Here is a 57,671-nt window from a genome sequence, read left to right as displayed (position 1 = left end):
CCGACTACAAGTACGAGATGGATGCCCCCACGCACGAGCACGACGGCATCAACCCCAGCTGCGGAGACGAACTCACTCTGCAGCTACGTGTCGAGAACAACGTGATCGAGGAGGCCTCCTTTACCGGTCACGGCTGCGCCATCAGCCAGGCAAGCGCCGACATCATGGCCGACCTCATCACCGGCGAGACCGTCGAGGAAGCTCACCGCCTGGCAGAGCTCTTCCTCGCCATGATCCGCGGCGAGCAGCTCTCCGAGGAAGACCTGGAAGACCTAGACGAAGCCGCCCAGCTCCAGGACATCTCGCACATGCCCGCCCGCGTCAAATGCGCCGAGCTCGCCTGGCGCACCCTCGACGGCATGCTCACGGGACAAAATAATCAGTAGTATTTGTCCCAAATCTTAAGAATTTTGTTGGCCGAATCGCTAGACAAGAGTGGTTCGGCCATTTTCTATTCCGAGCCCTCAGCCTGAGCATTCACCCGCGCATAAGCGCGCACGATACGAGAGACGGTACTCTTGCTGATTCCCGTATACCGTTCGATCTCGCGCACCGTGTAGCCGCCATCGTGCAGGGCGAAAATGATTCCGTCTCGCCGCGAGGGTGCTACGGTCTTGAGTTCGTTGAGCGGCACACCCAGGCGCTTCGCCATCTTGTCGGCAAACGCACGCCGCTCCCACTCCGTCTCATCCATATCGTGAATCACCGGATCGGAACCATCGGGCATCGACAGAGAATAATCCAGAAACCCCTTGGCAGACTCAAAGAGCTCGAGAACACAAGAAGGGTCCGAAAATCCCCTCGTCATATCGTTGTCATACGCTCGAAGATACTCGGCAAAGCTGCTCCAGGGATAACGCTCGATCAGGGCGATACCCGCCTCCTGCGGATTAGCGTGAACATAGCGAATGGCAGCCATCAGATAACGGTCGGTATCGAGCGAGCGCCGGTCAAAACGGTTCTGGAACAGATGGCCCGTGCGCCCCGTGCGTTTATTGAACCGCCGCGCGTACGTCAAAAGCAGCCGGTGCATCGCCGCGCTCATCGCGTCCTCGTAATCTGCAAGCACCAAATGCACGTGATTGCCCATAAGGCACCAGGCGACAACCGTCACGCCCGCCTCGCGGCAGCAATCGCGCATCAGCTCCAAAAACTCCCACCGGTCTTCATCGCCCTCAAAGATGAGCTGCTTGCCCACACCGCGGGCACAGACATGGTAAAAGCCGGTAACCGTTCTCCAAACGCGCTGCATGGCGCTCCCTTCGCCGGGATCTGATTGCCATCCAATACAGCACGATTGAAGCGTGCCATCAAAACATTCACGCAAAACAATACACTCGCGCGGCCAAAGGCAGTAAACGGGCGGCGAACGGCACCGTTGCAACAGGTCAGACCCCGCAACGCATACAAGAGCTGACCAAAAGCTTGCCCAAGACGAACCCCCTCTACGGAAGTTCGCGACCACAGAACATATAGTTAAACCGTTTCAATTAAAACTTCCGGACTTCTCGCTACGAAAACTGAGCCGTTCGCCGAATATTCCGTGCATTTCGCGGTATTATAGGGGCTGCATGTCATGTCCCTTTCGAAGGGTCGCCCGGCAATCGCCAGCCACGACCCCCAGACGGGACGCCAACACGATAGAGAGGAGAGGCATGCAGTACTCACAGGAAGTGGAGAACATGTGCCCCGTTGCCAAGGGTGCATACCACGGCCCCGCACCCATCCCCGAGGAGGGCAAGTGGGTCCAGGCTAAGGAGATTTCCGACATCTCCGGTCTTACGCACGGTGTGGGTTGGTGCGCACCTCAGCAGGGCGCCTGCAAGCTCACGCTGAACGTCAAGGACGGCATCATCGAGGAGGCCCTCGTTGAGACCATCGGCTGCTCGGGCATGACCCACTCTGCCGCCATGGCTTCCGAGATCCTTCCCGGTAAGACCATCCTCGAGGCCCTCAACACCGACCTCGTCTGCGACGCCATCAACGTTGCTATGCGCGAGATCTTCCTGCAGATCGTTTACGGCCGCAGCCAGACCGCGTTCTCCGAGGGCGGCTTGCCCGTGGGCGCCTCCCTCGACGACCTCGGCAAGGGCCTTCGCTCTCAGGTCGGCACCATGTTCGGCACCAAGGCCAAGGGCGCTCGTTACCTCGAGCTCGCTCAGGGCTACGTCACCCGCATGGCTCTCAACGACAAGAACGAGATCATCGCATTCGAGTTCCTGAACCTCGGCAAGTTCACCGACGCCGTCAAGGCCGGCAAGACCCCCGAGGAGGCCATCGCTGGCGCTATGGGCCACTATGGTCAGTGGGAGAACGCTGCCAAGTACATCGACCCGCGCACCGACGAGGAGACTCACTCCGTCGCCAGCGTGTTCCCGGTTCACGAGTAGAAAGGGAGGGAAATAACTATGACTGTTACGTTCGAAGGTTACGAGCGCCGCGCTGACAAGATCAACAAGTGCCTCGCCGACAACGGCATCGCCTCCCTCGAGGAAGCTCTGCAGATCTGCACCGACAAGGGCTTCAACCCGCGTGAGATCGTCAACAACACCCAGTCCATCGCCTTCCAGAACGCCGAGTGGGCCTACACCCTCGGCTGCGCTCTCGCTGTCAAGCGTGGCGCCAAGACTGCTTCTGAGGCTGCCGCCATCATCGGCGAGGGCATCCAGGCCTTCACCGTTCCCGGCTCCGTCGCTGAGGACCGCAAAGTCGGTCTGGGCCACGGCAACCTGGGCGCTATGCTGCTCTCCGACGACACCGAGTGCTTCGCCTTCCTGGCCGGCCACGAGTCCTTCGCTGCCGCTGAGGGTGCTATCGGCCTGGCTCTGAACGCCAACAAGGCTCGCAAGAAGCCGCTGCGCGTTATCCTGAACGGTCTGGGCAAGGACGCCGCCCAGATCATCGCCCGCATCAACGGCTTCACCTATGTGAAGACTCAGTTCGACTACTACACGGGCGAGCTCAAGGTCGTCGAGACCATCCCCTACTCCGATGGTCCCCGCGCTGCCGTTAACTGCTACGGCTCCGACGACGTCCGCGAGGGCGTTGCCATCATGTGGCACGAGAACGTCGACATCTCGATCACCGGCAACTCCACCAACCCCACGCGCTTCCAGCACCCCGTCGCTGGCACCTACAAGAAGGAGCGCCTCGAGGCTGGCAAGAAGTACTTCTCCGTCGCTTCTGGTGGCGGCACTGGCCGTACCCTGCACCCGGACAACATGGGCGCCGGCCCTGCCTCTTACGGCATGACCGACACCATGGGCCGTATGCACTCCGACGCCCAGTTCGCCGGTTCTTCCTCCGTGCCTGCGCACGTCGACATGATGGGTCTCATCGGCATGGGCAACAACCCCATGGTCGGTGCCACCGTCGCCTGCGCTGTCGCCGTCGAGGAGGCCCTCAAGGCCTAATCGCGCCCGCGCGATGCTCATATAGTTGAGCTTTAGAGCCGCTACCTTTCGAGGTAGCGGCTCTTTTTGTTTGCGCTATCGCAGGGTAGCGAATGCCGATATATCAGTTGGGGCGAAATACGAGATGTGACGAGATGAAACGTCAGAGCGTCCATGACGCCCACCTGTCATATGTGCCCTTTACCGATTTGCCGAGTCTTTGCGGCCCCATTACCGATCACCCGTGCGACAATGCGCCGGACGAGAAAGGAATCCGATGGAATCGACTGATGTACTGGTAATTGGATCTGGCATTGCGGGCCTTTGCGCCGCCATCGAAGCGGCGCGCACGGGTGCAACCGTCGCTGTGGCAAGCGCCGGCAAGACTATGAGTGGATCGAGTTTCTTCCCCGGAACCTGGGGCTTGGGGCTTATCGGACCCGTTAACGAAGACGACGAACAAGACCTCATCGACACCATCCAGACCGTTGGTGGCGGCGTCGCCGACCCCGAGCTTGTCCAGACGTTTGTCCACGGCATTCCCCAGGCAATTGAATGGCTCGAGCAAGACCTGGGCGTTGAGCTCCAGCGTCCGCAAAGCGCTGAGAGCGCTCAGCAAAAGCAGTTTATCCCCTGCTTTGACCACAAGACGCGCATGTGGCGCGGCCTCACCCGCAAGCCCCTTGAGGACGCTCTGACGACCCGAATCGAGTCACTCGGCATTCGCCTGCTCCCCCGCCATGAGCTTATCGACCTTGTTGAGAACACGAACGGCAGAATCACCGGAACCGTGCTCTACGACCTTACCGAAAATCGAATCGTGCCCTTTGCTGCCAAGGCCACGATCATCGCAGCCGGTGGCACAGGCGGCCTGTTCGAGCGCAGCCTTACGTCGGCTGATGTGCTCAGCTCCTCGCAGGCCATCGCACTGGCGCACGGCGCATCGCTTACTAATATAGAATTCATGCAGATGATGCCCGGCTTCATCGAGCCCAAGCGCAACCTGGTCTTCAACGAGAAAACCTGGCGCTACGTACATGTAGACCAGCCGGTCGATATTGCCGACGGCAAGCTAAACGATCTGCTTGAGCAGCGCTCTGGATATGGTCCTTTCACCTCGCGCTTGGCCTCCCGCGCCATCGACCTCGTCATAGATCAGGCAGGTGCAGAGGGCCTGGCGCTCCACTACGACTTCCCCCGCGAGGACATCCCCGAGTTTGTGCAGACCTTTGCCACCTGGCTGCAAGACGAGCACGGCATCGCGCCGACCGACGAGATGCGCGTGGCGATGTATGCCCACGCCGCCAACGGCGGTATCAAAATCGACAAGACCGCGTACGCAGGCGTTGAGGGCCTCTACGCCTGCGGTGAGGCAACAGGCGGCATGCACGGCGCCGACCGCATTGGTGGCTTGTCAAGCGCCAACGGCATCGTGTTCGGGCGCATCGCAGGCGCATCGGCAGCCCAAGCAGCACAGAAAGAGCCCGAGACAGCCCTGAAGGCGGATATCGCCCTCCCCCAGTACGGCATAGCCGCAACAGATGCTGAACGCCTGACACACAGCCTAAGGCACACGATGAGCACCTATTGCATGATCAACAGGACCGAAACAGGCCTATCCGAGGCACTGCACGAGCTTGAAAACATTCAAGATGATGCCACAGCTCTAAATAAGCCGCATGCCAACGACAGCGAAATCGCTGCGCTCGCCCGCATACAGTCGCAGATTCAGCTAGCACAGAAAATGGTCAAAGCCATGCGCAAGCGAACCGAAAGCCTCGGATCGCACTATCGAGCGAATTAAACTGGACACCCATCTAAAGCAAAACACAACTAATCGATATCTATGGGCCCCGTGAAATCGAAGTGGCACGGGGCCCATTCGTGTCCGCACGGCAGCGTATCCTAATTCTGAATACAGAGCGGGCAAAGCCCGCATAGACAATAGGCCAGCGAGGAGGAGATATGGACAGTAGAGATATCGAGAAGTGGCGTGTCGAACTTGATAGCTACGCCAATGTGGAAGACGGCGTTGAGTATTGGCTCGCACGCGATTTAATGGAACCTATGGGGTACACTCGATGGGAGAACTTTGCCGAAGTTGTTAAGAGGGCAAAAGTCTCGTGCGAAACAAACAAAACTCCAGTTGATTCCCATTTTCGTGACACCACGAAAATGGTAACTGCCGGTGTCGCCGCTCGCGCGGTTAAAGACTACAAACTTACGCGCTATGCATGCTATTTAATCGCCCAGAACGGAGATTCAAACAAGCAAGAAATCGCGCTCGCACAGGCGTACTTCGCCGTGCAGACGCGCCGGTTTTACTGATCCCCAGGGTAGACTCGATCTGTGAAAGCGGCTGTGCCCTTTCGGGTTCGACCCCAAGCGAGGTCAACAAAAAAGACGGCCAACTTTCGTTGACCGTCTTAACTTGCTTTGGTGGGCCGTCAGGGGGTCAGCCTGCTTTGCAGGCGGCCGCTGCGGCGCTTCGCGCCTTGCGCGCTGCGCTGGTAAATGCTCACGCATTTCCTCAGCTCCGCGCCCCGACGGGTTCGACCCCATGAAAGGTCAACAAAAAAAGACGGCCAACCTTCGTTGACCGTCTTAATCATCTTTGGGTGGGCCGTCAGGGGGTCGAACCCTGGACCTTGGGATTAAGAGTCCCCTGCTCTACCAACTGAGCTAACGACCCAAAGCTAAAGTCCGTTGTGGCGGACTTTAGAGGAGATATCGTGTGGTGGGCCGTCAGGGGGTCGAACCCTGGACCTTGGGATTAAGAGTCCCCTGCTCTACCAACTGAGCTAACGACCCGATATCAACACGAAGCAAGAACTGGGGTGGGTAAAGGGACTCGAACCCTCGACCTACGGGACCACAACCCGTCGCTCTAGCCAACTGAGCTACACCCACCGTGTCCTGTGCGCTTCGCGCTCGACTATTATTGCAAGGAACGCCACGCGATGCAAGCCCCAATTTTCAAGAATTTTGAAAAGAGTTTTTCAAGCGCGTTTCGAGCAATTCCCACCGGTTTCATAGGAGTAAACTTGCCCCACTGCAAATGCTCGAAAGGACCGGCATGAAAGAACTCTCCAACCGTACGGCAACGTTTACCGATTCGGTCATCCGCCGCATGACACGCATCTCCAATAAGTACGGCGCTGTCAATCTCTCGCAGGGCTTCCCTGACTTCGATCCCCCGGCGCAGCTGCTCAATAGCCTGAGCACCATCGCCGCCGACCCCAAGCCGCTTTACCACCAGTACTCCATCACCTGGGGCTCCCAGGCCATGCGCGAGGCGCTCGCCGCCAAGCAGGAGCACTTTATGGGCATGCCGGTGAACCCCAACGAGAATATCGTAGTCACTTGCGGCTCCACCGAGGCCATGATGGCCGCCATGATGACGGTCACGAACCCCGGCGACAAGGTCGTCATTTTCTCGCCGTTCTACGAAAACTACGGCGCCGACACGATCCTTTCGGGCGCCGAGCCCATCTACGTGCCGCTCAACCCGCCCACATTCGACTTTGACCGCGAGACGCTCGAGGCAGCCTTCCGCGACAACGATCCCAAGGCGATCGTCCTGTGCAACCCGTCCAACCCCTGCGGCAAGGTCTTTACCCGCGAGGAGCTCACCTTTATCGCCGACCTCTGCAAAAAGTACGACGCCTACTGCATCACCGACGAAGTCTACGAACACATCGTCTACGCGCCCCACGAGCACGTGTACATGGCCACGCTGCCCGGCATGTTTGAGCGCACCATCAGCTGCAGCTCACTGTCTAAGACGTACTCCATCACCGGCTGGCGTCTGGGCTACACCATTGCCCCAGCCCAGATCACCGAGCGCATCAAGAAGGTCCACGACTTCCTCACCGTAGGCGCCGCCGCTCCCCTGCAGGAAGCCGTCGTCACCGCCCTCAACTTCGACGACAGCTATTACCAGGAGGTCCTCGACCTCTACACCGCCAAGCGCGACCTGTTCTGTCAGGGACTCGACAGCATCGGCCTTACGCACAACGTGCCGCAGGGCGCCTACTACGTGATGATGGATATCTCGGAGTTTGGCTATGACAGCGACCTCGACTTCTGCGAGGATTTGGCCTCCAAGGTGGGCGTGGGCGCCGTTCCGGGCTCGAGCTTCTTCCGCGAGCCCGTCAACCATCTGATTCGTTTCCACTTTGCCAAGCGAGACGAGACGCTCAACGCTGCGCTTGAGAACCTCAAGTCGCTACGTGATAAAATCAACCCGCGCGGGTAAAGACGGCCCGGCAACTAAAGTAACCAAAGAAGCCCCGCATCGCCCGCCGCGTTGCGAGGCTTCTTTTTATAGCGCTTTCTTAAATGGTTTAGAGCGCTATATTTTAGTCACGGAGCAACTCATCCCGGAGAGAGGAATACTATGGCAGAGCAGCAGCTTATCGGAGCGCTCGAGGCCGGCGGCACCAAGATGGTCTGCGCCACGGGCTATGCAGACGGCACGGTCCTGGAACGCGAGCAGATTGCGACCACGACCCCGCAGGAGACCGTTGAGGCCGTCAACGCATGGTTTGCCGACAAGGACATCGCCGCGCTGGGCATCGGCGCCTTTGGCCCCACCGCAGTCAACCCTGCCTCGTCCCAATACGGCAAGATCCTGGAGACGCCCAAAACGGCATGGCGCTACTTTGACCTGCTGGGCACCATCCAAAACGAGCTCAATATTCCCTGCGGCTACGACACCGACGTCAACGTCGCCTGCCTGGGCAAGGTCACCTTTGGTTGCGCCCAGGGCCTCACTGACGTGGTGTATCTGACCATCGGTACCGGCGTGGGCGCCGGCGTGCTCTCGGGCGGTAAGCTCGTGCACGGCATGATGCATCCCGAGGCCGGCCACATCCTGGTCACGCGCGACCCGCGCGACACCATCGGCGAGCACAGCGGCTGCCCCTTCCACGACAACTGCCTCGAGGGCCTCATCGCCGGCCCCGGCGTTAGAAAGCGCTGGGATGGCAAGAGCGCCGGAGACATGGCTGATGACCCGGAAGCCATGGACCTGCTCGCCGGCTATCTGGCACAGGCACTCATGACCTACACGCTGTGCTACGCGCCGCAAAAGATCATCGTCGGCGGCGGCGTGGCCGACCACACTCCCATCGTGCCGCTCGCGCGCAAGAAGTGCGCCGAGATGCTCAACGGCTACATCGTCACGCCCGAGATGGCCGACATTGATAGCTATATCGTCAACAACAGCCTCGAGGGCAAACAGGGCATTATGGGCTGCTTGGCCCTGGGCGCTCAGGCGCTTCAGTAGCAGACGCACCCACAGGGCGTGGCGCGCCCGGCAAATCCGACCTACGGAACGACGCCACCACGCCTCATATAAGCCCTCAAATAAAAAAGGCCGCCTAGGACCAAACAATACGTCCTAGGCGGCTTTTTTGGCGCGCATCAGCGGCCGTAAGAGATATCGGAGCACAACGCCCGTTGCCGCACCACAGCAGTCGATCATCACATCGGTGATCATGCCGGCGCGTCCCGGCACAAAGAGCTGAATCGTCTCGTCGATCGAGGGAATCAGCAGCAGGAACACCGCCGTGGGCAGCAGCACGTCAAAGGTGCGCCGGCCCTCAAAATCAAAGGCGTGCGTTGCCAAGATACCGAGCACCATATACTCGGTAAAATGCGCGCACTTGCGAACAACAAAATTGGTCACCCATGCATATGGAAGTCCCACGCCGTGCAGGGAACCGCGGATAGCTTCCATGACTGTTAGGCTCAGCGAGCCCGACCCCGAGCCGGGAACCAGCGAATTGCCCCAGATCAAGAGCGCCATCAGGCAGGTCACGACCGCCCATTTTCGATTGATCTTAACCATGCAGAAGTTATGCCTCCGCGCGGAGCGGCGCGAAGCTGGCGGTACCGCCCTCGATAACGCTCAGATAGGCACGGCCCGTACGCTTGGCGGTAGAGGACTGCAGGCGCTCGATCTCTTCCTCGAGGATCTGATTGACGCGCTCGTGACGACGATTTTCCATAATGCCGGCGGCAATAGCCTCGGCTCGCTCGATGCTCTCACGCGAGATGCGGGCAGTATCCTCGGGGAACACAGCGCTGTGACGGCCAACATAGGCGGGGGCAGCAGGCTGAGGGGCAGCGACGGGAGCGGGCGCTACAACAGGAGCGGACTCGTCAACCTCATCCAGAATCGCGGTGGCGGCGGCCCACATGTCCTCGTGGCCCGTGCAATCGGCCATGGGGACATCAACCTCGAGCGAGGCGTCCGGAAGGTCGCCGGTGTCGATGCGATCTTGGGCATCAATCGATGCGGTGATGGCTGCAGGCTCATCGAGGTCATCGAGATCGATGTCCGCGACACCGGAGATGATAGGCATGCTGGCGAGGTTTGCGTTGTACGGCGCAGCCTCAGCCGCCTGCTGCTGGGCAGGAGCGCCCCAAAGCGAGCTTTCGGCGGCGCGGCGGGCGGCAACGGCCTCCTCGTCCGCGGTCATGGCTTCATCAACGTACGAATTATCGGCAGAAGCGTTCGCGTCCGCCGAGGTAGCGCTGTAGGCGTTATTGGCTGCCGCGTTGGCGACGAGTGCCACGAAAGCCGCCGTGCTGCCCGCAGGGGCGGCCTGGGAGCCAGACACGGCGCGTGCCGCGGCGGCGATGTCGTCGCGATTGAAGGAACCGGACTGCCCGCCGTTGGTGAGCTCGTCGATGGCGACTTGATAGACGTCGCGCGAGTGTGCAGGGTCGCAGCTCACCGGCGAATCGTCGTCGAGCATACTGTCGATCATAGACCAAGCCTCGTCCTCGTCCATAGCATCTGCGGCTCGAGCGATGGTAGGGACACCATCATCGGCATGACGGCGCTGGAACGCACCGGTCAGGCCGGAAAGGAATGCCGAGGTAGACTGCTCCGACTGAGCCTGAGAAGCAGAAGTCGCAGCGTAAGGAGTCGCATCCTGCTGCTGAGCTGGAATCGAGGCGGTCTTGAACTCGCTTTGATGCTGATTGAGATTGGCGGCACCGCCCATGGCATCGGGCTGGAACAGACGCTCTTCACGCTGCGCACGATACTCGGAGATACCCAGCGAGGCGGCATAGATGCCCACGCCCGCCACCGCGCCCACGGCGAAGGGAACCGCACCCGCCACGACCGTCTCGTTCACCGACGAAAACGGCAGCGTCGCGGCATACATAACCACGGGAGCGGCAAGGCCGATCCCGCACGAAAGTCCGGCAAGGACTGCTCGTTGTGTTGCATCAGAAGAAGCCATGAGCTCTCCCCATCTTCCAGCACCCAAATCGCATCATTCAGTTGGCTGCGCGAGAGAAGATGAAGCGGGGCTATGCCCCAAAGCAACGGTATATGGTTCGTTTCATCTGCGTTTTCCGTCGCGAAGCTTAAAAGCTATTATGCGAAACCGCCCTGTCGATTGCAAGCGACGATGTCGGATTGAAACGGGAAACCTGCTGCTCGTCGGTCTTACGGTCAAAAATAAGCGCGGAGCGGCGCTATGGAAAAGGGCCGAGGCTCAAAGCCCCGACCCTTTATCGCATTGATGACTATCGCTGCGCGTGGATGACAACCTAGAACGTCTGCTCGTAGTCGCTGTGTTTTTTGGCCGAACGCACCAGGAACTCCTGGTTGGTGTTGGTGCCCTTAAGACCCTTGATAAACGATGCGGCCGCGCGCTCGGTGTTGTTCATGCCGGCAAGAATGCGACGCAGACCAAAGACAAACGGGCGCATCTGCTCGTCGACCAACAGGTCCTCGTTACGCGTACCGGAGGCAACGGGGTCGATAGCCGGGAAGATGCGGCGGTCGGCCAGGTCGCGGTCGAGCTTAAGCTCCATGTTGCCGGTGCCCTTGAACTCCTCGAAAATGACCTCGTCCATCTTGGAACCGGTGTCGATGAGGGCAGAGGCCAGGATGGTGAGCGAGCCACCGTTCTCGATATTGCGGGCTGCGCCTAGGAAGCGCTTGGGCGGATACAGGGCCGCCGAATCGACGCCGCCCGAAAGGATGCGGCCTGAGGCGGGCGCCGCCAAGTTGTAGGCACGGGCAAGACGCGTGATGGAGTCGAGCACCACCACGACGTCGCCACCCAGCTCCACGATGCGCTTGGCGCGCTCGATGACGAGCTCTGCCACGCGGGTGTGGTTGTCGGCAGGCATATCGAAGGTCGACGCCACAACCTCACCCTTGATGGAACGCTGCATATCGGTGACCTCTTCGGGGCGCTCGTCGACGAGCAGGCAGATGAGGTGCACCTCGGGGTTGTTAATCGAGATAGACTGGCAGATCTTCTTGAGGATCGTGGTCTTGCCGGCCTTGGGCGGGGACACGATCAGGCCGCGCTGGCCCTTGCCAATCGGCGACACGATGTCGATGGCGCGACCGGTGATGGAATCCTTGCCGTGCTCCATGCGCAGCGGCTCGTTGGGATAGACCGGGGTGAGGTCGCCGAACTTGGGACGGTTGCGAATCTGCTCGGGGTCCAGACCGTTGACGGTCGTGATTTTGGCGAGGCCGGCGCGCTTGTCGCCGCCGCGCGAAGGACGCAGCGAGCCCTCGATGACGTCGCCCGTGCGCAGGCGCGCGGAGCGGATGAGGTAGGCGGGCACGAAGGCGTCGTCGTTGGACTTCATGTAGCCATGGGCGTGGATGATGCCGGAGCTGTCCGGGCGAATCTGCAGAATGCCCTTGATGTCGCGGAAGCCCTCGGCCTTCGCAGCGGTGACGTAGATTTCCTCGACGAGCTCGGCCTTCTTCTTGCCGGTCGTCTCGATCTCGAACTCCTTAGCCTTCTCGCGCAGCTCAGCGACCTTCATGGCCGCGAGTTCCTCGCGCGAAAGCGTGGGCTCGGTGGGAGCGGCATTACGCTCCTTGTTGCGCTGTTTGCGATCGCGCTGGCGGTTGCGACGGTCGTTGTTGCGGTCGTCCTTACGCTCGTTGCGCTCGTCGTTGCGCTTGTGCTGGCGACGGTTGGGACGAGTGCCGTCTTCGCCCTCAGCGGGGGCGGCACCATCGGTTGCGGCGGTGCCAACATTGGCCGCGGCGGCGTCATTGGCCTCGGCGCCAGAATCAACCTGCGCTTCGACATCCTGCTGCTCGGACGCCTTGGCCTTAACGGACTTCTTACGACCGCGCTTGGGCTTCTCGGACGCAAGCTGTTCGACGTCCTGGGCCTTGGCGACATCAGTCGACGCATCGGCGGTCGTCTCGGCAGAATCCTCGGACGCACCCTTCTTGGCAGCCTTGGCCTTGGACGTGCGCTTAGCAGCAGTACGACGGCTGCGACCGGGACGGACGTCGGCGGGCTCGGCATCGGCGGGAGCGGCCTCGGAAGTCGTAGCATCCTGGACGGGTGCATCGGCAGCGGTTGCAGACTCGGCGGTCGCCGCAGCATCCCGAGCGGCGGCGGCTGCTGCTGCGGCCTTCTCTGCCTCGACAAAGGCCTTGGGCTTGCGACCGCGACGGTGCGGGCGCAAAGCCGGATCGACAACGGGAACTTCGCTGGCCTCGACAGGCACAGCGGGCTCAACAGGCGATGTGCCCTCCCCTGCCGCGGAACGGACCGAAGCCTCAGTGAGCTCGGGGGTTACCTGTTCAGCAACCTGCTCGGCCTTAGCAGCCGTGCGGCGGCGTGTGCGCGGTACCGGCTTCTCGGTCGGCTGGTCGGCGACAGGGGTCTCGGTGGCGGCAGGCGTCTCGGGCACAGACGGAGCTGCAAGCTCGGTCAGAGCCGCGGCCTCGCGCTCGGCAGCACGACGGCGGGCGCGCACCACCTGAGCCTCGCTAATCTGCGCCAACGCACGTGCCTGCGCGACCTCATCGGAAATCGGCGCCGAGGAGTCAGCTGCAACGGTGCGCTTGACGCGCGTCGTGCGCGTGGTACGGCGCTTGGGCTTGGTGACCTCCTCGCCGTCAGCGGTAGGCTTGGCCGTGCGGCGCGTACGCATGGGCTTTGCCGGAGCAGCCTCCTCACCAGTTGCAGGCGCAGGCGTCGAAGCAGCCTTAGGCGTCTCGGGAGCCGAGGCTTGCGCGGGCGCCGCGACCTGGTCCGACGCAACCGGTGCAGCGGGAGCGGCTTGCGTCGTCGTTATTTCGTTTTCTTGCTGTTGATCAGACACAGTGTTTGCTCAACTTTCTTTTCAAGCCCTGTGATCACATGCTCCCTGCATAAACCTTCAGGGCGGCTAAACAGTCTAGTTCCGTTCAAAACGACGGACATCATTGATCTGTATCGAGATGATTGCGTCAACTACGCAGCGTTAGTGTAACACAACCGCCGTCACCTGCAACTTAGTCATCGGGGACGTTCATAAACGACTAGTCAAAAGGGATACTCTTTGGTTTACCGCCCACAAATCCGACCGCCTCCGCCAAAACTATGGCGGTTTACTACGATGAATCGCTCAACCGCGACTACTCCGAAACCGGTTGAACTAAAACCGCAGGTAGATGCCTTGCGCTTTTTTGCGAAAAGCCGGCGTGGTTGGAAATTCTCAATTCATCGTAGTAAACCGGCATAGTTTCGTATTTCCAGCAGTTCCAAATTCGTCAATACGTCGGCATTTGCGAAAAAAGCCCGACCTCCGTGGGAGATCGGGCTTATAGGGCTCAGTTAAACCAAACCTACACGGTCAAATGACCCGCAGATTACATCTGCTCGGGCGCGGAAACGCCAACGAGGGTGAGCACCAGGGCGAGCGTCACGCGGACGGCATCGCAAGCGGCCAGACGGGCACGCGAAAGCTCGGGGTCGACGGGACGGCCCTCGCTCGGCAGCACCTGGCAGGCAGCGTAGAAGCTGTGGAAGTCACCGGCGAGTTCCTCGGCAAAGTGGGTCAGACGGAACGGGGCGCGATCGCGAGCGCAGCTGGCGATCAGGTCGGTGAGCTCGTTGAGCTTGCGCGAAAGGGCGAGCTCGGTCGGGTCGGTCAGCAGCGAGTAATCGACGTTCTCACCGATGGCCTTGGCGGCAACGGCCTTCATGCCCATCTCGTCGGCCTGCTCAGGCGTTACGTCGGCGGCACGGCGCAGGATGGAGCACACGCGGGCATGAGCATACTGCACGTAATAGACCGGGTTGGAGTTGTCGCGCTTCTTGACGGCCTCGATATCGAAGTCGACCATCTGGTTGGAGCTCTTGGAGATGAGCGTGTAGCGAGCGGCATCGGAGCCGACCTCGTCGACGAGCTCCTGCAGGGTCACCATGGTGCCCTTGCGCTTGGACATACGGACGGGCTTGCCGTTACGCAGCAGGTTGACGAGCTGGCCCAGTAGAACCTCGAACTTGCCGGGGTAACCCAGAGCGTCGCAGACGCAGCGGACGCGCTCGATGTAACCGTGGTGGTCGGCGCCCCAGATGTCGATGACGTGATCGACGCGCTGGAACTTATCCCAGTGATAGGCAACATCGGAGGCGAAGTAGGTGTACTCGCCGTCGGACTTGATCAGGACGCGGTCCTTGTCGTCGCCCAGGTCGGTGGAACGGAACCACAGGGCGCCGTCCTTGGTGTAGAGGTAGCCCATCTTGTCGAGCTTCTCAAAAGCGCGGTCGACGGCAGAGGTGCCGGCGGTCTCGCCCTCGGTGTCCTTCACGTACAGCGAGCGCTCGGAGTACCAACGATCAAAGTCGCAGTTGACGGCGTGGCAGAGGTCGCGCATGTTGTCGACCATCTTTACATAGCCGCGCTCACGGAAGCTCTCCATACGCTCCTGCGGATCGGCGTCGACCCACTTGTCGCCGTCGGTGCGCCAGAACTCGGCGGCCTCGTCGATGATGTAGTCGCCGCCGTAAGAGTCCTTGCCCAAGGTCTCGGCAAAGTTGTCCTGATACGGATGGGTCTCGGGGTGCTCGTCGTTCTCGTCGGCAACAAAGGCGTCACGGTCGGCGATCAGCAGCTTGTGAGCCTCGTCGATATCAACGCCCTGCTTGGCGATGATGTCGGCAAGCTGCATATAGCGCGTGCTGATGGAGTTGCCGAAGGTGTTCATCTGAGAGCCGTGGTCATTGATGTAGAACTCACGCTGGATCTCATAGCCGGCGTGGTCCATAACGCGGCAGAGCGAATCGCCCAGCGCGGCCCAGCGGCCGTGGCCGATGTGCATGGGGCCGACGGGGTTGGCGGAAACGAACTCGACCTGGGTCTTCAGGCCACCACCGACGTTGGACTTAGCGAAGTCCATGCCCTTCTCGCGAGCCTCGCCAAAGATGGCATTCTTGACGGCAACGGAGAGGTAGAAGTTGATGAAGCCGGGGCCTGCGATCTCGACCTTCTCGATCGCGGGGTCCTCGGGCATATGGGCAACGATGACCTCGGCGATCTTGCGCGGGGCGCAGTGGGCCAGCTTGGCGGACTTCAGGGCCATGGTAGAGGTCCACTCGCCATGAGAAGTGTCAGCCGGTCGCTCGATAGCGCAATCGTCAAGTTCAAATGCGGAAAGGTCGCCGGCCTCCTGGGCCGCAGCAAGCGCAGCGCGTACCAGCTCTTCAATCTTCTCGGGCATAGATCCTCCTTGTGTTAAAGCCCCCGAGCTCTTGGTCACTCGTAGGGCAAAAGCCAGAGTTTGTAGCACTCTATCACAAGCGACGGGCACTGTCGCAGGGTAAAGCTAATAGATATTGCATATGCACAAAAATGACTACAGCTTGCATGGAGTCACTCAAAGATGCCGGTCTGCCTGCAGATTATGCAGGCGTTGAAAATGCATAAAGGTGTGAATGAGCTGCGTCTGTTATCGAATACTCTTACCTATCAGAATTGTGTGCTTTTCCTGCATAAAGTAAGGGTTTGCGCACGTCAGCGTGTTATTCTAGACATACGTAAATTCGTATAAGTTGGAGGTAGCATGTTCTCAATCGGTCAACACGTCATTCATCCGGGTCAGGGAGTCTGCACCGTCGTCGGTTTTAGGGACGACACGCCGCAGCCCATGCTGTTGCTCGAGACCAAGCAGGGACATGCGCAGACGATCCTCATGTACCCCGTGGCGCAGGCCGATCGTTTGCATGCCGCCATCTCCCAGCAAGATGCCGAGCACCTGCTGAGCCACTATGACGAGCTGGAGTGCGACACCTTTACCGAGCGTAACAGCTCGCTTGAGGAGACGCACTTTAAGCAGCAGCTCAAGCTGGGCGCGCCCGAGACGGTCCGCGTGGCAAAGACCATGATGCACCGCATTCGCCAGGCCGAGGAAGCTGATAAAAAGCCCAGCTCTTACTACATGCGCGTACTCAAGGAGGCCAAGCGCCGCTCCATCGAGGAGTTCGCCGTGGCCCTGGGCGTCACCGAAGAGGACGCCGAAGCCCGCCTAGCCCGAGCCGCCCTCAACTAACCCATCCGCGCCAAAAACCACCACAAAGGGGACAGGCACCTTTGTGGTGGTTTTTTCGTTCTAGTCGTTCTAGTAGTATTCATTCTTAGCGATACCTACGAGCACAAGGAGCCTCTTATGGCAGAGCCACTTACCGCCGGAATCACCCGCGACCGTGCGTTCGAACTGCTCAACGAGCACAACAAGGACCCGTTCCACATCACCCATGGCGAAACGGTCGAGGGCACCATGCGCTACTTTGCGCGCGAGTTCGACCCCGAGAACGAGGAGTTTTGGGGCATCGTCGGCCTGCTGCACGACCTGGATTGGGAGGAGCATGAGGATGACCCCATGAACCACACCATCTATGCGGCCGAGATCCTCGAGGGCGAGGGCGCCTCTCCCGAGCTCATTCGCGCCATCCAGACGCACACGTCCGATTTCAACACCTCGCTGCCCAAGCCCGAACTGCAGATGGAAAAGATACTGTTCGCCTGCGACGAGCTCACCGGCCTGATCGGAGCCGCCGTCGTCATGCGCCCGAGCAAGAGCGTCATGGACTTTACGACCAAGTCGCTCAAGAAGAAGTTCAAGGACAAGCGCTTTGCCGCCGGCTGCGCGCGTGACGTGATTTCGCAGGGCGCCGAGATGCTGGGCTGGGAGCTTCCCGAGCTCTTCGACCGTACCATCGCGGCCATGCAATCCTTCGCTCCCGATCGCGACACCTTCCAGGCCTAACCGCCCACGCCACCTATAACCACCGCAAAGGGGACAGGCGCCTTTGTGGTGGTTTTTCGTTTGCAACAGGTTTAGGGACGGACCTGGCCGGTGCCGCGGAGCTTGTATTTGTAGGTAGTGAGGGCCTCGGCGGCAAAGGGGCCGCGGGCGTGGAGCTTTTGGGTCGAGATGCCGATCTCGGCGCCCAGGCCAAACTCGCCGCCGTCGGTGAAGCGCGTGCTGGCGTTGGCATACACGGCCGAGGCATCGACCGCGTCCAGGAAGCGCTCGCAGGCATCCTCGTCCTCGGCAACGATGGCCTCGGAGTGCATGGTGCCGTAGCGGTTGATGTGCGCGATGGCTTCGTCCTCGTTCGCCACGACCTTCACGCTCATCTCGAGCGCCAGATACTCGCGGCCCCAGTCCTCCTCAGTCGCGGCTACATAGTCGTCGCCCTCGGCAAGCCCGGCGGCAGCGCATGCGGCGCACGTGGCCTCGTCGCCGTGAATCAGCACGCCGTGGTCGTGCAGCACGGCAACGACCGCCGGCAAAAACGAATCCGCCACGGCACGGTCGACCAGCAGCGACTCGGCGGCATTGCACACGCCCACGCGCTGCGTCTTAGCGTTGACGATAATGTTGAGCGCCTTGTCAAAATCGGCGGATTCATGCACGTAGATGTGGCAGTTGCCTGTGCCCGTCTCGATCACCGGCACAAGCGACTCGCGCACGCAGCGCTGGATCAGGCCCGCACCGCCACGCGGAATGAGCACATCGACAATACCGCGGAGCTTCATGAGCTCGCCGGTGGCCTCGCGGTCGGTGGACTCGATCATCGAGATAGCCTCGCGCGGGAAGCCCTTGGTCTCGAGCGCATCGGCCAGCAGCTCAGAAATCATGGCACACGAGTGATAGGCCAGCGAGCCGCCGCGCAGAATGCAGGCGTTGCCGGTGCGGATGCAGATGCCCGCGGCGTCGGCCGTCACGTTGGGGCGCGCCTCGTACACCATGGCGACCAGGCCCAACGGCACGCTCACGCGGGTGAGGTCCACGCCGCTTGCGAGCACGCGGTGGTCGAGCACGCGGCCGACAGGATCGGGCAGCTCGGCGAGCTTCTCCAGGCCGGCGGCCATACCCTCAACGCGCTCGGGCGTCAGCAGCAGACGGTCGAGGAGCCCCGCCGAGGTCCCCGCATCGCGCGCGGCGGACATATCGAGCTCGTTGGCGGCAACGATGGAGTCGACACCGTTGCGCAGTGCTGCGGCCATGGCGCGCACGGCCTCCTGGCGCTGCTCGTCGCTCGCCGTGGCAAGCGAGGCCGACGCTGCCTTAGCGGCAACGGCAAGATCGTGGGCATACGTGGCTATATCGACCGACATGGGCGGCCCTTTCTCCTAGAAGTTTGCAACCATGGTAGCCGATTTGCGCATGGCCTCGCCCGCGGCGGTAGAATTGGTCAACCCGAAACACCGCAACGAACGGAAGACTCACATGGCCCTCATCACTTCGTACCACGTCCCCGGCCTGTATGTCGAGGACCACAGCATCGACGTCCCCCTCGACTGGCGCGGCCTGGAGCCGATGCTCCTGGCCGTCGGCAGCACCATGCGCCGTGGCGCCATGCCGGCGCCCATCGCAGGTGCGCCCGAGAGCATCAAGCTCTTCTACCGTGTGGTTTGCGCGCCCGACCGCATCAACGACGATCTGCCACTGCTCCTGTTTTTGCAGGGCGGCCCCGGCGGCGAGAGCCCGTGTCCGCTGTCACCCACAAGCGACGGCTGGATCGAGGAGGCCGTCAAGCACTTCCGCGTCGTCCTGCCCGACCAGCGCGGCACCGGACGCAGCAGCTGTGTAGACGGGCGCACGATTGCCGCACTGGGCGAGCGTGCCGAGGCAGCCGGCGCCGATGCGGACCGCTCGCAGGCGGACTTCCTCAAGCGCCACCTCGCCAGCTCCATCGTGCGCGATTTTGAGTACCTGCGCCTGGTGGGCTTTGGCGGCAGGCCCTGGGTCACGCTCGGGCAGAGCTACGGCGGCTTTTTGACGCTGAGCTACCTGTCGCTCTTCCCCGAGGGCGTGGCGGCAAGCTTTACCTGCGGCGGCATCCCCCACGTACCGGCGAGCGCAAGCGAGGTGTACGCGCACACCTTCCCGCGCATGGCCGCCAAGACGCAGCAGTATTACGACCGTTACCCCGCCGATGTCGAGCGCGTGGCAGCCCTGGCCGATGCGCTCGAGGCTCAGAAGCCCGTACTGCCCGACAGCTCGCCGATGACGGTCGAACGCCTGCAGCTCATGGGCAGCGACTTTGGCATGAAGCCGAGCTTTGAGCGCATGCATTGGATTATCGATCATGCTTTTGTTGACGGCGACGGCACGCTGGCCTGCGGCGCCTCGGTATCCGACAGCTTTTTGATGCGCGCCTTCGAGCGCACCAACACGCGCACGAATCCGCTGTACTGGACGCTTCAGGAGTTCATCTACGCCGACGGCGACACCATGCCCATTCGCTGGGCCGCGGCAGAAGAGAAGGCCCATCGTGCCGAGTTCGACACGCTCACGCGACCGCTCATGTTTACCGGCGAGGCCATGTTCCCGTGGATGTTTGAGCAGATGCCCGAACTTAAGCCCTTCAAGCCGGCGATGGATCTGCTTATGGAAGACACAAGCTGGGACAAGATCTACGACCCGCAGCGCCTGGCGTGCAACGAGGTGCCCCTGCAGGCCGCGGTGTACTTCGATGACATGTACGTGGACTCGGGCATGCAGCTCGATACGCTCAGCCGCGTGGGCAACTCGCATGCCTGGGTGACCAACGAGTTCGAGCACGACGGCTTGCACGGCAGCGTGGTGTTCAAGCACCTCTTCGACGAAGCCCTCAACCGCGGAGACCTGCGCCAGATCTTCTAGCAAAGGAGTGTCCCCGTCTGCCGGCACAAAAGGAACGTCCCCAAGTGCCGAGAACAGCAGCATTGCAGGTAGAGGACGGAAAGCGAAAACGCCCCTAAGCGAGCAAGGTGACGTGAAAGAGGAGGGCATTGACCTTTTGGTCATGCCCGACGATTGAACGTCAGATTGCCGCTTAGGGGCGTTTGCAGCGTCAATTGGCTAGGCGAACACTATCAAGTTGTCCCTATGGATCGCGGGCTTCTCGGTTAGGTCTGCCAGTAGACGGTTGCCGGCAATCTGGTCCTGGCGGCGGCCGGCGGCAAGCTCCAGCACGTCCGAATCGGCCTCGGCGATACCGCGGGCGACAACCATGCCGCTCGGGTCGCACACGTCGAGCACATCGCCCTCGGCAAACTGGCCATCGACCTCGCGAATACCCACCGCGAGCAGCGACGATCCGCGGCTGACCAGCGCCTTCGCGGCGCCGTCATCGACCGTCACCGAGCCGTGCGCCTTGTCGCCCAGTGCAATCCACAACTTGCGCGGCGCAATGTCCAGGCGCTCCGCCGGCGGATCGAACAGCGTGCCCACGCTCTCGCCGCGGGCCAAACGCACGAGCGCATCGGGCTCCTCGCCCGAGCAAATCACGCTCTGAATGCCGGCCGTCATGAGAATGCGGCTTGCACGGATCTTGGTGATCATGCCGCCCGTGCCCACCGATGTGGAAGAATCGCCCGCCGAGGCGATGATCTTGGCGTCGATCTTATGCACGACCGGGACGAACTCGGCCGTGGGGTCCTCGTGCGGATTGGCGGTATAGAGGCCATCGATGTCCGAGAGCGTCACGCACAGATCGGCGGAAACCAGACAGCTCACAAGCGCCGCCAGCGTGTCGTTGTCGCCAAACTTGATCTCATCGACGGTGACGGTATCGTTCTCGTTGACGACCGGCACCACACCCAGCTCCACAAGGCGCAGCAGGGCGTCGCGCGCGTGCAGGTAGGACGTGCGGCGCGCCGTGTCGTGGCGCGTGAGCAGCACGAGCGAGGTGAGCAGGTCGCGCGCATGGAACTCCTCGTCATAGGCCGACGAGATGATGCACTGACCAGCCGAGGCGCAGGCCTGCAGGCTCGGCAGGTCACCGACCGGCTTACGGTCGAAGCCCAGCACGGGATAGCCGCAGGCAATGGCGCCCGAGCTCACCACGACCAGGCGCCAGCCAAGCTCGCGCAGCGCTGCGGCCTGATCGGCAAGCCCGCCGATAAAGGCGCGGTTGACCTTGCCGTCGGCGCCCACCACCGTAGACGAACCGATCTTTACCACCATCGTTTTATAAGAAGTCGTCATACGTCAAACCAATCGAATGTCGAGCGTTCGGGCGAGCTGGGGCAGTCGGGGCGCCTGGTGCGGAACGGACGAAAATGATCCGTTTTCCTCCGTCCCCTTCGGATTATTTTGCCCAGGGGAAGGCCGAAGCCGCGGCCATGTTCTTACGCACGAGCTCGTCGCGCACCTGGGCCAGGCCCTGCTCCATACCCACCACATAGGTCTGCGGGTACAGGAAGCGCTTGAAAGCTGCGTCCAGATGGTCGAGCGCCCAAGCACAGCGCTCGCGCGCGTCCTGGATGCTCTCACGCGGAGCCACCGCACTGCCATCGCGCACGATCGGCACCAGCAGCTCGCGATACTCGAGTTCGGACACGTCGGTCACCAGGGCGGCATCGTTCACGGCCACAAGGGTATTGCCGCGCGCGGCGCCCTCCCCCGCCAGATGGTCCTCGTCGTAGATCATGTCGCAGACCGGGCCACCAAAGCCGTCGTAATAACGGCGCACGCGTTGCACACCCGGGATCGTGCGCTTGTATGGCTGCTCAGAGAGCTTGACCACCGGCGTCCATGGATCTGCCTCGCTCGCACGGCGGGCGGAAAGCTTGTACACGCCGCCCAGCGCCGGCTGGTCATAGCAGGTCGCAAGCTTGGTACCCACGCCAAAGCTATCGATGGGCGCGCCCTGGTCGAGCAGTGACTGAATCGTGTACTCATCCAGATCGTTAGAAACCGAGATCCCCACATAGGGCAGGCCCTCGGCATCAAAACGGCCACGAACATACTTGGAGAGCTTGGCGAGGTCGCCCGAGTCAATGCGAATAGCCGACAGACGCTCGCCCACCGCCTCCATCTCCTTGGCAACCGTAATGGCATGCTCGCAACCCTCGCGTACGTCGTAGGTGTCGATGAGCAGCGTACAGTTCTTGGGGCTCGACTTGGCAAAGGCGCGGAAGGCCTCGAGCTCGGAATCGAAGCTCATCACCCAGCTGTGCGCATGCGTGCCAAAGACGGGAATACCGTAGCGGCGGCCGGCGAGCACATTGGACGTAGAGGAGCAGCCGGCAACGTAGCTCGCGCGCGCGACGGCCAAGCCGCCATCGGGACCCTGAGCGCGGCGCAGGCCAAACTCGGCAACGGGACGGCCGTCCGCCGCCAGCACCACGCGCGCCGTCTTGGTGGCGACAAGCGTCTGGAACCCAACGATGTTGAGCAGCGCCGTCTCAAGCAGCTGGCACTCCAGCGCGGGGCCGGTGACGCGAACCATGGGCTCGCGCGGAAAGACGAGCTCGCCCTCGGGCACGGCGTCGATGTTTACATGCGCACGAAAATCGCGCAGGTAGTCGAGGAATCCAGGCTTGAACATCGCGCCGCCGGCCGGGGCCTGGAGCGAGGCGAGGTAGTCGATGTCCTCGGGCGTAAAGCGCAGATTCTCGACCAGCTCGGGCAGTTCGGCGGTGCCGCACATGACGGCATAGGCGCTGCCAAAAGGATGGTCGCGGTAAAACGCGGTAAAACAACCCTGCTCATTGGCCTTGCCGCTCTCCCACAGGCCCTGGGCCATAGTGAGCTCGTACAGATCGGTGAGCATTGCAATGTCGGTGGGATGCGAGATGTCGGTCAAAGCCATGGGGCGACCTTTCGGATGCGTTGTGCAGAGGTTGAGGGTTGGAAAAGGGCAGAGTGTTCGGGCATGGCACCCAGCGCGAATGGGCTAGAGCAGGCCCATGCTGGTCAGGATCGTGTAGCCCATAAAGATGACAAACGCGATGAGGGCAAGGACAATAATGATTTTTTGAGCCGGCGCCATGCCAGGAATCTCGTTCTCGCCCGTAGGCTCCTTGGAGGTAACCATGCGCTGGGCAAAGGTCATCTCGTCACGGCTCGGCTTGGGCTCGACGGACTTGGAACGAGCGACCTTTTTAGGCTGAGGTTTAGGTGCGGTGGGCGCGGGCTTCGCGGCGGCGGGCTTGGGCGCGGGGGCGACGTTCGCGGCGGCCTCCTCGGCCTTCGCACGCTCGGCACGCAGGGCGGCCAGCTCCTCACGCTCGCGGCGTGCCTCTTCCTGGGCCTCGCGACGAGCTTTCTCGGCGCGGAGCTCTTCCAACTCGGCGCGTTCCTCGGCAGACAGTGGTTGGGACTCAAGCTTGGCCATGGTACAGCCCTTCTCGTAAAAGGGGCGCCCAAGGCGCCCCGATAATTTGCTCACACGAGTATACCCGTTTGCCAGCAGAAGCGTTTGCGACACTCGACCCAATTCAAGCGCCGTTACGGCCGTGGCTGCTCAACCAAGAGCCCGGCTCGCGGCGGAACGCTATCAAGTTAAGTATCCCCTACCTTATTTTCACCATTCGCTTCAACTCCTTAGCTGCCGTACCACGCCCCAACAGATACGCGGTCCAGCCAGCAACACCTTGCACAAGAGCAAACTCGTCAACCTGAGACGCATCAAAAAGCATTACGTTGGCAACCTCCCAAGCCAAAAGCGGATGAAGCTCATCCCCGGTCTTCTCGACCTTAAGCGTCGGGCGATACAAAGGAGTCTCGTAACCAACTCTACCGATTTCCCTCTTGAGCTCCGTAGCCTCATTCAGAGCATCGGTCGTTGTCACATCGCCGCGGACTTTATTCCACACCTTAAACGGAGGACAGCCTTCAAAGGAATCGCCCTCGTCAACAATCGCAACAGGAGGAACAATTTTTACGCGCGGAGACCCTGACCGCGCACGTCCATTATCCTCAGAGAAATCTCCCGTCAGCGTTCCCTTTTGTTGAGAAGCAAGCGGCGTGGTCTTGTTGCGCATCTCGCGTAGCGCACGCAAGCCAGCCATTATGCTAGAGGACTCGGAACTATTCCCCGACGCCGGGTCTGGCGATGCATCGCTAAAATCATCCGCCTCGCGACCAAACAGGCCCCCAGCATCTAATGCAGATACGTCAGAAATACCCAACACCGCGGCAACTTGATCGTCGTTGCCCAAAAAGTAGTCCTCAATAAGATCCCAGCGAGCTTCATTGGACAACTTAACCTCAAAGAACCGCTTCATCACACGCGCAGAATAATCGTGGCGCGCATCCTGCTCGCGAAGCACTTGATTGCTGTAGCGTGCGTCCATCGAAAGCGATTTCAACTTATCCGCGTCTTTAACCCAAACGGAAATTTCCGGATTCTCGCCGCCACGAATCTCATAACTTGCAAGGTTCAGAGCCTGCAGAGCCTCAGCGAACGAGAGGCGGACATTGGGACCATTCGTATCCAGGAAGAGTCGGCGATACTTGCCCGAGCCCCCTTCTTTCGGAGCCAACTTGGGCAGGGCGTCGGACAGACATCTCATGGAGCTCTCGAGGTGCTGGCGATTCACTTTGTATTGCGTGTTGCGTTGCACAAGATGCTTTTGATTCGCTATGCGGACAATGCACTTGAATGACATATCACCAAGCGTGCTGTAACCGCTTGACGTTGGACGAAGCAGCGCCTCAAACAGAAGTCGTACATCAAACGGCAGCTTTGTCACCCCCAGCTGTGTGCGCAATGCCTTTGCGAAGTCATCCTTGGTAAAACGCCCTTCGAGCATAAGCTCCTCAAGCGCAGCTTTAATTGCATCGAGATACTTGCGGAACTTATTCTCAACGGAGCTAAATGTCTGTCGATATTCAATGTCGAGAATTCGACGGCAAGACACCGCCGGAGAGTCGCTGTCGCTACAAATCTCACCACCAAATAGGCGGCGCTTAAAATCGGCGAACGTTAAATTGGGAAACCTGTCTTCCCACATTTTCGATGCCTGGAGGCAGTAGATTCCGCCCATATCGCGAACCTGAACATCACCCTGTCCCTCATGCCTTTCAACTCGCGTATTCCCCTTTGTCAAAAGTTCGACATATCGACCATACCGACGGAGGAAATACTCCTCTTGGTCTTTGTTAATGCAAACGTATTGCGTTGTATACGAAGGCTTCGGTTTAACGATAATCACGGGGTAGTTAAACCGGTCTTCCAAATCGCGCGCGACCATCATCAAAGCCGACTTAACCAAGTTGGTTTTCTTAGTACGGTCAGACTCCCTGGCAAACAGATAAGAAAAAGAGTCCGGCGAAACCAGCATATTCTCAGTGCGTTTGCCGACAGGCTTACTGGTGTACATCCTGTAGAGCTTTGCCATGATTTCTTTGAGTTGCCACTGATAAAAACCGGAAAGCGAATACAACTGTCGAGCATAGCGCACGTCTTGAGCAAAGAAATCAACTGTCGCCACGGCGCGAAGCCCTTTCTTGCGCGCTCCTCGACCGATCTCTTGCACGTAATCTGAAAGGTTGCCCGTTGGGGCATAGTGGTAGACGGCGTTAATGTCGCTAATGTCAACACCCATGCCAAACGCCTTGGTTGCGACCATCACGCGACACTGACCCGAAGAAAACGCCTCGCTAACGTACTTCTTGTAATCCCTTTCGTACCCAGCGTGAAAGCCGAGAACCTTACTACCGCACGGCTGGTTCTCAACGATTTGGGCAACCTGAGTCCTATAAGGGCAGTACACCAGCGCATGGTCGTTTTGTGCGACCGCGTTACAAATCCAGTCGATGGCAAGATCGCGTTTAACGTCCTCGATCAAACCGGGGTGGTCGGCCTTATCGAGACAGCGGATATCGAAATCGATATCATCGCGTCGAGGGCTACCGATATACAGTTTGCAATTGTCCAGCTCAAGATCGCGCAACGTACCGGCGACCATATCGTCCTTGCCACCATAAACGGCGGTAGCGGTAAGGCAAAAGATTGGGAACGATCCCCCATTAGCCCTGAGCCTCTTAAGGTAAGAGCCCAGATACCAATAATCAGGTCGAAACTCCCTACCCCAAGAAGATACCGTATGCACCTCGTCAACAACCACCAAGCCCAAACGGCGACCATTCAAAATGGTGTCAATTGAAGACTCCAGCAGAAGCTCAGGCGCGAGGTAGACGATCGATACCGAACCATCTGCAATCTTACGATATCCCTCCAGGCGCTGCTGGTAAGAGATGTCAGAATTAAGGGCAATAACGCCTTTGACCCCACGAGCCTTAAGTCCGGCGACCTGATCGTGCATAAGCGACTTGAGCGGCTCTATCACGAGCGTCAAAAGGTTGTATTCCAAGGCAAGATACAAGGCAGGCAACTGGAACAGCAAAGATTTACCCGCACCGGTAGGCGCCGTCACAAAGATGTTCGAGAAACCATCCTCCCCCCTCTGAGCCCGCTCAGCTTGCTCGACGGCAAAAAACGCTATTTCACCCTGAGAGACGACCTGCATCTCCTTGCCCCTCGAGGGCTCCTTATATATTTTTAACTCACGGAAGTCTGCGTCATTCCCCCAGTAGCGTTTAAGAATCGGAAGGAGTCGATTACCGTTGGGAACTTCGGACTCTTGCTGCGGTTTTTGAGCAACAATGGCGAAGGGAACATCAATTGCAGATAGAAGAGAAGCAGTATGGACAAGCGTTACGAGTCTCTCCGACTGCTCTCGCACCTCAAACAACTGGTCATCAACAATAAAACTAACAGGCTGAGCATTGTCATCACACAGGGCCAAACGGCATGCAGCATACTCATCGCCGGGAACAACAACCCGGGCACCCGTAGCAGAGGCATCAAATTGTGGCATGGTGTGGGGCACTTCGAACAAGTCAATATAAGAGAGCGAAATGGCATCGTCCACCGTCACCGGCATCGTCAGATAGCCATCACCGACCCGTCGAACACTTGCATAGTACTTGTCGGCAGTGGCGCCCTTGGGTGACCCGTCCAATTCGCGAGCAGCCTCGCCGAGTGCCTCGGCTGAAGCCGGCGAAGGATACTCCCCCATGTCATCAAACAGGTTGTTGCGAACAACTACAATGTTGCCCTCATACAGTTCGCCGACAGCGCCGCGCAGGTCAATCAAAACTTCGTATGGCAGAAGGACGGGTCCATCTTCATTCATCAGGCATCCAAAGGCGCTCTTTTTGAGCTGCGCAAGTAAATCCAAGCCCAAGCATCCATTGGAATCAATGGCATCGGCAAGCCCCCATACGGCAGAAGGATGCCCCGCAAGCTCACGCAACATGCACGGCGTAAGGCCCTGAAAGAATACTGCAGACTTAGCGCTATCTAGCTGAGCCGTGATCTCATCAACACGACGAATAAAAATTTCAGAAAGCTTGGATTCAGCCATGCTGACCATCCTCCATACGCATCCGAGCTGCATTAAAGCGCCGGGGCTTAATAATCCTTTGCCTCTAAAATAACCCCGCCATTACCACTATTTGTTGAGCAACAAAATGAACGGTGGCCAAACATAGGCAAAGGGTTTCCAAGCAACATAAACCGCAGTTTGTCGACCTTTTGAGCAAAGCACTCGAACTGAAGTTGCAACTCAACGGCTGGAACGGGAATTTTTATATCCTCGACGATCCGCTTGGATAGTTCCAAAAATGTCGCACCGCGACCAAGGGAATTCAAATAGTCGGAATTAAACATCAACAATGAATATAGATACCTTGGCAGCACCGAATCGCCGCACACAATATTTTTAAAACCTTGATTGCAGTACATGTCGGTACCGGCAATTGCAACTTTCCCGATTGGGGCACGAGAAGACAAAAGAACTGTTCCTGCGGGCAATTTCGAAAGAGAGCAACTCCGCACTCCCTCACTCGTCAGCGTACGGCTAGTCGCATTGACATAAATTGAATCACCAATTTCGGCAGGCGTAAGCCATGGGAATCCGCCTCCCCAGTACTCCTCTACTTGAGTTTTGGGCGTTGCGCCGCCAAGAACCTCGCCGATGTTGCCAATTCTCTTCCAGTCCTGATCCTGCCTAGCCAAACGACAATCGCCAAACATCTCGATAAACCTCGATTTGACAAGGTCATCAAGTTTTACAATTTGCGCTTTTGCACGACTGATTTGAGCCTGTATTAAATCGAACCTTCTGGCAATTTCCAGCTGCTTATCCATTTGCGGAACAGGAATCGCATAGCCCCTAAGCCAGACAGTGCTTAAGTTTTTCTGAGCAATGCCATTAGCTGATTCGATGCACCTATTCTCAAAGCACATTGAATTGAGACAATGGAATAGATAGCGTTTATTCAGCAGCGACTCATCCTTGATTCGCAAGCAAGCGACACGTTGATTCAAGGCTGCCGGCAGGAACTTATTATCAAGCAACGCAACACGACCAACATTTCCAGTCAGGGATAGCAGGAGATCGTTCTCGTAAAGCAGGAATTGGGCTATCGATCCCTTCTCTGTAGCCGGGTAAAAGCAAGGATGGGAATCTTCGAGATAGCCTTTTTGAACATTGGCAATTCGGATTACCCGAATACCTTCGTCTACATAACGTTTGCTTTTGAATGCATATCCGTTCAATATTTCGCAGAGCTCACCAAGCGCAATATTCGTCCCATTCCCGCTAAATTGGGGTTTTACTGCATTTAACAAAGCCTTTCACGCTATGTACCTGCGATGAGAGGCCCTCACATTTCCTTGATCAACCATGGCGTACATAAGCGTCGTGTCGATATTTGCATGCCCAAGCAAACGCTGAACTTGCTCGATTGGCATCCCCTTATCGATGGCCTTCGTAGCCAAGGTGCGCCGAAACTTATGTGGATGGACACGACCCAACCCCAACTCCCGTCCAAGATCTCTTAGGCGAGATTCGACCCCGTTAACCTTAAGACGCCTATGGGGAGCCGAAAGTGAAACGAATAGAGCTGAAGACCCATCGGTGCGCGAACTCAAATACTCTCGGAGATGGATCTTAGTCCTGGCATCAAAGTAGACTACGCGCTCCTTATTGCCTTTCCCGAGCACAACGCATTCGCGATGTTCAAAATCGACATCACTGCGGTCGAGCTTCACAAGCTCGCCGACACGCATACCCGTTGATGCAAGCAGGTCAACCATCGCTAGGTCGCGAGCCGTTCGCGCGCCGTCCCGCATTTTCTCGAGAACTTCGTCAGAATAGATTTCCCTAACAGGCCGCAGCGACTTTATCTTATGTATACGCCTCACTGGGCTTTTAAGTATATAATCCTCGACCTCGAGCCAGGAGAAAAAGCTCGAGATGATTCTTCTCACATTATCGACCGTTACTTTGCTACAACACGAATCTTTTTCATAACGAGATAGGTACGTTCGCACGTCCTCGGTCCGCACATGCGAGATATGTTTCTCGACTCGACCAACCATATTGGTGATGGTCGTTCTGTAATAACGAAGCGTCGCAGAGCTACATCCTTCAAGATGCTTCGCGTCAAGAAAGAGCTGTATTAGCTCATCGTTGGAAGGACCTAATGGAGCCGGCTCAAGCTCATCCCGCGGCGAAACCACAAAGCGCGGCAGCACTTGGTTAAGGACGTTAATAAGTTGCCCCATTTGGGCATTATCCAAATGGGGCAACATGGCTTGAACCACAATTTCGGAAAGATCGTTCGACATGAGAGTCCTTTCTCGTAGATGATAGAGAAAGGATGGCCCAAATCGGTATCCAAGCCATTGAAATATTGGCCAGGCCTACAAATCAGGGAGACCGAGTCGAGGAGTAACCACCATAGGTAAGACCCAGATAAAACTGGCGGGAGACGGGGCATTTCTGCCCGGGCAAGCCTTGTCGCTGCCATTGGCCACAGCGCGTCTCCCGCTTGCACCCGCCGCAATTAAATTGATAACAGTCGTCATGTTAATAACCCCTAAAGTCAGATTTGATAAACCAAAAAAGTCGCTAAGGGCAACGGCTGCGGCCAAGGCGGAACCGACAAGCTGGTAAAAAGGGGCAGAGGATTGATTATCCAAAATACTCCTGCATAAGAGAACTCTTAAGCAACTCGAGTTTATCAATCTGTTGCTGCACGTCAAACCGCAGTTTGTCGACCTGGCAGACAAAGGCGGAGAAACGCTTCTGCGAGCTTATATCAGGAAGTGGCATTTGAATTGAATATAAATCAGTTTTTGTAAGGCTTGGAATGGTGACCGCTTTATTGAGCCTATTAAAGTCGAACCACTGACAAAACCAATAAAGGTACTCAACGGTCAAATGCGCTTCATTTGGTTCTACTCCAAAAGCCGTATCAACATTCCAAAATGGTTCTCTCATGAGAATCGGGGTGTTGATATTTCCCTTCCTTCCAATAATTACGGAATTAGCAGAAGTAATATAGCTCGATGCACGAGACATCACGCCTCCACTTCCGCAAATTGGATATGGGCCTTCAGAACATTCAACGGCCTTCTGATTTCGACCGTTCTTTATAACAAGTACGTCCCTCCAGACAGCAATTGGCAGCCCTTTGCTATTGGCCCGCATATCTCCAAACATCTCGATAAACCTCGATTTGACGAGGGTATCAAACCTGAGCAGCATCTGTTGGAGAGCATTAATCCCATTGTCGACGACGTTAAGTCTATCAACGATATCCCTCTGTCTATCGAGAGTAACCAACGGAAACGATAGATCTTTCAAATTCCGAACAGAAAAACTCGCTTGATTTACCGATTTATTTGCAATACGGATTATCTGGCGGCGGAAGTGCTCGGATCTAAAATAAGCTGCGGCATAATCAGGTCGAATCGTACTCCGATCGGCTTTCAGCCTGAGCAGATTCATTCCATGAATCATCTGCTCATCATCTTGCTTTTCATACATAACCGCCCTTCCCAAATAGGGAAGGCTATTGATATGGGACATCAAGATGTCGCCATCCGCCAGTATTCTATCCTCAATTCCTTCCGTAGAAATAATGCCGGCATAGCCGACCTTATCGCGATTAAATCTATTGCCGGATAGCGTCTCAATTCTTGTTATCGGAATACCTGATTTACCTTTTTGCTGCTTTACATTCATCCCGTTTTTTATATAGGGAAAGCACAATCCCAGCTTCACCCACTCCCCGTTAAATTGGGGTTTGCCGGCAGCCCCAGCGATGCCCTTCACATCTTCTAAGTCAGTCATTTCTATCCCCATTACAGTTTCTCGGTATAGTCACGAAGAATTTGAGCGAATTTGATTAGTTCAAATGGATGAGCATCAACAGATTTTTCGTGTGAGTAACGCCATTCAACAAACGAATTGCTTGCTTCGCTGAGCAAATCATCCAAAGGAACTTCGCTCCGCCGTGCAAAACTGGTTTTGATTTGCTGTTGCGTTGAAGGCTTCAGAATCTTAAATAGCTCATCAAGCTTATGCCCCGTTGGATATTCGCATGTCGTGGACTCATGCGCTTTAATCGACTTCAAATACAATTCAATAGAGAATGCGACATTAACAACCAAAGGATTTAGACTGCCCATCACTAATGCCGACAAGCCGTCCTTCTCTATCGACTCTGCAACGCGCAAAAAACTATTCGCGTTACTCACGCACTCTTTAAGCTGGAGTACAGAAAGATTCATTACAACATCGCCTCAAGCTCTTTCAGGCCGGCGGCAATCTTCTCGTTAAGGTCTTTGAGGTCGGCGAGGATCTCGCTGGTGGGCGGGTACTCGATTTTCTCGTAGACGATTTCCTTGTATTTATTAATCGACAGGTCATAGTCGTTGTCGATAATCTCCTGAACCGGCACCATAAAGCTCTTGTCGGTACGGGCGCGACCCATCTCGGCATCCAGATGATGGAAGCGTTCAATGATGTCGGGAATATCGTTAGTGTCAATAGGATCACGCTTGTCATCCAGGCTAAAGCCATCTGCCTGCATGTCGTAGAACCACACGTTATCGGTACCGCCGTTGTCGGTACGCGTAAAGATAAGGATAGCGGTAGAAACACCCGCATAAGGCTTAAAGACGCCGGAAGGCATTGAGATCACCGCTTGCAGACGGTTGTTCTCAATGATTTCCTTTCGGATGCTCTTATGCGCCTTCTGCGAGCCAAACAAGACGCCATCAGGGACAATCGAAGCGCAGCGACCGCCGATCTTGAGGCTCTTAAGGAAGAGCGCCAAGAAAAGCAGCTCGGTCTTTTTGGTCGATACCGTACTCAGCAAATCTTTAGAGACTGCTTCGTTGTCCAGACTGCCCTTAAAGGGAGGATTGGCCATAATAAGCGTATACGCATCGCGAACGCCGTTATCCTCGGACAGCGAGTCGAGCTGTGTGATATTCGGAGCCTCAACACCATGTAGCATCATGTTCATGGCGCCAATGCGCATCATAGTCGAATCGGTATCGTGACCCGAGAAGATCGTAGTCTGAAAGCGCTCTTGCACGGCAGAGTCCATCAGCTCTGTCGAATAGTGTTCCTTGATGTACTGAGCGGCACCGCAGATAAAGCCAGCACTGCCCATAGCGGGATCGCAAATTGCATCCTGGGGAGTCGGCTCCATAAGCTCAACCATCATGCTGATAATATGACGGGGCGTGCGGAACTGACCGTTCGTACCGCTCGTCGACAGCTTGGAGAGCAGATACTCGTAGACATCGCCCATGATGTCCTTATTTGCCAGGTCAATTTCCTCGAGCTTATCGACGACCTTCGTCAGCGTACGGGCGCTTCGCACTACAAAGGTGGCATCCTTCATGTATTTGGCAAACGCCGCGTCCTTATCGGAACCAAGGCCTTCTTTAATAAAGGGAAACACGTTTTGTTGCATGTTGTCGAACATAGCTTGAGGCTCGTAGTTTCTAAATTTGCTCCAGCGGCAATTTTGATGATCGGCATCAAAGACGGGATTGCTGACCGGCATGTCCAAAAGGGCCGCGTTCGATTCCTTTTTAAGCTCGTTATCATCGAGAATTTTAATGAACATGAGATAAGTCAGCTGCTCAATGACGGTAAGTGGGTTTGCCACGCCATCCGACCAAAAAATATCCCAAATACCATCGACCTTGCTTTTAAGTTCACCGGTGATCATATAAAACTCCCAACGTCATTTATTGTTCCTAAATGGACCGATGCCATTATCGTTTATTACATGTCACTTACGCCATACCGGTTCGACCAACGGCGCTCATAATGTCTCGAAGCTCCTCAGGCGCATAGACACCTCCAGGCTTGGAATGAAGCGCGACGTGACAGTTTGGGCATACCGGTATCAAGTCTGTCACCGGGTCAACGTCATGTTCGCTATCCACAACAGACAGCGGGACGATATGGTGCACCTGGACAATGCCACTAAAGCGCGGGCCATAAGCCTTGCCAAAATCGAATCCGCATACGGAGCAAACCGCACCATGGGCCGCAATGCACGCTTCACGCGCCTCTCGGCTCCGCTCGAACCGATCAAGTTCGACCGCGCAACGAGAACCTTCGACAAATGGGGCCTCGACATCGAGGGACGCATCACACGGGACTTTCCCATAGGCGCGGACGAGCTGCTGCTCAATATATTCTTGCGGGCTCAATACCCGGTTGCAATCCCGATCCATCACCGCTCCCCTTCAAGCGAAAGCACCATTCCGTAAGGCTCCTCAACAGAAAGGTTGTTCTTATCGCCTGTAACAACCCACAAGTTTCGATAGGTCAGAGGCCGCGGGATGCGACGCTCCCCAAATCCGTCAGTAAAGTAGATCAACAATGCATCGCGATAGCACCGATGATCGTTGACGTAGCGAATGGCTGGCGTAAATGCCGTACCTCCCCTACCCATGACGCATGCGGAAATGTCCGCGGCGCTATCAAGGCGATAAACACGCTGGACGGCAGAATCGCACTCAATTACGGTCAGCTCAAACGGATGCCGTGACAGAATGCCCAAGATCTCGCCAAATACAGCCTTTAGTTGATCGTCGCTCATCGAGGCGGATGTGTCGATTGCGACAGCAACCTTAACGACCTTACTATCGCGAGCCCCGGACAGGTCAAATCGAAGCGGCTGTCTTCGGTTTAAGCGAGATCGCGTCTTAACCTTCTCGGACGAGACAGTTCCTACATAACGCTTAAACATGGCAGCCCAGTCAATCTGAGGTGGCTCGTAAGCCCGCGCAACAGCGCGCGAAAAGCGACCTGGCATGAGCGAACGCGTTTCTTCGCTCATCATTTCGTTCACGTCCCGCAAAAGCTGACGAGTCATTTCGGAGATATCTTCCGTCGATGACATCTCAAAGCTGCCCGCATCAGACGCCATCCAGGCATGATCCGTCAGCGATGACGAACTCGACCGAACCTCACCGCGGCCTTCACGGGATAACTCAAGGCCGCGCGGAGCGCTCTCTCCGGAAGAAGTAACCCTGCCAGCAACAAACCTGCCACTCGCGCCGGGCACTGGCGCCACGCCGCGCGACGGACCTTCGTCACCGTTTGCAATCTTTAAGCCTTTGATCAGGTCAAAGTAGTAACGATACGACTGCAGCGGGGCAACGTTGACGAGGCCGAACTTACCTTTAAGCGTTTTGGACGTGACTGCTCCTTCAGGAGCCTTCAAAAACTTCTTGCCTCGTGCAATCTCCCTGCTGAGCATGTCATTAACCGATGCGTCAGCAGCGTAGTTAAAACGCTCGCGCACATCAGCTTCGGTTGACCGGATCGCCTTGGACATCTCCGCCGGATGGTTGAACACAACGTGGTCGACCTCATGGCAGAAGATAAAGATGATCTCCTTTAGCGAAAACTTGAACAGCAACAACGGGTTTGCAGCAAACGTTGCGGGGTATTCGTTCAATCGAATGCCAGCGATAAGCTGTTCGCCGAAAACCGCCTGAAAGCGCATGGACAAGAAAAAATAGCCGTAATACAAGTCTCGCTCAGAGATGAGAAATGTAGTCACAAGCTGAGCGAACCGATTAAATAAGGCTTCGATTTCTACAAGGAGGTCGAGATTTATAGTTGTCTCATATTGCTCGATGAGTGCTTTGGCGTCATCGAGCACTTTGGCAATGTTGTCCGAACCCTCCATAGCATCACTCTGCCTCGATTGCCCTGCGCGTCTGATCGGAGAGATCCAGAGCAGAAATCAAGTCGCGTTCGAATACGTCATAGAAGAGTTCGAGCAAATTCTCACCCTCATTTGATGTAGCCCCAGCGACTTTTTGGGCAAACAGCAGCTTTGTTGACGGGTCAAGCGCCGACACAAAGGAAGAAAGCCTCTTCTTAGTCCGCTTAAATCCACTCGCATCAAGACGCATAAAGCCGACATTATCTTTAAGATGGCCCAGAAGCAGATTGCAGGTTTGAACCCTTTTGGCAACAGACATGGCAACCAGCCGGCTTTCCATCTCCGCCAAGGACAGATTAGACCCAAGAACATCGGAGGGATCCAGCGGCTTTTCCTGAGCGACTAAACTTGCAAAGTACATAGCAGCAACCGTACTGCCAAGCTTTGCGGAAACAAGCTGCTTCATATCCTCGCGAACCACTGCCGCATCGTTTTCGGCATCGCTAAAGAACGATCGGAGCATGGACTCGCTCGAAAGAATGGTATCCACCATATCCCAGCCACGAGGGGAAGGTGACACTTTCTCCTCATCCTCGAGCTCGCGTAGATTGTCGACTAAACAGGCAGGATTCTCGCGCACGAATGACAAGATAGACGGATCGATGCCCTCGGCATCGCCATACTCAAGCCACTCGTCAACATCGGTCCCCACCTTGAGCTTTAAGAAGCGGTCAAGCTGCGCTGGATCCATTTCGTTGGTAGCGTAGGCACTATTTTGCGTGCTGGGATTCATGGCACCAACGAAAAACACCCACCAAGGAAAACGATAGCCGTTGACCTCCTTGGTAAGCAAGATGTTCATGAGCTCGCGATAGACCGTGTTCTCGGTACGGTTTATCTCGTCGATAAGGACGATGACGGGTTTAACTACACCAGATAATAGGAAATTGATTTTATCCTGCGGATCAATATCGTTCATAGAGTAACGATTCTCGGAACCATCCAATTGGTCCCCTTGCGTCCGAGCACCATGAAGCGACTCGAACAGCGCCCGCTCCTGTCGCTGAATTCGATCGACAGCGTAGTAGGGCAGGAACTTAAAAGCAATTGAGCCATCAGGCGCTTGATACTGATAAGGAAGACCCGTAATCTCGCCCTCCTTGAGAGTACCGCCTTCAATCGTAATTACCGTACCGCCCAAGTCGCGAGCGATATCCTTTAGGATGGCAGTCTTGCCGATGCCATGCCTTCCCGAAAGAAGAGGAGTTATCGACATGCCCTTCTTTTGTGTTGCGACATTAGCCAAAAGCGCACGCTTCACCAGTCGCTTGGCCCTCTGAACGGTTATCAAAACTGCACACCCTTAAGTCTAAGAAACGTATTGAGCTTTCTCGAGCGATCCGCCTTCTTCTTCCATGAGTTAACTCCCTGTTTCAGAACTATCGTTTCGCTGAGATCGTCATAGTGCCTAATAAAGAACTCCTCGCTAAATGTTTGAAAGCGGGCGACCTTCGCCTGATCAAGAACATCAAAATATCTATCGAGGAACACCTCATCAAACGTTAGCAGCTCAAGGAATACATCTATGGCTTCGCCGGGAAGAGATCCAATGTGCTGTTCCACAAATGATTGGTCAAGTTCGGGATGGTTCTCGATATAGGACTTGAGCAGTTCACGGGCATTTGAGCTCGAGGATATTGCAGCGATATCCGCAATAGCATTGGAATCACCAGCAATGCCGTTAGCAGAAATATCGCCACATGAACGAGAGGGCTCCTGAAGCATCCCCGCTCTCTTGTCGCTCCGCTCCTCACGCCGCGCACGCTTTGATGTGCGTTCAACGGCCCGTCGTCTTTCGTCCCGGATGCCTCCAATGAGCTCCCGGCACCCCTCAATATAGGGCTTGTCATATTCGCCCGTATCGAGCTCTTCTTCGAGACAGCTAAGGTCGACATCGAGCAGTTCATTTTTATGCTTTAACAGCAGTTCGCGAATATCCATGTGCAACTACTAGCCCAATGCGCCGTGAATGATATTAACGACCTGCTTTACCAGCGGGAACAACTCTTGCCCAAATAAACCCATCAAATCCCTGCCCTTAAAGGGCGCCTCGTCAAGAAGTGCCTTGGTCGTAATGTCGCCATTAACACGGGCGTAGTCGACCATCTGGTTAAGATATAACGCCTGATTGTCGTTAAGACGCTCATCATGCAGAATCGAACCAAGCCTGTCCTCAACTGCGACATCCGAAAGGCCCACGTGTTTGCGCAGGAAAGCCAAAGCGGCAGTATCGCCCCAAGACACGCCAGCCCATGAGGCAAATTCACCGGCAGTACCCAGCTGCAACGTAAAGACCCGCTTCAGAGCTTCAATGTCGTCCGGAGTGAGCACGTCGAGAGCGCGGAGCTTAGCCAGGGCAACATCGTTGTTGGATTGCAGGTACTCGCTGACTTTGTCTGCATAGTTCAGCTCGGAAGCAAATCCAGTACGTTCGTCGTTGTCGATGATATGGTCGGGCAGATCTATCACGTGGTTTTTGTCATCTGCCTGGATGTAGTTCATGAGTCCCCTGAGCTCTTTTCGCACATACTCAGCGCGCTCAAACGAGAAGTCCGACAGAAGGTATTCTCCCGACATCATCGAAGTAATGAGCTGCTCCTTTGCCATAACAGCAGGAATAGTTTTTAGCTTGAGCAAAGCCCTCATACGCTCGGAAAAAGCGCTACTCAACTGAGAAAGGCCAAAGCGAATAGTCGCAGGGTCTTTGCCTTCATCAAGTCTCTTCTTATATTCGGACTCCACGGTCAAGACAAGAGCATCGAAACTCTTCACCTTAAGAGAGCAGGACTCACGCGGAAGCAGCGAAAGGACGCGCGTCTTAAATTCATCGACCTCGTCCTTGTCAAGGCAAAGCAGCTTGTCCTCTGCGCGATATTTATTGACATAAGCAATATTGCGATTGACTTCGAACGCATCGTTATTGAGGTCAGCAACGCCGCACGAAAAATAGGAATAGAGTTCGTCGAAATACGTTTTATCAAAACCGCTCAGATTCGGCTCAGCCAGAAGCTGTCGGAATATATCAAACTTGAGCTCATTAATGCGAACGGACGCACTCTTGACGGACTTGGAGGTTTCAAAGAAACCGTCTTCTGCGGACCAAGAGGATGTCGTGCCAAAGTATCTGAAATTATCGTAGAAGTCGAAGCAATAAAAGCAAGCCTTGTCATCGCCCGGACCAAACAGGTCTGGACACAAACGCGTTCCGCGACCAAGCATCTGCAGAAACTTAATCTTCGAGCTGGTAGCCTTGAAGAAGACAAGATTTACGGCATCGGGGACGTCGATACCGGTATCGAGCATATCGACGCTCACAGCAACTTGGGGCATCTTATCGCGTTCAGAGAAAGAGTCAATGAGCTCAAGCGCCCCGTCGATCTGACTATCAATGCACTTGCAAAAATCGACGCCCTCATTAGGGAACAGCACGTTAAAGCGTTCCGCAATCATCAGCGCCTCATAGTGGCTCTTGGCAAAGATTATCGTTTTGCCCAGCTTGTCGCCAGCATCGACCTTGATGCCATTTTCCATCAGCTCGCCGAGCATGACGTCAATCGTGCTCTTGTTGATAACCTTACCGCTGAGCTTAATAACAGAGCCGGAAAGATCCTGACTCAAAGAATCGTCAGCGCCATCGCCCGCTAAGCCAAACTCACTATCTACCTTCTCTTTGTCCTCGACAGAGAGGTCGTCATAAACGATGCCATGGCGAAGGGCCTCGGTTGTCCTATCCAAAACGGTATAGCCCACCAGATAACCATCATGAACCGCTTGTTCCAGCTCGTAAGCGTAATCGGGCTCACCGTTTTCTGCGCCAAACATCTCAAACGTGCTCTTAAACTCTTCACTACGGGGCGTGGCCGTCAAGCCAACCATCAAAGAGTCGAAATACTCAAAGAGCGCGCGATACTTGCCAAAAATGGAACGATGGGCCTCATCGATGATCACCAGGTCAAAACGCCCAATACTAAAGTCGCGAGAGTCCTCGTCGATTTTCTTAATCATCGTCTGATACGTCGAGAATAAAATTCGAGCATTCAGATCACGATTGAGGCTGCCGCCCGAAATAATTGACGTCGTTATATTGGGCAGCAGCTTCGTAAAGTTTTTATGGGCCTGACGAACGAGACTCGTTCGGTCAGCCAAAAACAGAACGTTCTTTATCCAGCCGCCCCTCAGCAGAACGTCAACAAGGGAGATGGCGACACGGGTCTTACCCGTGCCGGTAGCCATGACCACGACGCTTCGGCGGCGCCCGTTCATGAATGCATTGCAGACGTTCTTAATTGCTTCCTTTTGATAATCACGATTGGTAATCGCGTCGTCAATCACCGGATTGGAGATGTTGGCCCTCGTGTCAACGCGTTGTTTAAGTAATTCGAGTTCATCGATGGTATGGAACCCAGCCACGCGGCGCGGCGGGAACCCAAGGGGGTCGATACAGAACAACCGGTATCCAGTTGAGTAGTACGCCGTAGGACGATAACCGTATTTTTTCTCGAGCATATCGACGGCATGATTGGCGCGCTCCCTATTGGCAAGCGGATTGCCCTCGTCAGCCGAGTATTCGACGACAGCAAGGGGTCGACCATCCCTTCCGCAAAGAACGTAATCGACCGAAGTGCCGTCATCCAACGTCATATCAATAGAGGCCACCTCGGGATACTGTTGATTGGCGTTGAGCGCGATCTTCCAACCGCCCTCGCAAAGCAGTGCATCAAGGTACAGCTTCCTGTTTTCGCGAGGATCGTGACCCTTGGTAACAACAAACTTCGTCTTTCTAAGCGAAGGGGCAAAGCGCGCGACGACCTCTTCGGTGAGCTCGATAGCCTCATCAGGGCACTGGGAGCCGTGCTCGCCGTCTTTGCCCAAGGGTGTCACGAGTGCAGCTGGCTCAGCGACAGCAGGAGACTCGGAGTTACTGGGAGCCTCGGCAGGTGCTCCCGTGGGACGCGATGCCTGACGTGCACGGACGGCGTCAAGAGGAGAAACAAAAGACGGATAGTCATCGATCTCGTTCATGTTCATGAGCGTCTCGCCCAACACGTACTGGAGCTGCTCAAGCGTTTGACATGCAACGGGAGCTGTTACCGTCCTGCCATGAGCGCCATTGTTGCCATTAACGCGAACGACATGAATCGCATCGATAATCGTCTGGTCATTAATGTAGCGAACAAAATCCTCGTTAGTGACCAGGCTGAACAGATCCATCCCGCGGTCGTCCCCAACAACAGAACGATAGATAAGTCGGACTATAAACTCGAGTGCGCTACGAGAAGAAACGCAGCTCATTGCAGGCACATTGAGTGCAAGAAGCTCAGCGTTTTTACAAGTTTCGTATAAATTGCCGAGCCCTGGGACCGGCTTAATAAATTCAAAATTCATGAGGCCCTCCGCTTCATTCCTTCACGCCAGTATACCGTCCTTAGGGGACAGCATTTATTTAACTTTGCCTGTTCCGGCTGTCAGCAAGTGACACCCGCAGTGGCCGATGACAATCTTTTGGCTCTCTTCATCAAAATAAAAATGCAAACGGAACGGATCCATCTTGCTCTTGCCCTTACCCTTGAGGTGCGGCGTGATATCGACGGTCCTTCCTTTATAGGAGCGCTGCCTCAACCTCACGCAATCCTGATTAGCCTTAGTCGCCTTGGTCTCGGTGAGCGTCATCTCGATACCCGTCTGGTTGGTGAAGGCGGAGCAGATATCCGTCATACACACTTCTTGGAACTTTAGCTTCCATAACACGGTAGCCGCAGAGGCGAGAACTCTCCACTGCTCATCGGCATCGCCGTTTGTATAGCGTTTGGCAGAATCAAAAGCCTCGGGAAGAACGACAATCCTTGTGGCCCAAAGCTTGGACACGAGGACGAGTTGCTCTTCAAGCGACTTAGGAAATACCGTGAGCGAATCGATCGCCGCCTCTTCCTTTTTGAGTGCGGCGTTCTCGTTCGCAAGCTGATCAGCGCGACCCTCCGCTTGCTCGCATCGAAACTGGAGGTTCGAGACCTTGTCTTCGAGCTCTGCTCGATCGTCATTGCTTTCTAGGGCATTGATTCTTCGCTGAAGCTCATCGTTTGACGTCGAATACAGTTCGGCAAGGCTTTGCCATTCCGCAACGCTTTCACGCTCAGCCTTAAGAAGTTGAAGCAGCTCGTCAATCGACTCCCGACTTACGCTCGAAGCGAGCTCGGTCTCGCGCTTTGCAGCCTCCTCGGCATGGCGCCGGCTTTCGTTTCGCAGCTGTTCCAGACGTGACTTAAGTTGCGATAACTCCGCCCTACTCTTGTGCCACTCGATATCACTCGTATCCAAGAACTCAGCAGTGCCCTTTAGATAGCTGCGACCAAGACTGCGGTTGAGCACATCCAGCAGCGAGGAACCGTAGTTCGCAAGCTTAGACTTGTTGATGACCATTCGGCTGGAGAGGCACTTTTCATTATCCAGCTCAATGCCCGCTCGATAGATGGTCAGAGACTCGGAAGGGCACTTGTACTGGAAAGCGATGCCCTCATAACCAAAGAGGTCAAACAGGCAGGTGCGCATGCGATCGTTGGAAAGGTTGACTGCATACACGTTGGCGATGCCCATTAAATTACGAGCGAGACCCTCCATATCCGAAACAGGATAATGGCCGCAATGGTCACTCGTGATAACGACAAAGGGAAGTCCACGCTGTTTGTCGCACAAAGGCAAAGCGAAAGATTGCTCGAACGTCATTGGCTCAAGAATGCTCAGCTTGGTATTGACAGCAGTCTCTCCGATAAACGAATGGCAGCCATCAAGCGAGAAGAGATCTCTGACAAAGCGAGGGATATTGGGGCGAGGCTCCGGCAAAGGGCGGCCAACATAGTTTGACAGCGTGTAGTAAGAAACTTTGATGTTGACTTCGCAAGCACCGTCCTGCATCGACTTAAAGCCGATGCAGGTATGCCAATGTCTGAAGGCTGTCGTGCTATCCGGCTCGTCATACTCAAGTACCCAGGCATCAGGTATATTCTTTTCACCGGAATAAAACGCTCGCGTGCAAAGCGCAGCGTAATCGAGAGATGTGGCGCCTCCCGAATATTCCTCTGGATAGCTGAAGCCGCCCTGCAGAAACTTGCGCTGATTCTCGCCATCTTTAAGAAGCCCCCTGATCGTTGAGGCGCGCTGGCGACGCTGTTCCTTGCTTAAGACCCAATAAAAAACCGATTTATAAGCTGAAACAATTGCAAGTGAGTTTTCCTTACAAGGACGAAGCTCAAACCTAGTCCTATAGTGAACTCGTTCATTCTCCGATCTCACGGGCGCACCTTTCCGCAGGGAAAACCACTGGTCATTCTTTCAAATCAGACACACCTAGTTTACCGCTGTGAGATCATTAAATATTGAGCAACAAATTGGACAGCAGGCGTGGGCCCAAGGCAAATAAAGCAGCTTCAAAAGGTTTACTCACAAAAAAGCCGCCGACACAATGTCAGCGGCTTATCAAATCCAAGGGTGGAGACGAAGGGAGTCGAACCCTCGGCCTCTGCCATGCGACGGCAGCGCTCTCCCAACTGAGCTACGTCCCCAAGACAAGTTGATATTTTACCTACGGCTCGCCAACTGTCAACGCCCAATACCCAGTCTTTTTGGGACGCGGCTATTTTGACAACTTTTCGAGCAGGCGATCCTCTCGATGATTTTTTAATCCCCGTCCCAGAAAAATCATCGTCGAGCGCACTACTTTGCGCTGGTGAGGACGCCGGTGGTGTCGAACGCCGGGGTGAAGCTCTCGTCTACCGCTCCGCCTTCTTGCCAAAACATCGTCGTAAAGCCCAGGTCGTCGGCATGGTCGAGCACCTGCTCGTACTCCTCGCGCGTCACGGCGCGCGCCAGGTCGCCGCCTTGTTCGCGCATGAGGGCATTGGGCGTGTACTGGTTCATGACCGAGATCGGCACGTCGCCCGCCGTCTGCCACACCAGGTCCAACACGCGGCACGAATCGTCCGCATGCCCCGGCAGCACCAGATGACGCACGATTATGCCGCGTTTCATGAGCCCGTCCCCGTCTACCAGCTCTCCCCCGCGGCGCTCAATTTCGCGCGCCATCTGGGCCAGACCCGACACAGCCACGCGCGGGTAGTCCTTAATACGAGAGAGTGACTGCGCAAGCGCCGCATTGGCATACTTAAAGTCGGTAAGCCACACGTCGACCAAATCGCCGAGCGCCGCCACGGCACTCGCACGCTCATAACCGCTCGTGTTGTAGACGATTGGAATGACCAGTCCGCGCTCCCGAGCTGCGGCAATCGCGGCAGGCAACAGGTGCGCATAGTGCGTCGCCGTCACCAGGTTGATGTTATTGGCGCCCTGGTCCTGCAGCTCCAGCATAATCTCGACCAAACGCTCGGGCAAAATCTCAAGCCCAAAATTGCCCGTCGAGATCTCGTGGTTCTGGCAATAGATACATTTGAGCGAGCAGCCGCTAAAGAAGATCGTGCCCGAACCGGCCTCGCCCGAGATAGGCGGCTCCTCCCACATATGAAGCGCCGCGCGGGCCACCTTGAGCGTGTCATCGGCACCGCATACGCCGTGCGCACCCTCGTCGCGCACCGCACCGCAACGGCGCGGACACAAATGGCAGGCGGGCGAAAAAAGTTCGGTCAACGGCGTCGGCATAAAAACATGCTCCAAAACAACGATTCAGCAGCTCAAACGTAAAGGGCCAGGCCGCGTAGACGACTCCGTCCCTAAGGCGCCGTAATCGTCCGACACGATTTTTGTAATGTCAAGACTGGAATCCACAAAGTGCCGCTTTATGATGTAGGTATTCCGCCCCCCGCGGAGCAACTGGGTGAACCGTCGCGTTTATTTAGGGAGCCCACACAGTCGTACCTAGTACAGGTATCCTTCGTTGTTAAGGACGCTGGAACAGTCGATGAGGGCACCCACCTGTTTTAGGTGGGTTCATTTTCGTAACGTGGGGGGTGGTTTTCATTTGCCGAAAACCACCATTACAGCCCATATGGATCCCCGCCGGTATCCCGACAAGCCATCGACAACATCCCAATATCTGGTAAGCGCGTGATTATCGCTGCATGCAATTCCATGCACCCCCCGTGGTCGAGTATCATGGTTCAGCTATGCCCTTTGCGCTTAGCAACCTTTGACCTTTTCCTTCGACGCTTGGCGGTTTTTAGATTCATGGCTTCATCCCCGAGCTACATACCGTATCTATGCGTGGCAGCGGCGGCCTTTATCACGACCTTCCTCACGGTGCCCCTGGTCAAGCGCCTGGCAATTAAGCTCGACGCCGTCGACTATCCTTCTAAGCGCCGCATCAACACCAAGCCCATCCCGCGTTTGGGCGGAACGGCGGTGTTTTTGGGCCTGGTCGTTGCCTGTATTGTGCAAATCCTAGGCACCTGGTACCTGGGTTGGCCGCCCGTTTTGGTGCCCCACCCCCGTCTGCACATCAGCTACCCCATACTTGCGCTTTCTTTTACCGTCATCTTTGCGACCGGCGCTATCGACGACGTCTTCCAGCTCAAGCCCAAGCAAAAGCTAGCCGGACAGGTCCTCGCCGCGCTCATCGCCTGCGTGGGCGGCCTGCGCATCGGCGTCATCGTCAACCCGTTTGCCCCCGGCGAGATCATGCTCGGATGGCTCGCCTACCCCATCACCGTGATCTACCTAGTGGCATTCACCAACATCATTAACCTCATCGACGGCCTCGACGGCTTAGCCACGGGCATCTGCGGCATCGCGTCGTTCACCATGTTTTCGATGGCCGTTCTCTCGGGCCGCATCGACGCCGCCGCGCTCTCCATTGCGCTCTTTGGCGCCTGTCTGGCCTTTTTGCGCTACAACTTCAACCCCGCAAGCATCTTCTTGGGCGACTCGGGGTCGCTGCTTCTGGGCTTTGCGCTGGGCTCCATCTCGCTACTCAACGTGAGCCGCACCGCCGCGCTCACCTCGCTTATCATCCCGCTCATCGTTGCCGGCGTGCCCATCATCGACACGTTTAGCGCCATCGTGCGCCGCAAGCGCGCCCACATTAGCATCGGGCAGGCCGACAAGGGCCACATCCACCACCGCCTGATCCAAGAGGGCTACAACCAAAAGCAGGCTGTGCTGCTCATCTATGCCTGGTGCATTATGCTTTCGGCCGGCGCCGCCGCGATCAACCAGGTCGAGGTGCCCATGCGCGTGCTCATCTTTACCGTGCTCGCCATTGGCTCGGCGGCCTTTGCCAAGCATCTACATCTGTTTGAGCCCGTGCTGCGCCACCATTACAACAAGCGCACGCACGAGGATGAGCTCGTCACCCCCGACGACCCCGCCTTTAAGCAGGAGGAGCAGGCAGCCGAGGAACGTAAGGAAGAGCGCCACCACAGGCGCTAGGGTAAGCTGCCGAGGATGCGCCCAGGCGCCGCCGGCCAAACGCGCAGCCACGCCGCGCCCATCGCACATGCCGCCGCTCTCCCGCCCCTCGCCTACTTACGACCCGCCCCTCCAATAAACGCGTTATCATCTTGACCCATGAACATACGTTAGGAGCAATCATGCCAAACGAGAACAGCTACGAAGTCGCGCTGCAAAAGAGCAACGCCATTCGCGAGGGCCTGGCCAAGACGCCCGACAAGTTCACCATGCTCACCGGCGACCGCCCCACCGGCCGTCTGCATCTGGGTCACTACTTTGGCACCCTTAAGGGCCGTGTTGAGCTGCAGAACATGGGCGCCAAGACCAACGTGCTCATCGCCGACTACCAGGTCATCACTGACCGCGACACGACCGAGCACATCCAGGACAACGTGTACAACATGGTCATGGACTACCTTGCCTGTGGCATCGACCCCGACAAGACCATGATCTACGCGCACTCCGCCGTGCCCGCCGCCAACCAGCTCATGCTGCCGTTCCTGTCGCTGGTCTCCGAGGCCGAGCTGGCGCGCAACCCCACGGTCAAGGCCGAGATGGAGGCCTCGGGCCACGAGCTCACCGGCCTTCTGCTCACCTACCCGGTGCACCAGGCCTGCGACATCCTGTTCTGCAAGGGCAATGTGGTGCCCGTCGGTCGCGACCAGCTGCCGCACATCGAGCTCACCCGCACCATCGCCCGCCGCTTTAACAACCGCTACGGCAAGGTGTTCCCCGAGGTCGACGCGCTGCTGTCCGAGACCCCGCTGCTGCCCGGCCTGGACGGTCGCAAGATGAGCAAGAGCTACGGCAACGCCATCAACATCTCGATGACCGCCGAGGAGACGGCCAAGCGCATCAAGAAGAGCCAGACCGATTCTGAGCGCATGATCACGTTCGATCCCGAGAACCGCCCCGGCGTGTCCGGTCTGCTTTCGACGGCCGCCATCTGCACCGGCCGTTCCGAAGTCGAGATTGCCGAGGAGATTGGCATGGGCGGCTCCGGCCAGCTCAAGAAGTACGTGACCGAGGCCGTCAACGAGTACTTCGCGCCGATCCGCGAGCGTCGCCAGCGCTATGAGAACGATCTGGACTATGTGAAGGACGTGCTGCACGAGGGCAACCGTCGCGCCAACGAGATTGCCGAGCAGACCCTGGCCGAGGTTCAGGACGCCATGGGCATGGTGTACTAGGCAAAGCGCCTTCGCACAACATAGACGGTGAGGCTAAATCCTCACCGAAACAGGAACAGGCCCGCTGGCAGATAGTTGCCAGCGGGCCTGTTCCCGAAGTACACCGTTGAATCGCACAGAGGGGAGGAATGCGAATCAAACTCAACAGGGCAGGCTTTTTCATCGCCTATTGCCTGCTCCGTTGCTGAAAACAATATAGTTCACCGTGGTTTACTTTGCTGCGACAAACCGCGCCGCCACACCTTCTCCATAAGTTAACCTCGGTAAACCTGCCAAAACCACCACAAAGGGGATAGGCACCTTTGTGGTGGTTTAAGCCACGGCAGAGCCGCTAGAGCCCTGCAGGCCAGCGACAGGCGGCCAAGTCGACGTGCATGTCGTCCTTAAACGCCACACCCTCCCCTAGCAAAAGCTCACGTTGAGCATCGGGACCGCCAAAAGCAAAACCATCGCATATGCGGCCATCGGCAAACACCACGCGGTGACAGGGAATCTCGCCGGGGCGCGGATTGCCATGCAGGGCATACCCCACGTACCGCGCACTTCGTGGACGTCCAGCAAGCAGCGCCACCTGACCATACGTGGCGACCATCCCCTCGGGAATCTGCTCGACCACCTCGTACACCCGCTCAAAAAAGCCCTCAGACGCCATTGCTCGCTCCCTTCCACCCGGAATAGCATAAACCACCACAAAGGTGCCTGTCCCCTTTGTGGTGGTTTTGGCAGGTGGGCTAGTTAACGGGCTGGAAGAAGGCTACGGCTACGGCGCCGGGGCCTACATGGGTGCCGATGGTGGCGCCGATGGTGTGAACGGGCAGTTCGCCCTCGGTGTGGCCAGCCCACAGTGCCGCGCTGTCCTCGATATACTTCTTGAGCACCGCATCCGAAAGGCCCGTATAGCCGAGCGCCAGCGGCATGGAAAAGTCGATGCCGCCCGCCTTTTCGACCTTCTGGTTGAGCAGGTTACGTCCGTTCTTGGAACCGCGCGCCTTGCCCAGCTGCACGATCAGACCGTCCTCGGCAGCCACCACGGGCTTTACGTTGAGCAGCGTACCCACGGCACCGGCAGCAGCAGACAGGCGACCGCCGCGCACCAGGTACTCCAGCGTCTCGAGCAGACCAATAACCACCACGCGGTCACGGACGGCCTCGACAGCCGCCGCGATCTGGGCCGCGCCCTGGCCCTCGTCCACTAGGCGCAGGGCATACTCGACCAGCACGCGCTCACCCAGGGTAACGTTATTGCTATCAACCACATACACGTCGCCGCCCGGCGCCTCGGCAAGTGCGGTACGGGCGCTCTGATTGGTCCCCGAAAGTTTGGCACCCACGGTAATAATCACCGCCTCGTCGCCGGCCTCACGTGCTTCGGCAATCGCCTGCGAAAAGGCGTACGGGTTGACCTGACCGGTCTTGGGCAGCTCGTCGCGCTCCACGAGCATCTCGTAAAAGCGCTGGTGATCGATGTCGACGCCATCCATATACACATCGGTGCCAAAGGTAACGGACAGCGGCAAGACGGACAGCGCCGGGTGCTCCGCCGGCGACATATCGCTGGCGGAATCGGTAATAATGCGGACGGACATAGCGAATCCTTTCTTGCGCAGGTCTCGCGCAGGGAATTTTGACAGCAATGTCCCGGCACGGCGTACGCGCTCAAACGGGACGATGCAGCTCTTGGCTGAAAGCTAGCGCCAGCGCGGCTCTAGATCTCGCGCAGGGTGTTGAGGATCGTGCGCAGCGATGCATACATCTGCTCGCGCTGCTCCACACCCATAGCCTTACCGGTGGTGTCGAGCACCTCGCGAATGATGCGGTCCGCCTCGCTCATGCTCTCGCCGCCCAGAGCGGTCAGGCGCACCGGGGCACGATACTTAACGGCCGCATCACCCGAGTCGTCGACCTCGACGTAGCCGCCCTCCTCCAGATGCGCGAGCGTGCGCGAGACGGCGGCACGGGTCACGCCTGCCATGCGAGCCAGGTCAGCGCCAGTCAGGCCGTCCTTGCTGCGCTCAAGATAGTACAGGCACATAACGTCGGAGCCCTTGAGGCCCAGCCTTGCGCCCTCGGATGTCTTAATGCGCTGGATCTCCTTGTAGAGCCCGCTGATCAGTCCGACAAAGTCCTCGAAACGTGTCTCGTCGTTCTGCTGCATGGGAGACGACCGCCTTTCGCTTACATGATGCTAACGGGTAAACATCTTAGCCGCACGAGGCAACACCCATACCCAAATATCCCATTTGTTAACCCATCAACATAAAAACCACCACAAAGGGGACAGGCACCTTTGTAGTGGTTTTGACCGGCGAACATGATCCGCAGGCGTCGCTACAGTTCCACGCAGGGATTGTCGCGGGTCACAAGCGTCTTAACGACAACCGTCGCTCCCAGATAGCGCTCGAGCAACTCGGCGAGACGATCAACGGCAGCCTGGCAATCCCCCATCCGCTCGGGCTCCACGCACTCAATCGCCAGGAATGCATCGGCCGAATCGTCGGACAGCGCCGTGCGAACGCCATCGCGCCAGTTCCAGCAGCGGCATACGGCGCCCGCATCATCGATGTAGGCGAGCTCGCCGGGCAGCGTCGGGTCATCCGTTTCCTCGCCAAGTGGCAGGAACGCATCGCCGCCGTCAGTCACCTTCAAGCGAAGATCCCCCTCAATCGTATGCAGGTCCTCGCCGCCAACGGGCAGCGCGTAGGTCAGCGACACCGTGTTGTAGATGTCCACCGCGGGCGTAATGTGGCCCACCGGCTTGCCCTTGAGCACGCGCTTGAGCAGGTTCTCAATTGAGCAACGCGCGCCCTTTTTGGTCTTGAACAGCCGATAAGCCTCGCGCCATGCCTTGACCGGTGCGTTCTCGCTGATAGTATCGCTGGTCAGATGACGCTCCGCGTCGATATTGGCGCGGTCGAGCAACGCCGCAATCGCATCCACGTCCTCTTGAGGAATCTGAGCCGCGGGCTTCATGCCCTTTACGACCACAACACCGACAGCCGCCTGCGGAAATAGCTCCCAAAACGAATCCTCGGCAATAAAGCTCTTCATGCGCTCTCCCTTCATCGTGCGCGCCCGAGCGAGGGCGCCTAAACAAAAAGCGCCCTTACGACGGCCACCTTCAAAGTCCTACGGTGCCGCCACAAGAGCGCTTACGCTGCCCCCATCCGGAGAAGGGGGCAATATGTCAGGCGTATTGTAACCCGAGTCATCCGCGCGAGTAAAACCACCACAAAGGTGCCTGTCCCCTTTATGGTGGTTTTGGGTCTGAAGCAACGCTAGTGTCGGAGTCCCAGCAGGCCGCGGCCGCGATGACGGGCGTCGGCGTGCACCTGAGCGTGCGGACCGGCGGCCTTTACGGACTCGGGCAGGTGCGAGTACTTCTTCTCGAAGTTCTCCTCGAACATCACGGCCAAGTTGTGCGCCGCCTCGTCGTAGCGCGCGGTGCTCTGCCAGTACTGGCGCGGCACCAGGATGCCGTCGGGCACGCCGTGGCACGTGGTGGGAATGTCGACGTTAAAGATATCGTCATGCACGAATTCGCTGTCCTCGATGGTACCGTCGAGGGCGCGGGCCACCAGGGCGCGCGTGTAGGCAAGCTCGATGCGATGGCCCACGCCGTAGCCGCCGCCGATCCAGCCGGTGTTGACCAGGTACACACGCGTGCGGCCGTCGGCGATGCGCTCACCGAGCATCTTGGCATAGACCATGGGGTCGAGCGGCATAAACGGCTCGCCAAACAGCGAAGAGAACGTGGGCGTGGGCTCGGTGACGCCGACCTCGGTGCCGGGGATCTTGGCCGTAAAGCCCGTCACGAAGTGGTACATGGCGGCATCGGCCGTCAGGCGTGAGATGGGCGGCAGCACGCCAAAGGCATCGCAGGTCAGGAACAGCACGACGCTTGGAGTGGTGCCCATGCCCTTGGTCCACGCGTTGGGAATGTGCTCCACAGGGTATGCCACGCGCGTGTTGTGCGTGATCGAGATGTCGTCGTAGTTGGGCTTGCGGTTCTCGTCGAGCACCACGTTTTCGCAGATCGCGCCAAAGCGGACAGCGTTGAAGATCTCGGGCTCGTGGAAGGCGTCCAGGCCCTCGCATTTGGCGTAGCAGCCACCCTCGATGTTAAAGATGCCCATGTCAGACCAGCCGTGCTCGTCGTCGCCGATCAGCAGGCGCGTGGGATTGGCCGAAAGCGTGGTCTTGCCGGTGCCGGACAGGCCAAAGAACACGGCGGTCTCGTGCGTGACGGGATCCATACTGGCCGAGCAGTGCATGGGCAGCACGTCGTCCTCGACGGGCAGCAGGTAATTCATGACGCTGAAAATGGACTTTTTGATCTCGCCGGAGTAGCCGGTGCCGGCGACCAGAATCACGCGCTCCTGGAAGTTAATGACCACGGCGGCGCTGGAGTTGAGGCCCTTGATGGCGGGATCGCACTGGTAGCCCGGCGCGGCGAGCACACAGAAGTCCGGCTCGCCGGTGCGTGCGATTTCACGGGCAAGCGGGCGGGCGAGCATCTGCTTAATAAAGAGCGCCTGGCTGGCACGCTCGCAGGCGACAAGCAGACGACGCGTATGGTTGCGGTCGGCACCGGCCATACCGCGAGTGACGAACACGTCGCGCTCGTTGAGATAGTCGACGATGCCGGCCTTGATGGCCTCGTAGCTCTCGACAGACAGCGGGCGGTTGACGGCACCCCAGGCAATCTTGTCGTGAACATCGGGGGTGTCAACGATAAAGCGGTCATTAGGCGAGCGGCCAGTGCGCTCCCCCGTCTCGATCACCAGCGCGCCGTTGGAGGCCATACGACCTTCGTTGCGACGGATGGCGTGCTCGACGAGCTCGGCTGCCGGCAGGTCGACCAGCAGGCGGGGCTGGTTCTCGGCAGGATCTTCGACCAGCGTAATGCCAAAGTTGGACAGAACTTCTGCAGGGGTAATACCTGGCATGGGGCCTCCTTTAAAAGCGCGACACGTGGACGAGGCGCGCACTTTACTCACGTAAAGCCCGTTGTACCCGATATGCAAAAACGTTTTTGCGGCAACGGCGAAGCGCCCGCCCAACGGTCAAAAATCGCACGCAAGCGGCCTAGTCGTTAGGGACACTCTTGAACAGGCAACAACCAAGGAGCGACCCCGGATGCCGGCACTTAGGGACGTTCCCAAAGTGCCGGCACATAAGGAACGTCCCCAAATGCCGTCTACTGAATGGCGCCGCCGAAATTATCGAACAACCTGTTCAAAAACACGAACGAACACCGTCGCGTCTATACTAGAGCGCAGCAATAGAAAGGACTCCGCTTTGAGCATCACGCCCATCGATAGCATTCGCCGCGCCATCGCCCGCCGCAATGGCGTCGCCGACCCCACCGTATCGGACGGGGCGCACGGGCAGGGCGGACGCATCGAGAACGGCCTGTTCCCCGCATCGCACACCGCCGAGGAGCTCGCACGAATCCAAGAGCTAAGCCAGCGTAACGCCGGCGGTCCCGACAGCAGCCAGACCACACGCCGTCGCCGCGATCGCCAACCCGGCCCCATCCGCCGCATGGTCAATGCCTGGTGGAACCGCCTGCTCGGAGCCGTCTACGGCGGCGGCTTCTCCACGCAAGAAGCCGAGTACGAAGATCACGCCACCCGTCGCGACTACCTTTGGAATACCCTGGGCACCGCCGTATGGGGCATGGCGTTTCCGCTGCTCACCATTGTGTCCACGCAGCTTGTCGGCGCCGAGGAAGCCGGTAAGTTCTCCATCGCCTTTGTCACCGGCACGCTCATCATGATCGCGTGCAACTACGGCGTGCGCAATTTCCAGGTCTCGGATATCGACGAAAAAACCTCCTTCGCCTCCTACCAGCTCAACCGCTGGCTCTGCGGAGCGCTCGCGCTGGCATGCGGCCTGGTATACAGCAGCGCCCGCGGCTACGATGCGCAGATGGCCACGATCGGCCTGGGCGTCTACCTCTATAAGGTGATCGACGGCGTGGCAGACGTGTACGAGGGCCGCCTGCAGCAGGCCGACAAGCTCTATTTGGCCGGCATGAGCCAAACGCTGCGTTCCGCCGGCGTCATCGCAGTCTTTAGCGTGGCGCTGTTCCTCACGCGCAGCATGCCCATCGCGGCTATGGCCATGGGTGTTACCGCGATTGCCTCGCTCGTGCTGGTCACCGCCCCGCTCGCCCTGCTCGAAACCGAAAAATCGCGCCGCGTGAGCCTGCGCGAGGCTGGCCACCTGTTTATCCAGTGCGCCCCGCTCTTTGGTGCGCTGTTCCTGTTCAACCTAATCGAGAGCATGCCCAAGTTCGTGATGGAAGGCACGCTGGCCTACAAATATCAGCTGTACTTTAATGCACTGTTCTTTCCGGCGCAGGCTATTTTGCTGAGCATCGGATTTATCTATAAACCGCAGCTTTTGCGTCTGTCGAGCATTTGGGCGAATCCGCGCAAGCGTCGCCGCTTTGACCTGATTATTGTTGCCGTTATGGCACTGATCGTGGTCATTACCGGAGCGTGCGCCGCATTTATGGCAGGCCCCGGCATTCCCCTCATGAGCTTTATGTACGGCCTCAACTTTGGGCGCTACCGCACATTGGCACTGCTAATGGTTGTCGCCGGCGGAGTCACCGCGGCAATCGACTTTATCTACGCCATCATCACGGTGTTGCGCCACGCCGGCGATGTCACCAAGATCTACCTGATCTGCTTCGCCGTAAGCGTGGTGCTGCCGGTGATCCTGATTAAGCTGCTGGGTCTGATGGGCGCCGTGGTGAGCTACCTGGCGGTCATGGCCCTACTGCTGGTGTTGCTGATAATCGAGTACGCCCACATCCGCCAACGCATCGAACGCGACCGTAACCCATACGGCGCCTAATTAGCTGCCCCCGGTCACCGGAATTAACGATGGAATCACCCCGGCTGGGGTCTCGTTGCGGACGATTTGCGACACGCAAAACTAAGTGAGTAGACTTTTGCCGAATCCCTGACCACACCGGCAAAACACAAGTCAGTGACCTGCGGCTTTGTTGAAACAAATTTGCCGGCTGCTCGACATTTCCAAAAAAGTCTACTCACTTAGCCAGCGGGCAGCCAAAAAAGAACCGTCGCGACGTCGTTTGACTCCGTTGCGACGGTTTTTCGAGCAATTTCGCGCTGCCGAGGACGCAGACGTTCCTCGTTTCCAGCACTTACCGAGCAAGAAGGCGCTACTCTCCGAAAGCAGTCAAAAAAGCCCGTCCCAAATTAGCGACCCCTTGCGCCATCATTCTCCAGGCTTGATATTTGCGTAGAACTCCGCACCATCATCCAGGCGCAGGATGCCGACGCGGCCGAACTCGGAGCCAGTGGCGGCGGCGCAGTCGATGTCGATGCGATCGGGCACGCCGGCGGTATCCTCGCCGCCCAGGCGCACAATCTGCCCACGGCCCGACTCCTCATCGAGCCCCGCCAGGCCGCCTACCTCGCAATAACGCCCGAGCGACACCGTTGGCGTGTGGCCGCTCACCACGACCGGACCCTTGCCCTCGGCAGAAAGCAGCCCCGTCGGCGCATCCCAATAGCCGTGACGAATCCACAGCAAGTCATCGGACGACTGCACCGCGAGCATCTGCTGCAGCAGCTCGCGATCGGCACCCACCGCTCCGACGCCATCGGCACAATCGACGCCATGCTCAAGTAAAAACGCGCGCGCCGCCTTCATCTCGATTCCAGCATGTACCAGCAGATACGGGCGCTCCTCGGTCTCGGCCACCGCGTAGAGCGGCAGCGCGGCCATCCATCGCACGAGCTCCTCGTATGCCTCAAATTCCATGTCGTTGAGCTGCTCGCGCGTCGTCCAGCCACCGTTGATATCCCAGGTCTCGGCATCGAGCGGATCCTGGCCAATGATGGCATCGAGCATGATCTGCTCGTGATTGCCCTTGAGCACACGGGCGTTGGGCAGCGAGCGCACGAGCTTAATAACGCCGACCGGATCGGGCCCGCGATCGATCATGTCGCCCAGCACGTACAGCGTGTCGTCGGACGTCAACGAGATCTTAGACAGGGCCTCGTCAAGCGCACGCACGTGCCCGTGAGCATCAGATGTCACATAGATCGCCATGGTACGCCTCTCCTTGCATTGCGGTCTAAGCCCGGCGCCGCAACTAAAACTTCAAGTTGAACTTAAACGTTACCCATTGTACTCCGTTGCAATAAAGCTGGAAAGGGTTTCCGAGCAGAGGCAAAGACGGCAGCCGTCTATGACGATATCGCGCACGCCCGTAATCCGCCCCCATAAACCCACCACCTTTGGGTACAAATAACCGCAGACAACTGACCGTGCCACGCCAACCACCCAGGAGCGGACACTATCCATGAACCAGATACTTCTCTTTATCGGCCTCGTCATCATTTTGTGCCTGACCATCAAACCCGTCGGCAAAAAACTCCCCTTCCCCACCCTCCTCATCTTTATTGCGCTCGGCATGCTGCTCGGCGTCAACGGTCCGGCGCACATCGACTTTAGCGACTACGCGCTCACCGAAACCGTCTGCAGCACGGCGCTGCTATTCATCATGTTCTACGGCGGCTTTAACACCAACATCGACCGTGCCAAACCCGTCGCCGCGCCCGCTGTGCTGCTGAGCACGCTCGGCGTTATCACCACCGCCGGCATCACTGGCGTGTTCGCACACTTCGCACTGGGCTTCGACTGGATTGGCGGCCTGCTGCTGGGCTCGGTCGTGGCGTCGACCGACGCGGCGAGCGTCTTTAGCGTGCTGCGCGAGCACAACCTGTCGCTAAAGGGCGGCACCGACTCGCTGCTCGAGGTCGAATCGGGCTCCAACGACCCCGTCGCCTACATGCTCACCGCGGTACTCGCCACCCTCGCGGCGGGTGGCAACATCGACATTCCCGTGCTGCTGACCAAGCAGATCATCCTGGGCGTGGGGTTGGGCCTTGCCATCGGCTGGACATCCAGCCGTCTGATTGAGCGCGCACACGCAACGGCCGAAGGCGCGCAGACCATCTTCTTGTTCGCCGTGGCGATCGTCGCCTACGCACTGCCGAGCTACCTGGGCGGCAACGGCTTTTTGGCCGTATACCTGGCAGGCATTGTGCTGGGCGCGAGCGACATCACCGGCAAGGTCGAGATGGCGCACTTCTTTGACACCCTTACCGAGATGGCCGAGATGACGATCTTCTTCTTGCTCGGCCTGCTCGTCACGCCCGCGCGCCTGCCGCAAATGCTGCTACCCGGCCTGGCGCTCATGGCGTTTATGCTCTTTGCGATCCGCCCCATCGCCGTCGGTCTGCTGCTGGCGCCCTTTAAGACGAGCCCTCGCCAGGTTGCGCTCGTAAGCTGGGCGGGCTTGCGCGGCGCGGCTTCGGTCGTCTTTAGCCTCTTTGCTGTGGTGGCCGGCGTTCCCGGCGGACACGACCTATTTGACCTGGTGTTTGTGATTGCCGTATCGAGCATTGTGGTGCAGGGTTCGCTACTGCCGGCGGTGGCGAAGAAACTCGATATGATCGATGCGGCCGGCGACGTGCGCCGCACCTTTAACGACTACCGCGACGAGGACGGCATGTCGTTTGTAAAGCTCAAGGTGGGCGCTGGCCATCCGTTTGCCGGGCGCTCGCTCGCCGATATTGGCAGCGCGACGGACATGCTCGTGGTCTTGGTGCTGCGCGACGGGGCGCACCCGGTACTGCCCAACGGCGATACCGTCATCGAGGAAGGCGACCTTCTGGTGATGGCAGCCCCAACGTTCGAAGAGCGTGCCGAGGTTACGCTGCGCGAGATCACCGTGACGCCCCACGGTCGCCTGGCCGGTCAGCGCCTGCGCGACGTGCCGCAGGGCAAGCACCCGTTTATCGTGGTGATGCTCAAGCGCGAAGGCCAAACGATCATCCCCGACGGCGACACCCTCATATACGCCGGCGACGAAGCCGTCATCGCCACGCTCGCGTCGTAGCGGCCAGGGGTTAGCTAATTTGCGACGAAGAAATCAAGCGCCTAGAGAACCTCATGCCTTCGCTCGCAGATTTGGATTTGCCCGAGGAGTAAAGCACCCCTCCCCCATGTAACCATCCTGTAAATCATAGCAGCGCAGTCGAGTTTTACCGTGATGCGGTCGCGCCTGGCGCTCCACTGTGCTAAAGTATCCCGAACGTTCAAACGACTACGAGGGGAACTAGAAGATGGCACGTGTGCACAACTTCTCAGCTGGCCCGGCCGCGCTGCCTACAAGCGTGCTCGCCGAGATCGCCGACGAGATGATGGACTACCGCGGTTGCGGCATGTCCGTGCTCGAGATGAGCCATCGATCTAGCATGTACCAGCAGATTATCAACGACGCCGAGGCAACCCTGCGCCGTCTGCTGAGCATCCCCGACAACTACCGCGTCCTGTTTTTGCAGGGCGGCGCCACGCTGCAGTTTGCGGGCATCCCCATGAACCTCATGCGCCGCGGCCGCGCCGGCTACGTCGTGACCGGCAACTTTGCCAACAAGGCGTACAAGGAGGCCGCCAAGTACGGTGAGGCCGTGCTGCTCGCGAGCTCCGAGGACACCAACTTCGACCGCATTC

44 protein-coding genes and 4 tRNA genes (2 of these 48 running past the window's edge) are annotated in these 57,671 nt (G+C 57.7%); 15 read left to right on the top strand and 33 right to left on the bottom strand.

Annotation, left to right across the window (positions count from 1 at the left end; translation table 11 throughout):
- Nucleotides 1-386: the 3' portion of a Fe-S cluster assembly sulfur transfer protein SufU gene (gene sufU, locus DXC79_RS02915; protein WP_117635056.1), read on the top strand. The gene continues 49 nt to the left of window position 1, outside the view; 386 of the gene's 435 nt are visible here — the last part of the coding sequence; its start codon lies beyond the left edge, outside the window; its stop codon occupies nucleotides 384-386.
- Nucleotides 387-451: 65 nt separating this feature from the next.
- Here sufU and DXC79_RS02910 read toward each other — a convergent pair whose 3' ends face one another.
- Complete coding sequence (locus DXC79_RS02910) at nucleotides 452-1,252, bottom strand: transposase (RefSeq protein WP_117635055.1); 801 nt, start codon at nucleotides 1,250-1,252, stop codon at nucleotides 452-454.
- A gap of 403 nt (nucleotides 1,253-1,655) precedes the next feature.
- On the opposite strand from DXC79_RS02910, the gene DXC79_RS02905 reads away from it, so the two are divergent.
- The 4 genes from DXC79_RS02905 (at nucleotide 1,656) to DXC79_RS02890 (ending at nucleotide 5,720) form a co-directional block, all read left to right on the top strand.
- Nucleotides 1,656-2,390: an iron-sulfur cluster assembly scaffold protein gene (locus DXC79_RS02905; RefSeq protein WP_006235554.1), complete on the top strand. Its 735-nt coding sequence runs from the start codon at nucleotides 1,656-1,658 to the stop codon at nucleotides 2,388-2,390.
- 18 nt (nucleotides 2,391-2,408) lie between these two features.
- Entirely contained in the window at nucleotides 2,409-3,413 is a 1,005-nt protein-coding gene (locus tag DXC79_RS02900; RefSeq protein ID WP_055252290.1) for a GGGtGRT protein, read from the top strand.
- 256 nt (nucleotides 3,414-3,669) lie between these two features.
- Nucleotides 3,670-5,196 (top strand): FAD-dependent oxidoreductase, encoded by a 1,527-nt coding sequence (locus tag DXC79_RS02895; protein ID WP_117635054.1) that lies wholly within the window; start codon nucleotides 3,670-3,672, stop codon nucleotides 5,194-5,196.
- A gap of 161 nt (nucleotides 5,197-5,357) precedes the next feature.
- A complete protein-coding gene (locus tag DXC79_RS02890; RefSeq protein WP_233502956.1) occupies nucleotides 5,358-5,720 on the top strand; it encodes a BRO family protein in 363 nt (120 codons plus the stop codon).
- Between the two features lie 291 nt (nucleotides 5,721-6,011).
- On the opposite strand, the gene DXC79_RS02885 is transcribed toward DXC79_RS02890, so the two are convergent.
- The 3 genes from DXC79_RS02885 to DXC79_RS02875 all read right to left on the bottom strand — a co-directional run bounded on the left by DXC79_RS02885 (nucleotide 6,012) and on the right by DXC79_RS02875 (nucleotide 6,302).
- Nucleotides 6,012-6,084: transfer RNA gene (locus tag DXC79_RS02885), tRNA-Lys, on the bottom strand.
- Between the two features lie 43 nt (nucleotides 6,085-6,127).
- Nucleotides 6,128-6,203: transfer RNA gene (locus DXC79_RS02880), tRNA-Lys, on the bottom strand.
- A gap of 22 nt (nucleotides 6,204-6,225) precedes the next feature.
- Nucleotides 6,226-6,302, bottom strand: a tRNA-His gene (locus DXC79_RS02875).
- Between the two features lie 166 nt (nucleotides 6,303-6,468).
- On the opposite strand from DXC79_RS02875, the gene DXC79_RS02870 reads away from it, so the two are divergent.
- Together DXC79_RS02870 and DXC79_RS02865 are read left to right on the top strand one after the other, a co-directional pair.
- Complete coding sequence (locus DXC79_RS02870; protein ID WP_117635053.1) at nucleotides 6,469-7,650, top strand: pyridoxal phosphate-dependent aminotransferase; 1,182 nt, start codon at nucleotides 6,469-6,471, stop codon at nucleotides 7,648-7,650.
- A 141-nt stretch (nucleotides 7,651-7,791) separates the two neighbouring features.
- Nucleotides 7,792-8,682, top strand: a complete 891-nt coding sequence (locus tag DXC79_RS02865; protein WP_117635052.1) for an ROK family protein — start codon at nucleotides 7,792-7,794, stop codon at nucleotides 8,680-8,682.
- A gap of 114 nt (nucleotides 8,683-8,796) precedes the next feature.
- On the opposite strand, the gene DXC79_RS02860 is transcribed toward DXC79_RS02865, so the two are convergent.
- The 4 genes from DXC79_RS02860 to argS form a co-directional block, all read right to left on the bottom strand.
- Nucleotides 8,797-9,246 carry a VanZ family protein gene (locus DXC79_RS02860; RefSeq protein WP_117635051.1) on the bottom strand — a complete coding sequence of 150 codons (450 nt, stop codon included), beginning with the start codon at nucleotides 9,244-9,246 and terminating at the stop codon, nucleotides 8,797-8,799.
- 7 nt (nucleotides 9,247-9,253) lie between these two features.
- The gene (locus DXC79_RS02855) at nucleotides 9,254-10,654 is read right to left on the bottom strand and encodes a hypothetical protein (RefSeq protein WP_117635050.1); all 1,401 of its coding nucleotides are present in this window, start codon (nucleotides 10,652-10,654) and stop codon (nucleotides 9,254-9,256) included.
- Nucleotides 10,655-10,967: 313 nt separating this feature from the next.
- Nucleotides 10,968-13,514 carry a transcription termination factor Rho gene (rho, locus tag DXC79_RS02850; protein WP_370445746.1) on the bottom strand — a complete coding sequence of 849 codons (2,547 nt, stop codon included), beginning with the start codon at nucleotides 13,512-13,514 and terminating at the stop codon, nucleotides 10,968-10,970.
- Nucleotides 13,515-14,043: 529 nt separating this feature from the next.
- Complete coding sequence (argS, locus tag DXC79_RS02845; RefSeq protein WP_117635048.1) at nucleotides 14,044-15,897, bottom strand: arginine--tRNA ligase; 1,854 nt, start codon at nucleotides 15,895-15,897, stop codon at nucleotides 14,044-14,046.
- A gap of 342 nt (nucleotides 15,898-16,239) precedes the next feature.
- Here argS and DXC79_RS02840 point away from each other — a divergent pair, with 342 nt between their 5' ends.
- Nucleotides 16,240-16,725: a CarD family transcriptional regulator gene (locus DXC79_RS02840; protein ID WP_117635046.1), complete on the top strand. Its 486-nt coding sequence runs from the start codon at nucleotides 16,240-16,242 to the stop codon at nucleotides 16,723-16,725.
- A 117-nt stretch (nucleotides 16,726-16,842) separates the two neighbouring features.
- A complete protein-coding gene (locus tag DXC79_RS02835; protein ID WP_117635044.1) occupies nucleotides 16,843-17,442 on the top strand; it encodes an HD domain-containing protein in 600 nt (199 codons plus the stop codon).
- A gap of 71 nt (nucleotides 17,443-17,513) precedes the next feature.
- Here the strand turns inward: DXC79_RS02835 and DXC79_RS02830 are convergent, their stop codons facing one another.
- A complete protein-coding gene (locus tag DXC79_RS02830) occupies nucleotides 17,514-18,800 on the bottom strand; it encodes a glutamate-5-semialdehyde dehydrogenase (protein WP_117635042.1) in 1,287 nt (428 codons plus the stop codon).
- 112 nt (nucleotides 18,801-18,912) lie between these two features.
- Here DXC79_RS02830 and DXC79_RS02825 point away from each other — a divergent pair, with 112 nt between their 5' ends.
- Nucleotides 18,913-20,331, top strand: coding sequence for an alpha/beta fold hydrolase (locus tag DXC79_RS02825; protein ID WP_117635040.1), 1,419 nt, complete (start codon nucleotides 18,913-18,915; stop codon nucleotides 20,329-20,331).
- A 198-nt stretch (nucleotides 20,332-20,529) separates the two neighbouring features.
- On the opposite strand, the gene proB is transcribed toward DXC79_RS02825, so the two are convergent.
- The 18 genes from proB to DXC79_RS02730 all read right to left on the bottom strand — a co-directional run bounded on the left by proB (nucleotide 20,530) and on the right by DXC79_RS02730 (nucleotide 44,172).
- Nucleotides 20,530-21,657 carry a glutamate 5-kinase gene (gene proB / locus DXC79_RS02820; protein WP_117635038.1) on the bottom strand — a complete coding sequence of 376 codons (1,128 nt, stop codon included), beginning with the start codon at nucleotides 21,655-21,657 and terminating at the stop codon, nucleotides 20,530-20,532.
- A gap of 103 nt (nucleotides 21,658-21,760) precedes the next feature.
- Nucleotides 21,761-23,266, bottom strand: a complete 1,506-nt coding sequence (locus DXC79_RS02815; protein WP_117635036.1) for a nicotinate phosphoribosyltransferase — start codon at nucleotides 23,264-23,266, stop codon at nucleotides 21,761-21,763.
- Between the two features lie 84 nt (nucleotides 23,267-23,350).
- Nucleotides 23,351-23,791, bottom strand: coding sequence for a hypothetical protein (locus tag DXC79_RS02810; RefSeq protein ID WP_117635034.1), 441 nt, complete (start codon nucleotides 23,789-23,791; stop codon nucleotides 23,351-23,353).
- Between the two features lie 178 nt (nucleotides 23,792-23,969).
- Nucleotides 23,970-27,830 carry a DEAD/DEAH box helicase gene (locus tag DXC79_RS02805; RefSeq protein ID WP_158550948.1) on the bottom strand — a complete coding sequence of 1,287 codons (3,861 nt, stop codon included), beginning with the start codon at nucleotides 27,828-27,830 and terminating at the stop codon, nucleotides 23,970-23,972.
- A 47-nt stretch (nucleotides 27,831-27,877) separates the two neighbouring features.
- Complete coding sequence (locus DXC79_RS02800) at nucleotides 27,878-29,098, bottom strand: restriction endonuclease subunit S (protein ID WP_117635030.1); 1,221 nt, start codon at nucleotides 29,096-29,098, stop codon at nucleotides 27,878-27,880.
- Between the two features lie 6 nt (nucleotides 29,099-29,104).
- Nucleotides 29,105-30,100 carry a site-specific tyrosine recombinase/integron integrase gene (gene xerA, locus DXC79_RS02795; RefSeq protein WP_117635028.1) on the bottom strand — a complete coding sequence of 332 codons (996 nt, stop codon included), beginning with the start codon at nucleotides 30,098-30,100 and terminating at the stop codon, nucleotides 29,105-29,107.
- Between the two features lie 75 nt (nucleotides 30,101-30,175).
- Nucleotides 30,176-30,454 (bottom strand): hypothetical protein, encoded by a 279-nt coding sequence (locus tag DXC79_RS09990; RefSeq protein WP_147327472.1) that lies wholly within the window; start codon nucleotides 30,452-30,454, stop codon nucleotides 30,176-30,178.
- Nucleotides 30,447-31,610, bottom strand: a complete 1,164-nt coding sequence (locus DXC79_RS02790) for a restriction endonuclease subunit S (RefSeq protein ID WP_158550947.1) — start codon at nucleotides 31,608-31,610, stop codon at nucleotides 30,447-30,449. The genes DXC79_RS09990 and DXC79_RS02790 overlap by 8 nt, the downstream gene beginning before the upstream one ends.
- 11 nt (nucleotides 31,611-31,621) lie before the next feature.
- Nucleotides 31,622-32,050 (bottom strand): HEPN domain-containing protein, encoded by a 429-nt coding sequence (locus DXC79_RS02785; RefSeq protein ID WP_117635023.1) that lies wholly within the window; start codon nucleotides 32,048-32,050, stop codon nucleotides 31,622-31,624.
- Nucleotides 32,050-33,507, bottom strand: coding sequence for a class I SAM-dependent DNA methyltransferase (locus DXC79_RS02780; RefSeq protein WP_117635021.1), 1,458 nt, complete (start codon nucleotides 33,505-33,507; stop codon nucleotides 32,050-32,052). Before DXC79_RS02780 ends, DXC79_RS02785 begins: the two co-directional genes overlap by 1 nt.
- A 67-nt stretch (nucleotides 33,508-33,574) precedes the next feature.
- Nucleotides 33,575-34,021, bottom strand: a complete 447-nt coding sequence (locus DXC79_RS10310; protein ID WP_117635019.1) for an HNH endonuclease — start codon at nucleotides 34,019-34,021, stop codon at nucleotides 33,575-33,577.
- Nucleotides 34,021-35,487 carry a VWA-like domain-containing protein gene (locus tag DXC79_RS02770; RefSeq protein ID WP_117635017.1) on the bottom strand — a complete coding sequence of 489 codons (1,467 nt, stop codon included), beginning with the start codon at nucleotides 35,485-35,487 and terminating at the stop codon, nucleotides 34,021-34,023. The genes DXC79_RS10310 and DXC79_RS02770 overlap by 1 nt, the downstream gene beginning before the upstream one ends.
- A 4-nt stretch (nucleotides 35,488-35,491) precedes the next feature.
- Nucleotides 35,492-36,817, bottom strand: a complete 1,326-nt coding sequence (locus DXC79_RS02765; protein ID WP_199408628.1) for an AAA family ATPase — start codon at nucleotides 36,815-36,817, stop codon at nucleotides 35,492-35,494.
- A complete protein-coding gene (locus DXC79_RS02760; protein WP_117635016.1) occupies nucleotides 36,814-37,467 on the bottom strand; it encodes a hypothetical protein in 654 nt (217 codons plus the stop codon). Before DXC79_RS02760 ends, DXC79_RS02765 begins: the two co-directional genes overlap by 4 nt.
- 9 nt (nucleotides 37,468-37,476) lie before the next feature.
- Entirely contained in the window at nucleotides 37,477-40,911 is a 3,435-nt protein-coding gene (locus DXC79_RS02755; protein WP_117635014.1) for a DEAD/DEAH box helicase family protein, read from the bottom strand.
- Nucleotides 40,912-40,965: 54 nt separating this feature from the next.
- Nucleotides 40,966-42,813: a hypothetical protein gene (locus DXC79_RS09985; RefSeq protein WP_147327471.1), complete on the bottom strand. Its 1,848-nt coding sequence runs from the start codon at nucleotides 42,811-42,813 to the stop codon at nucleotides 40,966-40,968.
- A gap of 196 nt (nucleotides 42,814-43,009) precedes the next feature.
- A tRNA-Ala gene (locus DXC79_RS02735) sits at nucleotides 43,010-43,082 on the bottom strand.
- Between the two features lie 151 nt (nucleotides 43,083-43,233).
- Nucleotides 43,234-44,172 carry a radical SAM protein gene (locus tag DXC79_RS02730; protein WP_117635007.1) on the bottom strand — a complete coding sequence of 313 codons (939 nt, stop codon included), beginning with the start codon at nucleotides 44,170-44,172 and terminating at the stop codon, nucleotides 43,234-43,236.
- 525 nt (nucleotides 44,173-44,697) lie between these two features.
- Here DXC79_RS02730 and DXC79_RS02725 point away from each other — a divergent pair.
- Together DXC79_RS02725 and trpS are read left to right on the top strand one after the other, a co-directional pair.
- Nucleotides 44,698-45,897 (top strand): MraY family glycosyltransferase, encoded by a 1,200-nt coding sequence (locus DXC79_RS02725; protein ID WP_099431892.1) that lies wholly within the window; start codon nucleotides 44,698-44,700, stop codon nucleotides 45,895-45,897.
- Nucleotides 45,898-46,058: 161 nt separating this feature from the next.
- A complete protein-coding gene (gene trpS, locus DXC79_RS02720; protein ID WP_117635005.1) occupies nucleotides 46,059-47,108 on the top strand; it encodes a tryptophan--tRNA ligase in 1,050 nt (349 codons plus the stop codon).
- A gap of 331 nt (nucleotides 47,109-47,439) precedes the next feature.
- Here trpS and DXC79_RS02715 read toward each other — a convergent pair whose 3' ends face one another.
- The 5 genes from DXC79_RS02715 to pckA form a co-directional block, all read right to left on the bottom strand.
- Nucleotides 47,440-47,760 carry an MGMT family protein gene (locus tag DXC79_RS02715; RefSeq protein ID WP_089572047.1) on the bottom strand — a complete coding sequence of 107 codons (321 nt, stop codon included), beginning with the start codon at nucleotides 47,758-47,760 and terminating at the stop codon, nucleotides 47,440-47,442.
- Nucleotides 47,761-47,839: 79 nt separating this feature from the next.
- Entirely contained in the window at nucleotides 47,840-48,694 is an 855-nt protein-coding gene (locus DXC79_RS02710; protein ID WP_117583755.1) for a DegV family protein, read from the bottom strand.
- A 119-nt stretch (nucleotides 48,695-48,813) separates the two neighbouring features.
- Nucleotides 48,814-49,263 (bottom strand): MarR family winged helix-turn-helix transcriptional regulator, encoded by a 450-nt coding sequence (locus tag DXC79_RS02705; protein ID WP_022093866.1) that lies wholly within the window; start codon nucleotides 49,261-49,263, stop codon nucleotides 48,814-48,816.
- Nucleotides 49,264-49,436: 173 nt separating this feature from the next.
- Nucleotides 49,437-50,156 (bottom strand): B3/4 domain-containing protein, encoded by a 720-nt coding sequence (locus tag DXC79_RS02700; protein WP_117635003.1) that lies wholly within the window; start codon nucleotides 50,154-50,156, stop codon nucleotides 49,437-49,439.
- Between the two features lie 227 nt (nucleotides 50,157-50,383).
- On the bottom strand, nucleotides 50,384-52,054 hold the full coding sequence (gene pckA / locus DXC79_RS02695; RefSeq protein ID WP_199408627.1) for a phosphoenolpyruvate carboxykinase (ATP): 1,671 nt from the start codon (nucleotides 52,052-52,054) through the stop codon (nucleotides 50,384-50,386).
- Between the two features lie 352 nt (nucleotides 52,055-52,406).
- Here pckA and DXC79_RS02690 point away from each other — a divergent pair, with 352 nt between their 5' ends.
- Entirely contained in the window at nucleotides 52,407-53,975 is a 1,569-nt protein-coding gene (locus DXC79_RS02690; RefSeq protein WP_233502952.1) for a lipopolysaccharide biosynthesis protein, read from the top strand.
- A 387-nt stretch (nucleotides 53,976-54,362) separates the two neighbouring features.
- On the opposite strand, the gene DXC79_RS02685 is transcribed toward DXC79_RS02690, so the two are convergent.
- Nucleotides 54,363-55,202, bottom strand: coding sequence for a metallophosphoesterase (locus tag DXC79_RS02685; RefSeq protein WP_117635001.1), 840 nt, complete (start codon nucleotides 55,200-55,202; stop codon nucleotides 54,363-54,365).
- 253 nt (nucleotides 55,203-55,455) lie between these two features.
- Here DXC79_RS02685 and DXC79_RS02680 point away from each other — a divergent pair, with 253 nt between their 5' ends.
- Nucleotides 55,456-57,057: a potassium/proton antiporter gene (locus tag DXC79_RS02680; RefSeq protein WP_117634999.1), complete on the top strand. Its 1,602-nt coding sequence runs from the start codon at nucleotides 55,456-55,458 to the stop codon at nucleotides 57,055-57,057.
- Between the two features lie 226 nt (nucleotides 57,058-57,283).
- Nucleotides 57,284-57,671, top strand: the 5' portion of a protein-coding gene (gene serC / locus DXC79_RS02675; RefSeq protein ID WP_117634997.1) for a 3-phosphoserine/phosphohydroxythreonine transaminase. The gene runs 737 nt beyond the window's last position; 388 of the gene's 1,125 nt are visible here — the first part of the coding sequence; the start codon lies at nucleotides 57,284-57,286; its stop codon lies off the right edge, out of view.

It is taken from the genome of Collinsella sp. TF08-11AT (assembly GCF_003437035.1).
Taxonomy (GTDB): Bacteria; Actinomycetota; Coriobacteriia; order Coriobacteriales; family Coriobacteriaceae; genus Collinsella.
The sequence above is the reverse complement of the archived record's forward strand: the minus strand, read 5'-3'. Positions and strand labels throughout refer to the sequence as shown.

Excerpts from the sequence above, each read along its gene's own strand:
- DXC79_RS02910 (WP_117635055.1), bottom strand. The coding sequence starts at position 1,252 with ATGCAGCGCGTTTGGAGAACGGTTACCGGCTTTTACCATGTCTGTGCC.
- DXC79_RS02905 (WP_006235554.1), top strand. The coding sequence starts at position 1,656 with ATGCAGTACTCACAGGAAGTGGAGAACATGTGCCCCGTTGCCAAGGGT.
- DXC79_RS02900 (WP_055252290.1), top strand. The coding sequence starts at position 2,409 with ATGACTGTTACGTTCGAAGGTTACGAGCGCCGCGCTGACAAGATCAAC.
- DXC79_RS02895 (WP_117635054.1), top strand. The coding sequence starts at position 3,670 with ATGGAATCGACTGATGTACTGGTAATTGGATCTGGCATTGCGGGCCTT.
- DXC79_RS02890 (WP_233502956.1), top strand. The coding sequence starts at position 5,358 with ATGGACAGTAGAGATATCGAGAAGTGGCGTGTCGAACTTGATAGCTAC.
- DXC79_RS02870 (WP_117635053.1), top strand. The coding sequence starts at position 6,469 with ATGAAAGAACTCTCCAACCGTACGGCAACGTTTACCGATTCGGTCATC.
- DXC79_RS02865 (WP_117635052.1), top strand. The coding sequence starts at position 7,792 with ATGGCAGAGCAGCAGCTTATCGGAGCGCTCGAGGCCGGCGGCACCAAG.
- DXC79_RS02860 (WP_117635051.1), bottom strand. The coding sequence starts at position 9,246 with ATGGTTAAGATCAATCGAAAATGGGCGGTCGTGACCTGCCTGATGGCG.
- DXC79_RS02855 (WP_117635050.1), bottom strand. The coding sequence starts at position 10,654 with ATGGCTTCTTCTGATGCAACACAACGAGCAGTCCTTGCCGGACTTTCG.
- argS (WP_117635048.1), bottom strand. The coding sequence starts at position 15,897 with ATGCCCGAGAAGATTGAAGAGCTGGTACGCGCTGCGCTTGCTGCGGCC.
- DXC79_RS02840 (WP_117635046.1), top strand. The coding sequence starts at position 16,240 with ATGTTCTCAATCGGTCAACACGTCATTCATCCGGGTCAGGGAGTCTGC.
- DXC79_RS02835 (WP_117635044.1), top strand. The coding sequence starts at position 16,843 with ATGGCAGAGCCACTTACCGCCGGAATCACCCGCGACCGTGCGTTCGAA.
- DXC79_RS02830 (WP_117635042.1), bottom strand. The coding sequence starts at position 18,800 with ATGTCGGTCGATATAGCCACGTATGCCCACGATCTTGCCGTTGCCGCT.
- DXC79_RS02825 (WP_117635040.1), top strand. The coding sequence starts at position 18,913 with ATGGCCCTCATCACTTCGTACCACGTCCCCGGCCTGTATGTCGAGGAC.
- proB (WP_117635038.1), bottom strand. The coding sequence starts at position 21,657 with ATGACGACTTCTTATAAAACGATGGTGGTAAAGATCGGTTCGTCTACG.
- DXC79_RS02815 (WP_117635036.1), bottom strand. The coding sequence starts at position 23,266 with ATGGCTTTGACCGACATCTCGCATCCCACCGACATTGCAATGCTCACC.
- DXC79_RS02810 (WP_117635034.1), bottom strand. The coding sequence starts at position 23,791 with ATGGCCAAGCTTGAGTCCCAACCACTGTCTGCCGAGGAACGCGCCGAG.
- DXC79_RS02805 (WP_158550948.1), bottom strand. The coding sequence starts at position 27,830 with ATGGCTGAATCCAAGCTTTCTGAAATTTTTATTCGTCGTGTTGATGAG.
- xerA (WP_117635028.1), bottom strand. The coding sequence starts at position 30,100 with ATGTCGAACGATCTTTCCGAAATTGTGGTTCAAGCCATGTTGCCCCAT.
- DXC79_RS02790 (WP_158550947.1), bottom strand. The coding sequence starts at position 31,610 with ATGACTGACTTAGAAGATGTGAAGGGCATCGCTGGGGCTGCCGGCAAA.
- DXC79_RS02785 (WP_117635023.1), bottom strand. The coding sequence starts at position 32,050 with ATGAATCTTTCTGTACTCCAGCTTAAAGAGTGCGTGAGTAACGCGAAT.
- DXC79_RS02780 (WP_117635021.1), bottom strand. The coding sequence starts at position 33,507 with ATGATCACCGGTGAACTTAAAAGCAAGGTCGATGGTATTTGGGATATT.
- DXC79_RS10310 (WP_117635019.1), bottom strand. The coding sequence starts at position 34,021 with ATGGATCGGGATTGCAACCGGGTATTGAGCCCGCAAGAATATATTGAG.
- DXC79_RS02770 (WP_117635017.1), bottom strand. The coding sequence starts at position 35,487 with ATGGAGGGTTCGGACAACATTGCCAAAGTGCTCGATGACGCCAAAGCA.
- DXC79_RS02760 (WP_117635016.1), bottom strand. The coding sequence starts at position 37,467 with ATGGATATTCGCGAACTGCTGTTAAAGCATAAAAATGAACTGCTCGAT.
- DXC79_RS02755 (WP_117635014.1), bottom strand. The coding sequence starts at position 40,911 with ATGAATTTTGAATTTATTAAGCCGGTCCCAGGGCTCGGCAATTTATAC.
- DXC79_RS02730 (WP_117635007.1), bottom strand. The coding sequence starts at position 44,172 with ATGCCGACGCCGTTGACCGAACTTTTTTCGCCCGCCTGCCATTTGTGT.
- DXC79_RS02725 (WP_099431892.1), top strand. The coding sequence starts at position 44,698 with ATGGCTTCATCCCCGAGCTACATACCGTATCTATGCGTGGCAGCGGCG.
- trpS (WP_117635005.1), top strand. The coding sequence starts at position 46,059 with ATGCCAAACGAGAACAGCTACGAAGTCGCGCTGCAAAAGAGCAACGCC.
- DXC79_RS02715 (WP_089572047.1), bottom strand. The coding sequence starts at position 47,760 with ATGGCGTCTGAGGGCTTTTTTGAGCGGGTGTACGAGGTGGTCGAGCAG.
- DXC79_RS02710 (WP_117583755.1), bottom strand. The coding sequence starts at position 48,694 with ATGTCCGTCCGCATTATTACCGATTCCGCCAGCGATATGTCGCCGGCG.
- DXC79_RS02705 (WP_022093866.1), bottom strand. The coding sequence starts at position 49,263 with ATGCAGCAGAACGACGAGACACGTTTCGAGGACTTTGTCGGACTGATC.
- DXC79_RS02700 (WP_117635003.1), bottom strand. The coding sequence starts at position 50,156 with ATGAAGAGCTTTATTGCCGAGGATTCGTTTTGGGAGCTATTTCCGCAG.
- pckA (WP_199408627.1), bottom strand. The coding sequence starts at position 52,054 with ATGCCAGGTATTACCCCTGCAGAAGTTCTGTCCAACTTTGGCATTACG.
- DXC79_RS02685 (WP_117635001.1), bottom strand. The coding sequence starts at position 55,202 with ATGGCGATCTATGTGACATCTGATGCTCACGGGCACGTGCGTGCGCTT.
- DXC79_RS02680 (WP_117634999.1), top strand. The coding sequence starts at position 55,456 with ATGAACCAGATACTTCTCTTTATCGGCCTCGTCATCATTTTGTGCCTG.